A 57671-nucleotide genomic window follows, 5' to 3' on the forward strand; every position below is an offset into this window, starting at 1 on the left:
TAAATGGGGTCAGGATCGAAAACCATACAGGCCAGTGGACAGCATGGCGCACCCAAGGCACTCTTGGGCACGCCATGGATTCCGGTAGCCCGACATGATCAAACGCCTGCTTCTTGTTCTCGCCAGTGCATCGATGTTGCTCATCAACACCGCCCGCGCCGAAAACAGTCCCGACACCGATCTGGTGCTCCTCACCGAAAATTTCCCGCCGTATAACATGGCGAAAAACGGCAAGAACTTCGCCCAAGGCGAGAACATCAATGGCATCGCCACCGACATCGTGCGCGAAGTGTTCCAGCGTGCCGGCATCACTTACAGCCTGACCCTGCGCTTTCCTTGGGAGCGCGTCTACAAACTGGCTCTGGAAAATCCCGGTTATGGCGCCTTCGTGATGGCGCGTCTGCCGGACCGCGAAAAGCTCTTCAAATGGGTCGGCCCGATCGGTCCGGATGACTGGATCATGCTGGCCAAGGCTGACAGCAAGATCACTCTCGAAACCCTCAATGATGCGCGCCAGTACAAGATCGGTGCCTACAAGGGCGATGCGATTGCCGAGACACTGACCAAACAAGGTCTGAAGCCGATAGTAGTGCTGCGCGATCAGGACAACGCGAAGAAACTGGTCAATGGTCAGATCGACCTGTGGGCCACCGGTGATCCTGCCGGGCGTTATCTGGCGCGGCAGGACGGTGTCACCGGTCTCAAGACCGTGCTGCGCTTCAACAGTGCAGAACTGTATCTGGCGCTGAACAAGGACGTGTCCGACGAAGTGGTCGCCAAGCTTCAGGCTGCGCTGGATCAGTTGCGCAAAGAAGGCGTGGTGGACGAAATCATGGGGCGGTATCTATAACGACATCCAGGCCCGATGATGGCTGCTCTTTAGCGTTAGCGCCATCGGTGCCAGATATTGCCGGGGTGTCTGTCGTCAGCGGCGGACACGCGCTGGCGAGCTCAACGGACTCCGGCGGATATTGCGTCAGCAGAACGCTTGAATCATCGGTATAACCAAAGTCGACCGCCACTTGAGTACCGTCTTCCCGTACCAACTCGTAATGGCTTTGCATCTGATAAACCGCGACGGCTGTTTGCTTCGGCGCCATGGCAATCACCACTTGAGGTCGTAGCTCGTTCCAACCGTTGGAAGACGTTTCGGTGCGGGTCAAACTTTTTGGCAGGCAGGCCGAGAATTTTGTCATGCGGATATCGCTGAGAGGCACGGTCGGCCAGGCTTTGACGATTTCCATGGCGGTAAAACTATGGAACATACGCATTGTCACCGCGTTCTGCAGGCGTGGTGCTGTCCATTTAACGGCCCGATGCTTGTCCGATTCATTGCGCTCGTGACCAATGAGCACATATTCGTCAGTTCTCTTCAGTTCGTAGTAAGGCGAATTGCGAAACTGTTCGCCGGGATGAGCATGATCTCGTACTGCGAACCAAGGCAGGCGGGCAATCTGGGTGACGGTGGCGGGTTCGTTCACTACGGGCTTCGTGTATCCGGTGAGGGTCGGAGTTTGCGGCGATGCGCTGACTTGCAGCGGGATTTGCATGCGCAAGCCATACGCCGTCGAAGGTGCTGCAGGCTTGCTGTAGCCCTGGATGCCAACGAAGGTGCCGGGCGCAAAATGGATGTCGCCTGCGGCGGCAGTCGAAGGTTCGATGCCAAAGGCGCTGAAACTGAGCTTGGCACCGCTGCCCTTGTCATTCCAGATCAGATCGCCGACGTTCGCTGCTATGACCAGGTCGAGCCTGACGCAGCGCACCGAGTTCAACGAAGGTTTGCAGTGATCGTTGGAGCACACGAGTCCCAGAGCGACGTAACCGACGGGTGCCAGAGGTCGCCAGATCGACATGCGAGTAACACCGGGCGCTCCGGTTTCTTTCCAGACCAGTTCAAAATCGGCAGGGCGGGCCAGTGCCTTTCCTTTAGTGCTTAAGGACCCTGCCATATCTTTCTCGCAGACTACGGCTGCGACCATTTCGCCATTGATATTGGCGTCGCCGGGAAAGAGCACGTCGCCCAGCGGAAAGTAGCCCGGCAATGCATCCGGAGCAGGGGTGGGGCGCCAGAATGTGGCGGGTTTGGCTTTTGAGCCGTTAGTGCTCCAGACCCGGTGAAACTCCGTGGTGAAGTTGATCAGCAGATTGTCCTGCATGATCGGTTCCATTGGCATGGGATGCTCTGCGGTGTTGTCTTCAATAGTCATGATGATTCCTGATAGTTGAAAGCGACGCGAGGGCGTCGCGACCTGTTGCAGGTCGCACTATCGGGAATGGGGACGGTTTCCGGGTGGTAACTATGTATGTGCTAGCGTCACAGGATATTACCGATAAACCCCGTCTTTACCATGACTGGCCATGGCGCGATTGCTGCGCACGCTGATCATCTGTTTGATATCGATCCAGTCGATTCCCTGGCTCTTCAACTTCGGCAGTTCGCGCTCCAGCACTGCCAGTGTCTGCGGATAGGGATGGCCGATCATCACCGCCGAACCCTGCTTGCGCGCCAGGCTGATCGCGGTCTGCAACTGCGTGTAGATCGCTGCCTCAGTGCGCTCGTCATCGAGAAAAACATCCCGCGAGACACTGGCCAGATCGATCTTCTGCGCCTGCTGCGCCGCCACGGTCTGGGCGCTGGTGCGGCTGTCGACGAAGAACTTGTGCCGGCGCTGCAGTTCGCCCATCAACCAGGCCATCGCCACCGGTTGCGCAGTCATGCGGCTGCCCATGTGGTTATTGATGCCGGCAGTGTAGGGGACCATTTTGAACGCGGCGTTGAGGCGTTTTTCCAGCTCTTCGATGGGCAGTTCAGGGTGCCATGCATAGGGACCGGTGGCTGGGTCCATGGGCATGTGCAGGATAACGATCTTGCCGGCGCGATGGGCTTCGCGGGCAAACTCGGTGGCGTGCGGGGTGTCCGGCATGATCGCCGTGGTCACCGGGCCGGGCAGGGCCAGCACGCGGCGATCCCGGGGCAGGTTCTGCCCCAGGTCGTCGATGATCAGTGTCAGATAGGCTTTGTGTGGCTTTGGGCTGGCGGGCTCTGCATGAGCAGCACCCGCCAGACAGCACAACAGAACGAAGAGGAGACGCAAAGACATCCTCAACGGCCGGACGTGATGCTCAGCCCTTTGAGCAGGCTCAGGGCCTGGGCCAATTGGTAATCGTCATCCTGCGGCATCGCCTTGGCCTTGCCGCCGGAACCTGTCGGCTTGTCTGCGCCGCCGTTGCCGTTGCCCAGGTGACCTTGCAGGTCGGCTTCTTTGAAGTAATCGCCATCGGCCTCGTTGGTGATCTTGGCTTTGCGCACTTCGATGTCCGGCACGATGCCCTGTGCCTGAATCGAGCGGCCATTCGGCGTGAAGTACAGCGCGGTGGTAATTTTCAGCGCGCGGTCATTGTTCAGCGGCAGCACGGTTTGCACCGAGCCCTTGCCAAAACTGGTGGTGCCCATGACCACCGCACGTTTCTGATCCTGCAGGGCGCCGGCGACGATTTCCGAAGCCGAGGCACTGCCACCGTTGATCAACACGACCATCGGCACGGCTTCGCTTTCGTCTTTGCCGGTGGCCGAGAAACGCAGTTCGGAATTGGCGATTCGGCCTTTGGTGTAGACGATCAGGCCTTTGGTGATGAAGTGGTCGACCACTTCCACTGCTGCCTGCAACACGCCGCCCGGGTTGTTACGCAGGTCGAGAATGATGCCGTTGAGCTTCTTGCCGTTGTCCTTGCGCAGCTTGGCCAGGGCCTTGGAAACCTCTTCGCCGGTCTTGACTTGGAACTGGGTGATGCGGATGTACGCATAGCCGGTTTCCAGCAACTGCGCCTTGACGCTCTTCACCTGAATCACCGCACGGGCCAGGGTCACGTCGAACGGCGTGCCGCCGTCGCGTACCAGGGTCAGGGTGATTTTCTGGCCGATCTTGCCGCGCATTTTGTCGACGGCTTCGGTCATGGTCTGGCCGCGCGTCGGCTGGCCGTTGATCTTGACGATGAAGTCGCCGGCCTGAATGCCGGCCTTCGACGCCGGGGTGTCATCGATTGGCGAGACGACTTTGATGAAACCGTCTTCGGCGCCGACTTCGATGCCCAGACCACCGAACTCACCGCTGGTGCTTTCCTGCAGTTCGGTGAAATCTTCAGGGCCGAGGTACGCGGAGTGCGGATCAAGGTTGCTGAGCATGCCCTTGATCGCGTTTTCCAGCAGGGTCTTGTCGTCCACCGGCTCGACGTAAGCGGCTTTGATCCGGTCCATGACCTCGGCAAAGGTGCGCAATTCTTCCAGCGGCAATGGTGCCTTGGAAGTCGCGGCAGTGCCTGCCGGAGCGACGGCCGGGGCCGGTTGAGCGGCGAACGCCAGAGGCGCGCCGATCACCAGGGCGATCGTCAGGGCCAGCGAGGTAAGGCGGGACAAATGCAGCATGTCGAACGAACTCCTGAATTAGGCGGCACGCTTATCCTTGCGCGCGGCACCATTGTGCTGGATCACTCGGGTGACCCTGCTGACGAATTGCGAAATACAGCGCTGATGTGTCCTGGCCGCCACTGTTACCGACAGTGGAGATGGACTCACCGGCTTTAACCACGTCACCGGCCGACTTGAGCAGTGTCTGGTTGTGACCGTAAAGACTCAGAAAACCGTTGCCGTGGTCGAGGATCACCAGCAGCCCGGCGCCGCGCAGCCAGTCGGCGAACACCACGCGACCACCGTGTACGGCATGCACCTGGCTGCCGGCGGAGGCGCTGATCATTACGCCGTCCCACTTGGTGCGGGCGTCGTCGCCACGGGATTCGCCGAAGCGTGCCAACAATCGACCATCAACCGGCCACGGAAGTTTTCCCCGGGTTGCAGCAAAAGGGCCACCGAAGGTTTCGCCGCTGCTGGAGACCAGCGCGCCGGGAGTGGATCTGGCGGGTTTTCGTGGGGCGTCGCTGTTTTCAGCCTGCGCCTCACGCAAACGCTTTTTTTCCGCTTCCTGCTGGGCGATCAGCGCTTTCTGCCGCGCTTCTTCTGCCTCACGGGCCTGGCGGGCCAGGGTTTCTTCAATGGTTTTAAGGACTTTAGACAGGTCTGCCTGATCTTGCTCGCGAGCGGCGAGTTTCTGGTCGCGGGCCTTCACGTCATCGTTAAGCTTGGCGAGCACTTGCTGGCGTTCCTTGCGGACATTTTCCAGTTCGTCGCGCTGGGTATCGAGGCTGCTTTTCTGTACCAGCAATTGCGCCTGTTGGGCGGCAATGTCTTTTTCGACATTGGCCAGTTGGCGCAGTGTTTCGTTGAAGTTCTTCAGCTGTTCCAGGCGGGCCTGGCTCAGGTAATCGTAATAGGTGAGGGTGCGGGCGAATTTCTCGGGATTCTGCTGGTTGAGCAGCAGCTTGAGGTATTCCTGCCGACCGTTCTGATAGGCCGCGCGGGCCTGAATGGCGATCAGTCGCTGCTGTTCAGTGCGCGCGCTCTGGAGTTTTTTTTTCTCTGCATCGAGTCGCTGCAGCTCGGATTCGCTTTTCTGCAGTTCTTTCTGCAGCGCGTCGACCTGCTTCTGCAGCTTGCCCAGCTCGGTTTCAGTGCCCTTGAGCTCTTTCTGCACGCCGGACTTTTCTTCCTGGACTTTGCTCAGCAGCTTTTTCAGCTCGGCAATGTCCTGACGCGTGGCGTCCAACTGTTGTTGGGTTTGCGCGCGCTCGTCAGCGAAGGCCGGTTGGAGCAGGCAGGTCAGAGCGAGGGCGATCAGGACGCGGAGCATAGAGGCGGGCGGCACCAGGGTAATGGACGGCCTAGTATGCCCGCCCGAGGCTGCAAAAAAAACGCCCAATTGGGGCTGTGTGATAACTGGCCTGAAAAACATCGCAAACCAATGTAGGAGTGAGCCTGCTCGCGATGGCTTACTGACATTCAACAGAGTAGTCGACTGTCAGATGGCTATCGCGAGCAGGCTCACTCCTGCAGAGTTTTGCGGTGTTTCGGCGATTCGGGTCAGACCAGAATCGAAGTGCCGGTCATTTCCGCCGGTTTTTCCAGGCCCAGCAGCTTCAGCATGGTTGGTGCCACGTCCGCCAGCACGCCGCCTTCACGGACCTTGAGGTCGCGCTTGCCGACGTAAATGAACGGTACCGGCTCGGTGGTGTGTGCGGTGTGCGCCTGGCCGGTGGATTCATCGGCCATTTGCTCGACGTTGCCGTGGTCAGCGGTGATCAGCGCTTCGCCGCCAACCTTCTCCAGCGCTTCGACAATGCGCCCGACGCAGGTATCAAGGCATTCCACAGCCTTCACCGCCGCGTCGAACACGCCGCTGTGGCCGACCATGTCGCCGTTGGCGTAGTTGACCACGATCACGTCGTAACGCTGGTTTTCGATGGCGTCGACGATGCGGTCTGTGACTTCCGGCGCGCTCATTTCCGGCTGCAAGTCGTAAGTGGCGACTTTCGGCGATGGAATCAGGATGCGCTCTTCGCCCGGGAACGGTTCTTCACGACCGCCGGAGAAGAAGAAGGTCACGTGGGCGTATTTTTCGGTTTCAGCGATGCGCAGCTGGGTTTTGCCGTTTTTCGCCAGATAGTCGCCGAGGACGTTTTCCAGGCTGCCCGGGGCGAACGCCGAGGGTGCAGGGATGCTCGCTGCGTATTGGGTCAACATCACAAAACCGGCCAGTTTCGGCTGGCGCGCGCGTTCGAAATCCTTGAAGTCGTCTTCGACGAACACGCGAGTCAGCTCGCGGGCGCGGTCGGCGCGGAAGTTCATGAACACCACGGCGTCGCCGTCTTCGACTTTCACCGGCTCACCGATGGTCGTGGCTTTGACGAATTCGTCGCTCTCGCCGCGCGCATAAGCGGCGTCCAGACCTTCCTGCGCAGTGGCGGCGTGGAATTCGCTGTTGCCGTCGACGATCAGGTTGTAGGCCTGAGCCACACGGTCCCAGCGGTTGTCACGGTCCATGGCGAAGTAGCGGCCGATGATGCTGGCGATGCGGCCCTTGCCCAGTGCCTGGAAGGTCGCATCGAGTAGTTCGATGGACGACGCAGCGCTTTTCGGTGGGGTGTCGCGACCGTCAAGGAAAGCGTGCAGGTAGATTTTTTCGGCGCCGCGCTTGAAGGCCAGTTCGGCCATGGCGATCAGGTGATCCTGGTGGCTGTGTACGCCGCCATCGGAGAGCAGACCCATGAAGTGCACGGCTTTGCCGGCGGCCACGGCTTTGTCCACAGCGGCGCAGATGGTCGGGTTCTCGAAGAACTCGCCGTCGCGGATCGCTTTGGTCACGCGGGTAAAGTCCTGATACACCACGCGGCCGGCGCCAAGGTTCATGTGGCCGACTTCGGAGTTGCCCATCTGGCCGTCCGGCAGGCCGACGTCCATGCCGCTGCCCGAAATAAAGCCGTTGGGCACGGTGGCCCACAGGCGATCCAGAACAGGCTTCTTCGCCGCAAAAACGGCGTTGGATTCGGGGCTGTCGCTGTGACCGAAGCCGTCGAGAATCATCAGGACCAAAGGTTTAGGCGTGGTAGTCATGGAATCCACTCGTGGCTAATAAAGAAGAGGGCGATGGAAAAGGGAGTTGGAGTTTAAAGCTAAGTTCCGACCGCGTCACCGCCGGACGGGGTTTGGCCGACCATAGTGGCTGTGTATACTGGCCGACATTTTAACGCCCTGGAACCTCCTTCGATGGTTGCTCACCTGATTGAATTTGCCACTAACCACTACATTCTTGTCGGTATCTTCGTCGTACTGCTGGCTCTGCTGCTGGCGCACACGATGCAGGGCGGCGGTAAAAGCCTGAGCACCGGCGAACTGACTGCGCTGGTCAATAAAGACGCAGGCGTGGTGGTGGACATCCGTCCGGCTAAGGATTTTGCTGCTGGCCACATCGTTGGCGCGGTGAACATTCCCCAGGACAAACTGGCTGCGCGTATCGGCGAGCTGGAAAAACACAAGGCCAAGACCATCATTCTGGTCGACGCGTTGGGCCAGACCGCTGGCACCCACGCCCGCGAGCTGATGAAATCCGGCTTCACCGCCGCCAAGCTGTCCGGCGGGATCTCCAGCTGGAAAGGCGACAACCTGCCGTTGGTGAAGTGATATGAGCGAAGTCATCGTCTACTCCAGCGATTACTGCCCTTATTGCTCGCGAGCCAAGTACCTGCTCGAGAACAAAGGCGTGGCCTTCAAAGAGATCAAGGTCGATGGCAAGCCGCAGGTGCGCGCTGAAATGACCCAGAAAGCCGGACGTACGTCCGTGCCGCAGATCTGGATCGGCAGCAAGCACATCGGCGGTTGTGACGATTTGTATGCCCTGGAACGCGCCGGCAAGCTCGACGCGCTGCTCAAGGCCTGAACGGCTGCACCCACGTACAGCACTCCCTAAAAGACCCAAGATCGATAAGGATCTGAGATGACTGACCAACAGAACACTGCAGCCAGCGAAGAAGAAACCGCACCGCAATTCTCCTTGCAGCGCATCTACGTACGCGACCTGTCCTTCGAAGCCCCGAAAAGCCCGGCGATCTTCCGCCAGCAGTGGGATCCGGCGGTCGCTCTGGATCTGAACACTCGTCAGAAAGCACTGGAAGGTGATTTTTACGAAGTCGTGCTGACCCTGTCCGTCACCGTGAAAAACGGTGAAGAAGTCGCCTTCATCGCTGAAGTGCAACAGGCCGGTATCTTCCTGATCAAGAACCTGGACGCGGCTTCGATGAGCCACACCCTGGGTGCGTTCTGCCCGAACATCCTGTTCCCGTACGCGCGCGAAACCCTGGACAGCCTGGTGACCCGTGGTTCGTTCCCGGCCCTGATGCTGGCCCCGGTGAACTTCGACGCCCTGTACGCGCAAGAGCTGCAGCGCATGCAGGAAAGCGGCGAGACGCCAACCGTTCAGTAAGACGGTTCAGCAACACCCCATGTGGGAGCGAGCCTGCTCGCGATAGCGGTCTGTCAGACACATCAATGTTGCCTGACACTCCGTAATCGTGAGCAGGCCCGCTCCCACATTTGTTTTGTGGTGTTACTTGAAGTCGTTCTGGCGCCAGGCTTCGTACACGGCCACCGCTACGGTGTTGGACAGGTTCAGGCTGCGGCAGCCTTCGCGCATCGGCAGGCGCAGGCGCTGTTCCGGCGGCAGCGCGTCGAGCACTTCCGGCGGCAGGCCACGGCTTTCCGGGCCGAAGATGAACGCATCGCCAGGAACGAACGCGGCATCATGAAACGGTCGCGAACCCTTGGTGGTGAACGCAAACAGTCTTGGGTTGCCCAGGCTTTCCAGGCAACTGGCGAGGTCCGCGTGACGTTGCAGCGTGGCATATTCGTGGTAATCGAGACCGGCACGGCGCAGGCGCTTGTCGTCCATCTCGAAGCCCAGCGGTTCGATCAAATGCAGGTGGCAGCCGCTGTTGGCGCATAGCCTGATAACGTTGCCGGTATTCGGCGGAATTTCTGGTTGAAAAAGGATGACGTGAAACATGCACGGCTCCGAAGGTAAAGATGAGCGGCATTCTACGCCGCCTGTGGACAACCGTTCGAAACTATTCCCGCGCGTCATCGGTTCGCTGGCGATTGTCGGCTTGATGATCGGCTTGATGATCGGCCGCCTGACCACGCCGGACCCGAGCATATTGCAGCAGGTTGAAATGACCGATGGCGGTTTGGTGGTGTGGTTCAACAACGAACCCAAACTGCATGGCGAGATCATCGATGGCACCGTGGCGCTGCTGTTCCAAGCTGAGGGCCGGGCGCAGAAGGGCCAGTTCAAACTCAACGGCAGGGATGTGAACTGGCGTACACGCATGAGCGATGGCGGGTTGTTGTTGACCATACTGGCAGCGCGGCCGTTGCAGGGTAATTGGGTCGGCAGTGAGGTCGATGACCGCTGGCGGCTGGAGATCCGTTTGCAAACGAACTGATCGTAATCCCGCCGTCCTTCTCAAGTACTCCTACGCTTCTTGACGTCGTTTCCCACTACGACTGTCTGCCTTTCCACTCTCCTTGAATACTGGCGCACGCTATCGTGCGCTCCTCTTTTAGACCGGCAGGATGCCGAAAGCCTTCGTCCCTGGCACGACAGTCAGGGCGACTTTTTCAAGGATGAAAAACATGCCAGTAAAACCACCTACCGGTGGCAGCACCCACGTCAAAGTAGATGCTTCTACCAGCCCGACTCGACCGGCCGACGTGGACATTCCGCTCCCCGGCTTATTGAGTCGCAGCGGTTTTGATTCAGGCACCTCTCGCGATGATTCGCAGCCGCGAGCCGGGTCGTCCAGGGCCGTTGAGGCAGATGCCACTCGTGCAACGCCGTCGATCATTGTTCACGCGGCCCCTGTTGAAGCTCGTTTGCTTGCGCCTCAACCGACGCTGGACGATTACGTAATCAATGCTCGGTCGTTACTTCCTGAAACCAACGGCGAAGGCTTAAGGGTTTTTAACAATCGTACCTACGCTGAGGTGGCCGATGGCGCTTTCGTTCTTGTCGCCGTAGATCCGGCGACTGGATTGCATCGTGCCCGACGGCCAAGTGAGCTGCTCCCGGGTCCGGTGATGCTGCGTAATGTCGATAGCGGTCTTTGGTACCAGCGTACGCTCGTAAAGCCAACCACCCGAGCGCAGGTCCAAAGATACCTCCCGGAAACGACGGACCTGGACGCTGATGCCTTTATCGCTCGGTTTGGCGACAAGGATGTGGCAGAGGTGGAGCTGAAGCGCATCGAGCGTGGGCTCTCTGAGCTGGAGAGGACGAGCTTTAGTGTCAGTGAGGAAATGGCTAGCAAGCTACGCAGACTTTACATGTGGCAGGGCGAACCCAGTGAGCGCGTCTATCACGAAGGCCGACTAGTGGGTTTCAAGATGGATATCGAGCTTGGGGCTCGGCAATACGGTGTTCCTGTCTCAACAAAATTCAACGCTGTTGTCGCCCTTACTCTGAGAGTGGGTGGAGATCTAAACTCGTATCGTTTATCTGCGCAGTTTCCCAACATTGAAAGTCTGACGGTGGTTGGCTGGCCACCCATTCTCCCTGGCGGTAATCCTTTTCGGACTGCCTCGAGGCACAACATTGAGCGAGGTTTCGTTGAAGAATTGGCAAAGCTTCCCCATTTACGCGAGCTGCACCTGCAAAACTGCAATTTGCCAGCCGAGTTCTCGCTGACAGGCATGACCGACCTGCGAGCTCTGACACTTGGCAGCATTCAGGGGGTGGCGGATCTGAATGCCGTAGTGAATGGCCTGCCAGGGCGGTTGAGCTTGCAGGTCCTCGACCTGCACCAGAATCCGTCCTTGAAAGTGGCACCTGACGTGACGGGGATGACTCAGTTGCGCGTATTGGATCTGACGCAGACCGGTATAGAACAGCTCCCGCTCGGGCTTGATGCTGATAACGGGCCGTTACGATTGGAAGTATTGAAGCTCGGCAACAATCCGCTTTCTGTCATGCCTTCACTAAAAGTCAGGACTGCGCTGCAGGAGCTGCACCTTCCCAATACCGGTTTAGACCGGTTTCCGGAGGGCGTCACGTCCGAAATTCCCGGAAAAATGCTGAATCTTTCGAACAACCGTATTGCATCGATCCCTGAGTCCGTTGAAATCAGAGCGGGCTTTGATCTCTTTGGCAATCCCATAACAGATCTGGCGACTCTCCGGCGGCTGAGGGACGCGCGGATAAAAACAGGCATTGACGTTTGGCTGGGAGAGCGAAGTATTGATCGCTCGCCAAATGCCTGGTTACGACATTCGCCGCTAGAGGAACTCGCTGAAAATTTGAAGCTCTGGGACAGTGTTGACGTTGACGCATATTGGTTCGTGGCGAGGAGAATCGTCTGGGATCTGGCGCGTGCACCCGAGTTTCACATTGAGCGGCCGCTTTTGCAGCAACGAGTCTGGCGGTTTTTCGAGCACTACCGTAAGGCTGAGCCTGGCGTTCAGGTCAGGCTGAGGGGCATTCAGGATGATGTAATCAGTCCCTTGAACAAGCTGGAAAGGCTGGAGGCAGAAGCAGGGCTGTCAAGCGAATCACTGCCGGCGGGCTTGGTGCTGCGCAGTGATACCGGCAGCGACGTTGGGTCCTTGCTCGATGCCGCTGCGCTAACCACCCGAGCGCAGGTCCGAAAATACTTGCCGCAAGTGACCGATCAACAAGCAGATCACTTTCGCCTGCACTTCGGTGACAAGGATGCGGCAGAGGTGGAGCTCAAACGACTCCAGCTTGGACTTGCTCAACTGGACCAGGACCTCAGCTCTGGGGTCTACGGAAGTGAGTTGGGTTCCACGTTGCGCCGTCTGTACACGTGGCAAGGGGAGCCTGACGAGCTGGTCTTTCACGATAAGCGGCCGGTGGGTTTCAAGCTGTCTTCGAGTCTTTCGATTTGGCCAAGCCATCGGCCACTCTCAACACCATTCAACGCCATCGTTTCCCTTGAGCTAAGGGGGGCAAGCGTGCCTTTTCCGGAAGGTTTTTTTTCAGCTTTCCCCAATCTTGAAAGTCTGAGGGTGGTTAATGGACGTGCATTGCTGTCTGATAATCGCGGGCTGCGGCTCACCGAGGGGCCAGCCAGTGTTGATGAATTGGCAAGGCGTGCGCGATTACGAGAGTTGACGCTGCAAAGGACCAACCTGTCGCCTGATTTTTCGGTGGCCGGCATGACCGGGTTGCGTGTATTGGAGCTGGAGCAGAACGGAATACTCCATCTTCCAGGGCTTGATGCCGATAACGGGCCGTTGCAATTGGAAGTATTGAAACTCAGTAATAACCCACTCACGGTTGCGCCTTCTGTCAAAGGGAGGACCGAGCTGCAGGTGCTGGAGCTTTCCTATGCAGGGTTAGACAGATTTCCGGAGGGCATCACCAACGAGATTCCCGGGAAAGTGCTGGATCTGACGAACAATCGAATTACATCGATTCCCGAATCCATTGAAATCAGAGCCGGATTCAAGCTCAGTGGTAATCCAATTACCGATCCGGCTTCCCTCCGGCGGTTGATACATGCGCGTATAAAAACAGGCACCGACATCTGGCTGGGAGAGGAAAGCACTGATCGGTCGGCAAACCTGTGGCTACGAAATGTGCCGCCCTCGGAAATACCTGAAAAACTTAAGCTCTGGGACAGCTTTGGCGGGGCTGGAAGTGACGTTATCAATGGGATTCGCAAACTGAGTCGCACGCCTGAATTTCACGTCGAGCATCCGCTTTTGCAGCGGCGGGTGTGGTGGTTCCTGGATATCTATGCGAAGGCTGACCCAGGCGATCAGGCAAGGATGAAGGGCATTCTGATCAATGAATCCAGCCCCGGAAAAATGCTGGACAGGCTGGAAGCCGTGATTCGGGAATATGACTCAGGGCGGCAAAATCAGCCCCTGCATCATTTACCCAAACGGCCCAGGCTCAATTGACGTCGGACTCGATGTCTCGGCGAACGGTGTAAAAGCGGGAATCCCTGACCTGCCTGTATCAGGGTTCCCAAAACGGGTGGACTGCGCTGTTGGCGTCAGCCCGGTATAAAGAGGGAACCCCCGGCCTGCCTGTACCAAGGATCCCAAAAGGGTGGGCTCGTCGCGTTGCGGTATGAGCCCGGTGTAAAGAGGGGAATCCCCGGCCTGCCTGTACCAAGGTCCCCGAAACGGGTGGTGAATCGAATCACCTGTAAGAGGTGTTGCAGGGGGCGTGCCAGGTTTTCATTTGCTGAAACAAAAAAGCTGATCAGAGACATCAAAGCCCCGAATTTCGGGGCTTTGATGTTTATGAAAACGGGTTTATCAGCGTTTTCAGGGTTGAGTTGTGGCGATGCGGCTGTGCGCGATCGCGGGTCATTGTGCATTGATGCGGTGCACGATGGCCCCTCACCCTAACCCTCTCCCAGAGGGAGAGGGGACTGACCGAGTTGCTGGTTCAAGTTGCGCCGACCTGAAATATTGAGCCGAATTCAGGTTTCGAAAACATCCGGGATCTGCGCCCTCTCCCTCTGGGAGAGGGCTGGGATGGATCCTGAGCACGCAGCAATCCTCAAGCGAACAAACCGTTAACCCTCATCCCCCTCATCATCATCCCCGCCATCGACCTTCATCCCCAATTCCTTGATCTTGCGCGTCAGGGTATTGCGCCCCCAGCCCAGCAACACGGCGGCATCGCGACGACGCCCGGCGGTGTGCTTCAAAGCCGTCTCGATCATGATCCGCTCGAACGCCGGTACCGCGCTGTCGAGCAGGCTCGATTGGCCACGCGCCAACGCCTGATCGGCCCACTGACGCAGTGCTTGCTCCCAATTGGTCACTGGCGCCGAGTCCTGCGGCAGGTTCAGCAGTTCTGGCGGCAGGTCGCTGATGTGCACTTCGCGCCCGGACGCCATCACCGTGATCCAGCGGCAGGTGTTCTCCAACTGACGCACGTTGCCGCCCCACGGCAGGTTCTTCAGGTATTCCTCGGTCTCGCTCTTCAGCAGCTTCGGTTCCACCGCCAGTTCTTGCGCAGCGCGGCTGAGGAAGTGCTTGGCCAGGGTCGGGATGTCTTCACGACGATCTGACAGGCGCGGGATGTGGATACGAATTACGTTGAGGCGGTGGAACAAGTCCTCGCGGAACTTGCCGGCGTGCACCAGGGTTTCCAGATTCTGGTGCGTCGCGGCAATGATTCGCACATCGACTTTGACCGGCACGTGGCCGCCCACACGATAGAATTCGCCATCGGCCAGAACCCGGAGCAAACGGGTTTGGGTGTCGGCCGGCATATCACCGATTTCATCGAGGAATAGTGTGCCGCCGTCGGCCTGTTCGAAACGCCCGCGACGCAAATTTGCTGCGCCGGTGAACGCACCTTTCTCATGGCCGAACAGCTCGGATTCCATCAGATCCTTGGGGATCGCCGCCATGTTCAGCGCGATGAATGGCGAGGCCGCGCGCGGACTGTGGCGGTGCAGGGCGTGGGCGACCAGTTCTTTACCGGTACCGGATTCGCCGTTGATCAACACGGTAATGTTGGAGTGGCTCAAGCGGCCGATGGCGCGAAACACTTCCTGCATCGCCGGCGCTTCGCCGATGATTTCCGGGGTGCGCGTCAGTGCCGGCACCACTTCCAGGCCTTGCTGTTCTTGTGCGTGCTGGTTCGCACGTTTGACCAGCGAGACCGCCTCATCGACGTCGAACGGCTTCGGCAGGTACTCGAACGCGCCGCCCTGATACGAGGCGACAGCGCTGTCCAGATCGGAGTGAGCGGTCATGATGATGACCGGCAACCGTGGGTGCTGCTCGCGAATCCGCGCCAACAAATCCAGACCGCTGGCACCGGGCATGCGAATGTCGGAAATGATCACGTCTGGCTGCTGACGGGCCAGGCGACTCATCACGCCATCGGCGCTGTCGAAACTCTGGGTGGTCATGCCTTCCTGCTGCAAGGCCTTTTCCAGAACCCAACGGATAGAACGGTCGTCATCGACGATCCACACGGTTTCACTACGGCTCATGTCGATGTGGCTCCTTGTTCCAGTGGCAGAAAGATCGAGAAGGTGGTGTGGCCTGGATGGCTGTCACACTCGATCAGGCCCTGGTGCTGGCTGATGATGTTCTGGGTAATGGCCAGGCCGAGTCCGGTACCGTCCGGGCGTCCGCTGACCATGGGAAAGAAAATGGTTTCCTGAAGTTCCGCCGGGATCCCCGGGCCGTTGTCGATGATTTCGATCTTGGTCACCAGACGATGGCGGACGTGGCCGATGGTGAACTGGCGCATGGTCCGGGTGCGCAGGCTGATGCGGCCCAGGCGCAGTTCGTTCTGGCTGCTGATCGCTTGCATCGCGTTGCGTACGATGTTCAACACCGCCTGAATCATTTGTTCGCGGTCGATCAGTACGTCGGGGATGCTTGGGTCGTAATCACGCACCAAGGTGATGCAGCCCTGGCTTTCCGCTTCGACCAGTTGGCAGACGCGCTCCAGCACTTCATGAACGTTGCACATCGCCAGCGACGGCAACTTGTTCGAGCCGAGCATGCGGTCGACCAGATTGCGCAGGCGGTCGGCTTCTTCAATGATCACGTTGGTGTAGTCGCGCAGGCTTTCTTCCGGCAGTTCGCGGGCCAGCAATTGCGCAGCGCCACGGATGCCGCCGAGCGGATTTTTGATCTCGTGGGCGAGACCACGCACCAGCATTTTGCTGGTTTCCTGTTTCGACAGTTGCGCCTCTTCCTTGGTGATCCGCAGCAGGCGGTCACGCGGGTGGACTTCCAGCAGCAACATCGTGGCGCCGTTGCTGAGGATCGGCGTCACCGCGTAATCCACGGTCAGCGTCTGGCCGGTCAGTGCGGTGAGCATCGCTTCGCGCTTGGTGAACGGGTGCGCCTGCTCTACCGCTTGGCGCAACGAATTCAGCGCTTCGGTCGATTCTGTGAACAGCTCGCTGATGAATTGCCCATGGCTACGCTGCCCGCTGATGGCGAGCAGCATCTCCGCCGCCGGGTTCATGTACTCAAGGCGCAATTCGGCGTCGAGCAGGATGGTGGCGGTGGTCAGGTTGTCGAGCAGCAAACGGTGGATTGCGTCGCTAATAGTCATCGGAGCCTCTTTTGGGGGCGGAGCGTGCGCAACAAGCAAGCGTCGGTGAACGGAAAATGCAAAAACCAAACCAAGGCTCCGAAAAGAAGCGTTCGTCGCCTGAAACAGGCGTTTGACGCTCGTTTGAGTGGCAGGGTGCCAGCTCGAACGGGAAGTTTCGAACCAAAATGGGTTGGAATGTGAGTACGGTGCAGTCTGTTGCACCAATATAGTGCGCAAAGCTGGGCGGAGTTAGAAGAAACGCAGGAAGGGGTTTTTCGGCTCGGGCGGTTTGTCTTTCAGCGGGCATTCCGGGCGCACGCCGTAGTCGTCGGCGATGCAGGGTTTGACTTGGCGTTTCTGCGCTAGGGAAATGCGTAGCATGTGGAAGGGCTGGTTGGCGGTGCGTTCGACGGTGCGTCCTTCCATGTCGAGGATTTCAACCGAGAGATTGTGGCTGCCACGATCGATGTTGCTGAGCGGGAAGACCGGGCTCAGCCCCGGTTCGCCGGTGGCCTGGCCATCCAGCAGCAGTCGATAACGATGACCTTTTTGCAGGCCCGGTTCGCTGGTGACGCTGACGATGATTTCGCCGGCGCTGCTGCGAATCGTTGCATCGGGTTCAGGTACCAGAATGCGCAGCATGTCGTAGTGGAAGGGCGGTTGCTCTGGGGGTTTTTTTGCAGTTGTGATTGGCACGGCGACGGTGGGGTTTGCGGACATGCGATTGCTGTTCGCGATCGGTACGCGCTTGGCATTGCCACGCGGCTGGTCGGTGTAGACGCGATTGCCTTGGGCATCGATATAAGTGAACACCTCAGCCGATGCTTGCAGCGTGAGCAGCGCCAGCACCGCGATCAGCCACGCACGAATCATGGCTTGTGCACCCGCTGTACGCTGAGAGGGACTGGCGCGCTCTGCTGGATGACCGTCTGCCCGTCAATCACCTGCACCGCTAGACGATGTTCGCCGCGATCAACGTTCACCAATTGCAGGATCGGCACGTTGCTCGGCTGGCCGTAAGGCTCATCGTCCAATACCAGCCTTAATTGATGAGGCGGTCGAAGGCGCGGCTTGATCAGCACATTGACGGTGAAGGTGCCGTTGTTCGCGCGCAATGCTTCTTCGGTGGGCAGTCCGGCGAGTTCAAGAATGTCGTAGGCGTTGCGCGCAGGTTCACGGTTGTCGGTTTCGGGCGCGGGTGGTGCGCTGGGCGCCTGCGGCTCGACCCGATTGAGCGGCGGCAATTCCACCGGTTGTGCCTGCACGCCGTCCGGCGAGTGATCGCTGTACACCGTGTGGCCGTTGGCATCGGTGTATTTGTAGATCTGCGCGGCGGCGGGCAGGGCGATCATCAGCAATAGAATGTAGAGAAAGGTGCGACCCATGAAATCGACCGGGATTGAAAGCGATGGGGTGCAGCATAGGACAGGTGTGGCGGTTGGCCCAACCCTGCACACATCCAGAGATCATTCATACACCACAATTGATCGTTCCCACGCTCTGCGTGGGTACGCCTCAAGGGACGCTCCGCGTCCAGTGACGCGGAGCGTCACGGGCTGCATTCCCACGCGGAGCGTGGGAACGATCAGCATCACGTCATAAATCGCGGGCAATAAAAAAGGCCTCCCGAAGGAGGCCTCTTTCACTCACGCCGCGTAGCGCAGCGCTACCGGATCAGCAGCTGTAGTACAGCTCATATTCCAGTGGGTGTACGAAAGTGCGAACCTTGATTTCTTCTTCCGATTTCAGCGCGATGTAAGCGTCGATGAAGTCGTCGGAGAACACGCCGCCCTTGGTCAGGAACGCGCGGCCCTTGTCCAGCTCTTCCAGGGCTTCTTTCAGGCTGCCGCAAACTTGCGGGATCTCTTTCGCCTCTTCAGGCGGCAGGTCGTACAGGTTTTTGTCAGCTGCGTCGCCTGGGTGGATCTTGTTCTGGATACCGTCCAGACCGGCCATCAGCAGCGCTGCGAAGGCCAGGTACGGGTTGGCAGCCGGATCCGGGAAGCGTGCTTCGATACGGCGGGCTTTCGGGCTCGACACGTAAGGAATACGGATCGAAGCGGAACGGTTGCGAGCCGAGTAGGCCAGCATTACCGGAGCTTCGAAGCCTGGCACCAGACGCTTGTAGGAGTTGGTCGCCGGGTTGGTGAAGCCGTTCAGGGCCTTACCGTGTTTGATGATGCCGCCGATGAAGTACAGAGCGGTATCGGACAGGCCGGCATAGCCTTCACCGGCGAAGGTGTTCTTGCCGTCTTTCCAGATCGACATGTGTACGTGCATGCCCGAACCGTTGTCGCCGTACAGTGGCTTCGGCATGAAGGTCGCAGTGCGGCCGTAAGCGTCAGCAACGTTGTGGACAACATACTTCAGGGTTTGGGTTTCGTCGGCTTTCTTCACCAGGGTGTTGAACTTGACGCCGATTTCGTTCTGGCCGGCAGTCGCCACTTCGTGGTGGTGAACTTCGACGGTCAGGCCCATTTCTTCCAGTGCGTTGCACATGGAGGTACGGATTTCGTGGTCGTGGTCGAACGGTGGAACCGGGAAGTAGCCGCCTTTGACGCCTGGACGGTGACCTTTGTTGCCACCTTCGATGTCCTGGTCGGACATCCACGAACCTTGCTCGGAGTAGATCTTGAACATCGAGCCGGAGATGTCCGACTTGAATTTCACCGAGTCAAAGATGAAGAACTCAGGCTCCGGACCGGCGAACACGGTGTCACCGATACCGGTGGCTTTCAGGTGTTCTTCGGCGCGCTTGGCGATCGCACGTGGGTCGCGGTCGTAGCCTTGCATGCTCGAAGGTTCGATGATGTCGCACACCAGGATCAGGGTGGCGTCTTCGGTGAACGGGTCGAGAACGGCAGTTTCGTCAACCGGCATCAGGATCATGTCGGAGGCTTCGATGCCTTTCCAGCCAGCAATGGAGGAACCGTCGAACATCTTGCCGACTTCGAAGAAGTCTTCATCCAGCGCATCGCGAGCCGGCATGGTCACGTGGTGCTGAGTGCCTTTGGTGTCCGTGAAGCGCAGATCAATCCACTTGACGTCATGATCTTTGATGAGTTGAACCGTCTTCGACATATGTCCTCCGGGTGGCTTCGGGCTTGGTAGTGGATGCCCTTGAATTTGGGTGATGCCGGCGCGAATACTCTGCCAAGGCAACCTGCCTCACAAGGGAGCAAATTGCATGCCAGTGCCCCAGCATGGGTTTTTTGCCCCAAATTCACGCTTATAAAGGTGCAAAGCACCTGATTGTGGAAAATCTCGCCCTGTAATGTAGCGTCTTGAGTCAGAAATGACCTGTTTTGGTGCGTGCAAAACCTTCTGCACATTAACTGGTTAAACCTTGAGCAATTTCCGCTATAATCCGCGCCCCCCTTTTTCGGCTGGCCGTTCGCGCGCTGTTTTCATGAAACTAATCGTAAAAGTCTTCCCCGAGATCACCATCAAAAGCCGACCTGTCCGGACGAAGTTCATCCGCCAGTTGGCCAAGAACATCCGCACCGTGCTCCGTGACCTGGACCCGGCCGTGGTGGTGAACGGTGTGTGGGACAATCTCGAGCTGGAAACCCGCGTTACCGACCCCAAAGCCTTGAAAGAGATGGGTGAGCGCCTGACCTGCATGCCGGGCATTGCGCACTTTCTGCAGATCGACGAGTACCCGCTGGGCGACTTCGACGACATCACCGAGAAGTGCAAACAGCACTACGGCGATGCACTGGCCGGGAAGATTTTCTCGGTGCGCTGCAAGCGCGCGGGCAAGCACACCTTCAGCTCGATGGACGTCGAAAAATACGTCGGCAGCAAGCTGCGCCGTGAGTGCGGTGCTGCTGGTATCGACCTGAAAGCACCGGAAATCGAAGTCCGCATCGAAGTTCGCGACAAACGGTTGTTTGTCATTCACAGCCAGCACAACGGCATCGGCGGTTACCCGCTCGGTGCGTTGGAGCAGACGCTGGTATTGATGTCCGGCGGCTTTGACTCAACCGTTGCGGCGTACCAGATCATTCGTCGCGGCCTGATGACGCACTTCTGCTTCTTCAATCTGGGCGGTCGTGCCCATGAATTGGGCGTGATGGAAGTCGCGCATTTCATCTGGAAGAAGTACGGCAGCTCGCAACGCGTGCTATTTGTCAGTGTTCCGTTCGAAGAAGTGTTGGGCGAAATTCTCGGCAAAGTCGATAACAGTCATATGGGCGTCGTATTGAAGCGTATGATGTTGCGCGCGGCTTCCAACATCGCCGATCGCCTGCACATCGACGCGCTGGTCACCGGCGAGGCGATCTCCCAGGTGTCGAGCCAGACCCTGCCGAATCTGTCGGTGATCGACTGCGTGACCGACAAACTGGTCCTGCGTCCGCTGATCGTGGCGCACAAGCAGGACATCATCGACACGGCCAACGAGATCGGCACCGCCGATTTCGCCCGGCACATGCCGGAGTACTGCGGGGTCATTTCGGTCAATCCGAAGACGGCCGCCAAACGCGGTCGCGTTGAGCACGAAGAGAAAGAATTCGACATGGCGGTCCTCGAGCGTGCGCTCGAAAACGCCAAACTGGTGCCGATCGATCGGGTGATCGACGAATTGGGCCAGGACGTACAGATTGAAGAAGTCAGCGAAGCACTGGCCGGTCAGATCGTGATCGACATCCGTCACCCGGATGCCGCCGAGGATGAGCCGCTGGAACTCGCTGGCGTAGAAGTACAGACGATGCCGTTCTACGCAGTGAACGCTCGTTTCAAGGAGCTGGATCCGACTCGCCAGTACCTGCTGTATTGCGACAAAGGCGTGATGAGTCGCCTGCATGCTCACCATTTGCTCAGTGAGGGGCATGCCAATGTGCGCGTTTATCGACCGAGCTAAGTGCCCGGGGCTGTTTGCCTGTGGCCTGCGTCACCGGCCCCCCGACACCGCCGTCAAGCTGTAACGGCCATGCCGGACACTACTGCTAATCGCTGCCAAGACTTGTCAGCAAACCGAATCCTCTGATCGAGATACACAAGTGATCGAAAATCTACGCAACATCGCCATCATTGCCCACGTTGACCATGGTAAGACCACCCTGGTAGACAAACTCCTGCGTCAATCCGGCACCCTGGAGCGCAACGAGCTCAACGACGAGCGCGTGATGGACTCCAACGACCAGGAAAAAGAGCGCGGTATTACCATTCTGGCGAAAAACACCGCCATCAACTGGAACGGCTACCACATCAACATCGTGGACACCCCGGGCCACGCCGACTTCGGCGGCGAAGTTGAACGTGTAATGTCGATGGTTGACTCCGTTCTGCTGCTGGTTGACGCTCAAGACGGCCCTATGCCGCAAACCCGTTTCGTGACCAAGAAGGCTTTCGAAGCCGGCCTGCGTCCAATCGTGGTAATCAACAAGGTTGACCGTCCAGGCGCGCGTCCGGACTGGGTTCTGGACCAGATCTTCGACCTGTTCGACAACCTCGGTGCGACCGAAGAACAACTGGACTTCCAGGTTGTTTACGCTTCGGCCCTGAACGGCATTGCCGGTCTGGATCACACCGCCATGGCTGAAGACATGACCCCGCTGTACCAAGCGGTAGTCGACCACGTTCCGCCTCCGGCTGTTGACCGTGATGGCGCGTTCCAGATGCAGATCTCCGCTCTGGACTACAACAGCTTCCTGGGTGTTATCGGCGTTGGCCGTATCGCTCGTGGCCGCGTCAAGCCGAACACCCCGGTTGTGGCGATCGGTGCCGACGGCAAGCGCCGTAACGGCCGTATCCTGAAACTGATGGGTCACCACGGTCTGCACCGCGTTGACGTTGAAGAAGCTGCAGCAGGCGATATCGTTTGCATCAGCGGTATGGACTCGCTGTTCATCTCCGACACCCTGTGCCACCCGGACACTGTCGAGGCGATGAAGCCTCTGACCGTTGACGAGCCAACCGTTTCGATGACCTTCCAGGTAAACGACTCGCCATTCTGCGGTAAAGAAGGCAAGTTCGTGACGTCCCGCAACATCAAGGACCGTCTGGACAAAGAGCTGCTGTACAACGTTGCGCTGCGCGTTGAAGAAGGCGACACCGCTGACAAGTTCAAGGTTTCCGGCCGTGGTGAACTGCACCTCTCGGTACTGATCGAAACCATGCGTCGCGAAGGCTTCGAGCTGGCCCTGGGCCGTCCTGAAGTAATCATTCGTGAAGTGAACGGCGTTAAACAAGAACCGTTCGAAAACGTGACCATCGACATCCCTGAAGAAGCTCAGGGCAAGGTCATGGAAGAGATGGGTCTGCGTAAAGGCGACCTGAGCAACATGGTGCCGGATGGCAAGGGCCGTGTTCGTCTGGAATACAACATCCCTGCTCGCGGTCTGATCGGTTTCCGTAACCAGTTCCTGACCCTGACCAACGGTGCTGGCATCCTGACCTCGATCTTCGATCGCTACGACACCGTCAAGTCGGGCCACATGTCCGGCCGTCAGAACGGCGTTCTGGTTTCGGTTGAAACCGGCAAGGCACTGACCTACTCGCTGGAAACCCTGCAGGCTCGTGGCAAGCTGTTCGTAGAACACGGCCAGGAGATCTACAACGGTCAAATCGTTGGTCAGAACAGCCGCGACAACGACCTGGGTGTAAACCCGACCAAAGGCAAGAAGCTCGACAACATGCGTGCTTCGGGTAAAGACGAAACCATCGCTCTGGTACCACCTGTTCGCTTCACTCTGGAACAGGCTCTGGAATACATCCAGGAAGACGAGCTGTGCGAAGTTACTCCTAAGTCCATCCGTCTTCGCAAGAAGATCCTGGACGAAAGCGAGCGTACCCGCGCTGCCAAGAAAGCCAAGGCGTAATTTAGCCCGCGCTTGAAAAAACGCCCCCGGTCGCGAGACCGGGGGCGTTTTTGTTTGTCTGGGGGAAAGCAGGTTGAGTCTTGAGGATCAAGAGCCCCTCACCCTAGCCCTCCCGAAACGTCGGACCGCCCAGAGGGAGAGGGGACTGACCGAGTTGTTCTTTGGCTTTGCATCGACCTGAGTAATCGAGTCGACCTCAGGTTTGGAAGCGACAGAGATCGGCTCCCTCTCCCTCGGGAGAGGGCTGGGGTGAGGGGCTGGGGTTTAACGGCTACCGAAGAACTCAGCGTCGTTCAGAAGCGCTCTATCGCGCGGAAATTCTGCACGCGCTCAACTTCCTTCGGCTTGTACGCGCAATACCCCGGACGCGGTCCGATCTTCGGGTGATTGCGGCAGGTATCCGGGCGCTTGTCATAAATGGTGCACAAGCGGCTCTTACGATCCAGGTAGTAGCAATCGTTGTTGCTCATGCGCTGCAGGGTAAAGATGCCGGACTTCTGGTTGAAGCGCTCGACCAGGCCTTCCTTTTGCAGACGCTTGGCGATGTTCTTCGGCGGGTCGCCCAGTTCGAACTCGTCGACTACGCCGATGCGCACCAGATCCTTGATCTTTACTTCGACCGGCAGCGTGCAGCAGCTGGACATGCAGGATCCGCACATCGGGGCCGAATATTTCGCCCACGTATCGAGACGATCGATCTCGGCGGCGGCAATCAGGTTGGGCTTCATCATCGGGAGTTACCAGGCGTGTGTGCATCAGGGCGCGCGATCATACCGGGACTGGTGGATTTTTGAACAACCTTTCGCCAGATTTTTTCTCCATGCAGGCACATTGCCGGAAAATTCGGCACGGCCCCTGCATTCATTAGCCCATCCGCCAGGGTAATGCCGGGCCATCGCACCGTCTCAGGAAAAACTGCCGAACCAGCGCCGCGACCGTCGGTCAGACCGTCTAGGCTCAGACAATTCCCGCTCGCTCGAGGTCCTATTGATGACTCAAGAACCACTAGTTCGCGAAGCAGAGGTGGCCGCATTCCGCGACGCCGTCCTGACCAAGCTCACCTACGCGGTGGGCAAAGACCCCGACCACGCCTTCGACCATGACTGGTTCGAAGCCATCGCTTTGGCGGCGCGTGATCATATGGTCGAGCACTGGATGGACCACACCCGGCAGATCTACCGCAAAGGTCAGAAACGGGTGTATTACCTCTCGCTGGAATTCCTCATCGGCCGCTTGCTCTACGACAGCCTGAGCAACCTCGGCCTGCTCGACGTCGCCCGTGAAGCGTTGACCGAACTCGGTGTCGATCTGGAACGCATCCGCTTGCTGGAACCCGATGCGGCGCTCGGTAACGGTGGCCTCGGTCGTCTGGCCGCGTGCTTCATGGAAAGCATGTCGACCCTCGGCATCGCCGGCCACGGTTATGGCATTCGGTATGAACACGGCTTGTTCCGCCAGGCCATCGTCGACGGCTGGCAGCAGGAACAGACCGAGCACTGGCTGGATTTCGGCAACCCGTGGGAGTTCGAGCGGCCAGAGGTCGTCTACTCCATCGGCTTCGGCGGCAGCGTCGAAACCGTCACCGACATCTCCGGCAAGTCCAAACAAGTCTGGTCGCCGGCAGAAACTGTCCGCGCGATCGCTTATGACACGCCGGTCGTTGGCTGGCGCGGGGCGAGCGTCAATACACTGCGCCTCTGGCGTGCGCGCGCCATGGAAGATTTGCACCTGGAGCGTTTTAACGCCGGTGACCACTTGGGCGCTGTCGCCGAAGTGGCCCGGGCCGAAAGTATCTCCCGCGTGCTCTACCCGGCGGACAGCACCGAAGCGGGGCAGGAGCTGCGCCTGCGTCAGGAATACTTCTTTGTCGCCGCTTCGCTTCAGGATCTGCTGCGCCGTCATCGCAACATGCACACCTCGGTGCTGACCCTGGGTGATCACGCGGCGATTCAGCTCAATGACACGCACCCCTCGATTGCTGTCGCCGAATTGATGCGCCAACTGGTCGACGTCTACGACGTGGCTTGGGATGCGGCGTGGCAAGTCACCGTCGACACGCTGTCGTATACCAACCACACGTTGCTGCCGGAAGCGCTGGAAACCTGGCCGGTGGGCTTGATGGAACGCATGCTGCCGCGACATATGCAGATCATTTATCTGATCAATGCTCAGCACATCGACTCGCTGCGCGCCAAAGGCATTCACGATTTCGACGTGCTGCGCGCGGTGTCGCTGATCGAAGAAGACAACGGTCGCCGTGTGCGCATGGGTAACCTCGCGTTCCTCGGTTCGCACAGCGTCAACGGCGTGTCCGGACTGCATACGCAACTGATGCGCAAAACCGTGTTTGCCGAACTGCACAAGCTCTATCCGGAGCGGATCAACAACAAAACCAACGGCATTACCTTCCGCCGTTGGCTGTTCCAGGCCAACTCTGAACTGACCTCGATGCTGGTCGACTCGCTGGGTCCCGAGGTGCTGGATAACCCCGAAGAGCGCCTGCTCGATCTCGAACCGTTCGCCGAGAAAACCGCATTCCGCAAAGCCTTTGCCGAACAACGGCTGCACAGCAAGAAAGCCCTGGCGTATCTGATTCATGAACGGCTAGGCATCGCGGTCAATCCGGCGGCGATGTTCGATGTGCAGGTCAAACGCATCCACGAATACAAACGTCAGTTGCTCAACCTGTTGCACACCGTGGCGCTGTATCAGGCGATTCGCGCCGAGCCGGAAGTCGACTGGGTGCCACGAGTGAAGATCTTCGCCGGTAAAGCGGCGGCGAGTTATCACCAGGCCAAACTGATCATCAAACTGACCAACGACATCGCTCGGGTGGTGAACAACGACCCGACCGTGCGCGGCCTGCTGAAAGTGGTGTTCCTGCCCAACTACAACGTCAGCCTGGCGGAAAGTATTATTCCGGCGGCGGACTTGTCCGAGCAGATTTCCACTGCCGGCTTCGAAGCATCAGGCACCAGTAACATGAAGTTCGGCCTCAACGGCGCGCTGACCATTGGCACACTGGACGGCGCCAACGTGGAAATGTGCGAACGCATCGGGGCCGAGCACATGTTTATCTTCGGTCTCAGCGCGCAGCAGGTGGAAGCGCGTAAACAGAATCATGAGTTCAGCGCAGTGCCAGACATCGCTGCATCCCATCGCTTGAACGATGTGCTGCAAGCGATTCGCGGCGGGGTGTTCTCGCCGGACGACACTTCGCGCTACACCGGGCTGATCGATTCGCTGGTGGATTACGACCGCTTCCTGGTCTGCGCCGACTTCGACTCCTACTGGGAAGCGCAGAAACGCGTTGAGGCGCACTGGCACGACTCCAACAACTGGTGGCGTTCAGCAGTACTCAACACGGCGCGGATGGGCTGGTTCTCGTCTGACCGGACGATTCGCGAGTACGCCACGGATATCTGGAAAGCGTTGGAGTAACTTTCCGCAACAAATCTGCGCAAGGCCCAACGTTTGTTGGGCCGGATCGATATACTGAGCGCCGGTTACCGGTAGCTCCAGTCACCACCAATCCAATGTGGGAGCGAGCCTGCTCGCGAAGCGGTTGTCTTGTTAAACAGAAATGTTGGCTGACAAACCGCTTTCGCGAGCAGGCTCGCTCCCACAGGGTTTGTGCCTAGACTGAAGCAATCGCCGGACTCGCCCCGTCTTGGGGCTGCTTAGGGATATCGACCATGCAATGGATGTTCATGTTGATCGGGCTGGTGCTCGGCTGGCTGCTCGACGAGTCGTTCAGTGATGCGCTATTGGGCGCGTTGCTGGGACTGGCAATCGGGCAGACAATCCGCATCGCTCGGCTTGGCTCGCTGGCGCTGGAGCAGCAACGTCAACTTGAGCAGGCGAAGGTCGCTTTGCAGGGCGTCGAACAGCGCCTGTTTCTGCTCGAAGGTGCCCCGGTTCGTGCCACGCCGCCACCGGGTCCCGAACCTGTTGCTGAACCAGTCACAGTCGTAGAAGCAGCTCCAGCACCTGAACTGGTCTGGGAACTGCCGCCCGAACTCGAGCCGATTTCCGCCGTCGCCAGCGAAACCAGCCAACCGCTGCCCGCCGATGTCTGGCGCCTCGACGCCGTTACGTCCGAACCGCAAGAGCCTGCTGAACCCCGTGGCCCGAACCTCATCGAACGCGGCATCAGCGCCGCGCGTAACTGGCTGTTTGGTGGCAACACCGTACTGCGGGTCGGCGTGGTGTTGCTGTTCTTCGGTCTCGCATTCCTGCTGCGCTACGCCACCGAAGGCATGGTCGTGCCGATCGAGTTGCGTTACGCCGGTGTCGCGGCGGCCGCATTGGGCCTGCTCGCGCTGGGTTGGTGGCTGCGGCGGCGCAACAGCAATTACGCGCTAATGCTGCAAGGCACCGGGATCGCGGTGCTGTATTTGACGGTGTTTGCGGCGATGCGTCTGCACCCGTTGCTCGATCCGTCTGCTGCGTTGGGATTGCTGGTCGCGGTGACGGTGTTCTCGGCGATTCTGGCGATCACTCAAGATGCTTTAGGGCTTGCCGCAGCGGCGGCATTGGGCGGTTTCGCCGCGCCGATCCTGACCTCGACCGGCGCCGGCAACCACGTCGCGCTGTTCAGCTATTTCGCGCTACTCAATGCTGGCATTCTTGCCATCGCCTGGTTCAAGGCCTGGCGTCTACTCAACCTGATCGGCTTCGTCGGCACCTTTGGCATCGGCTTCGCCTGGGGCCTTCGTTCGTATGCGCCAGAACTGTTGTGGAGTACCGAGCCGTTCCTGATCCTGTTCTTCCTGATGTATCTCGCCATCGGCCTGCTATTCGCCCGCCGCAAGTTGCTCGACATGCCCGACGCACCTGCGGATGGCGATCGCGAAGCGTTGCTGCACTGGTCGGCGCGCAAGGGCGATTACGTCGACGGCACGATGCTCTTCGGACCGCCGATCATTGGCTTCGGATTGCAGTTTGCGTTGGTGCAGCATATGGAATTTGCCGCAGCGTTCAGTGCGCTGGCGCTAGGCATGATCTACATGGCACTGGCCAAGGTGTTGATGGGTGGCCGGGCGGTTCTGCTGGGCGAAACCTGTCTGGCGCTCGGAGTGATTTTTGCCAGTCTGGCGATCCCGCTGGGACTCGATGCGCGTTGGACCTCGGCGGCATGGGCAGTGGAAGGCGCGGGGATTTTCTGGCTCGGTCTGCGTCAGCATCGACCGTTCGCGCGGGCCTTTGCCTTGCTCCTGCAACTGGGTTCCGCGTTGGCGTTCCTCAGTCAGTTGCGTGCCGGCGAGAGCAGTCTGCTTGACGGTGCTCCGCTGGGTGCGCTGATGCTCGGCATTGCGTTGCTGTTCAGCTTCTATCAATTGCGCAAGGCCACGCCGGAACAGGCATCACCTTGGGAGCGTCAAGGCTTGCCGGTGTTGGCGTGTCTGGGCCTGACCTTCCTCTATCTGCTGGCGCCGCTGTTCTTCTTCGTTCAGGCCACGGCGATTAGTTGGGCGCTGGCCGGGTTGGCAACCCTGTTTGTCGGTCTGCGCATTCAATCGCGCACGTTCCTGTTCAGCGCGTTTGCCGTGCAGTTGCTCGGCGGTGCGTTATTCCTGTTGCGTCTGCAAGGCGCGGGCGAGGATTCGGCGGCGGTGTTCAGCGCCGGCTGGAGCGGATTGCTCAGCGCGTCGTTGATCGGGCTGGCGCTGATCGCCGGCATGCTGTTGGCGGCTCGCGATGAAATGGTGCGTGGCGATGTGCGTCTGCTGCGGGGTCTGTCGGTGGTGCTGCTGGCCGGTCTGGTGCTGATCAATCTGGCAGTGCTGTTTGTGCTGCCGTGGCAAACGGCGAGTGCGGTGTGGGCCGCGAGTGGTTTGCTGATCATCTGGCTGAGCCTGTACCTCAAGCAGCGCGTAAGTTTTGTCTTTGGTCTGCTGTTGCAGTTGATTGGTGGTGCGGCGTTTTTGCTGGCCGGCCCCGAGTTGCTTGGGCCACTGTCCAGCGAAGGCCTGAAACCGTTGGCCCATGGCGGATTCTGGACACCGCTGGTACTGGGCTTGGCTGCGATGATCGGTGCCTGGCGCCTGCAACTGGGCAATCACGCCTCGGCATTCGATGCGTTGAGTTTGCAGCGCTTGTCAGAAGTGTTGCTGCTGTGGGGTGCCGGTTGGTGGGCGTTGGCGTGGGTCAGCGAGGTGCTGCGTTTTGCTGCGCCGAATCTGCAAGGCCCGTTGTTGCTGCTGGTCGCCGCTTTGAGCGTGGCGCTGTGGACGCTGTTGTCGCTGCGCTTGAAATGGCCGGCGCTGGGTGTGCTTTGCACTTTGTTGATTCCGGCTGCGGCGCTGGTGCTGCTCTGGACCTGGCATTCGCGTTATCACCCGGCGGCCGACTTCGGTTGGCTGGCGTGGGCAGCAGTGTTCGCCGTGCATTTCTTCAGCTTGCGACGTTTGGCGCCGATGTTGCCGGCGCGCGCCTTGAGCGCGGCGCATGTGCTCGGCTGCTGGCTGCTGATTGGTGTTCTGGCGCTGGAGTTGCGCTACGGTCTGCTGCTGTTGTCCGAGCAATACAACGCCTGGCGTTGGCTGGGCTGGGCGATTCTGCCGAGCCTGTATCTGCTGCTGGCGGCGGCACCGCGCAGTTGGCCGTGGCCGGTGGCGGCATTCCCTCGCGAGTACCGTTTGTACGCCGCTGCGCCGTTGGCGGTGTTGATGCTCGCATGGTTCTGGCTGGCGAATGGTGTCAGCGATGGCAACGCCGAGCCGCTGCCATACGTGCCGCTGCTCAATCCATTGGAGCTGGGTTTGTTGTTCGCATTGTTCGGTGTTTACGTCTGGTCGCGCAGCGCGGTTTCGCAGCTGTCGATTCGCCAGGACTACGCCGATTACGCGACGCAACTGGTCGCCGGGGTTTCGCTGTTCGCCTTTTGCACCGCGTTGGTCACCCGCGCGGCGCACCATTGGGCCGGCATCCCGTTCGAGCTGGATACGTTGCTCGCCTCAATGCTGGTGCAGGCCGGGTTGTCGATCGTCTGGACGCTGATGGCGCTGGGGTTGATGATCGGCGGCCATCTGCGCCATCGCCGGGAAGTGTGGCTGATCGGCGCGGCGCTGATTGCGTTGGTGGTGGCCAAACTGATTTTTGTCGAATTGAGCAACCGTGGCGGTCTCGCCCGGATCGTCTCGTTTATCGGTGTCGGCGTGTTGCTGCTGGTGGTCGGCTATTTCGCGCCACTGCCGCCCAAACGCGTCGACGCTGAACCGGCGGCGGACAAACCGGCCCCGGACACCGAAGGAGTTTCATCTTGAGTCGCATGCGAAATCTGGGTTGGTTGGCGTTGGGCGTGGTGATGGCGGCCGGCGCTCAGGAAAAACCGGCGGACTTCGCCACGCAGGTGCCGCTGTCAGTCACTGGCAACGGTCCGTGGTACCGCCTCGAATTGCCGTTGAGCGTGCAATTGCAGGCACGCCAGACTGATCTCAGTGACTTGCGGGTGTTCAACGCCGCTGGCGAAGCGCAGGCCTACGCCTTGGCGCGCGAGTCCGCGCAGACCCGCGACGACGGCCGCTTGCATGAGGTGAAATGGTTCCCGCTGTACAACGCCGCCGACGCCAGCGAACGCGCGCCGAATGTGCGTGTGCAATCGACCACCAACGGCACGCTGGTCGAGGTGCAGCCGTCCAGTCAGTTGGAAGCGGGTGAAGAGGTGCTGCGTGGCTGGCTGCTGGATGCCAGCGCGATCAAGGCGCCGTTGCAACAGTTGATCCTCGACTGGACCAGTGAGCGCGACGGCTTCCAGCGCTTCAGCATTGAAGCCAGCGACGATCTGCAACACTGGCAAGCGTGGGGCGAGGGGCAGGTCGCGCGGCTGACCTTTTCCGATGAGCGCATCGAGCAGCACGAAGTGACGCTGCCGGGGCAGTCGGCGCGTTATGTGCGGTTGTTATGGGAGTCGCCGAACTCGGCGCCGATCCTGACGTCGGCGCAGCTGAAAAGCAGTGATCCGCGCAATGTGCCGCTGCCTTTGGTCTGGTCGCCGGCATTGGCCGGCAGCAGCTCCAAGGCCGGGGAGTACGCCTGGCAGTTGCCGATGGGGTTGAACATTGAGCGCGTGCAGGTTGAATTGAAACAGCCGAACAGCCTGGCGCCGGTGACGCTGGCCGGCCGTCGTGAAAGCAGCTTGCCGTGGCAAACGCTGAGCAGTGGCTTGCTGTACCGCCTGACCCAGAATGGCCAGGATGTGGTGCAGAACGAATTGCCGCTCTACGGGCAGACCGTGCAGCAGTTGAAACTGAGCGTGGATGAGCGCGGCGGTGGTTTGGGCGAGCAGGCGCCGAGTCTGAAATATGCGGTGCGGGCGACGCAGGTGGTTTTCCTCGCGCGGGGCGAGGGGCCGTTTAGTTTGGCGGTGGGCAATGCGACGGTGAAGACGGCGAACTTGCCGCTGGCGACGCTGATTCCGGATTTCAAACCGGAGAAGTTGGCGGGGTTGGGTAAGGCTGTGGTTCAGGGTGAGGTGGTTGTGACGCAGACTTCAACGGCGACTACGGCGGCGGTGGCTGAGACCAATTGGAAGAAGATCGGCTTGTGGGCGGTGTTGTTGTTGAGTGTGGTGTTTTTGGGGGCAATGGCGTTTAGTTTGTTGCGCAAGCCTCCAACCAATTCCTGAGAATGGCTGGCGCTGCGCGCCATTCGCTAGCAGGCTAGCTCCCACAGTGGATCTGCAGTGGACGCCAATTGTGTGTTCACTCAAATCCCCCTGTGGGAGCGAGCCTGCTCGCGAAAGCGGTATCTCAATCAATACATATCCCAAACCGATCGGCCTTCGTCGGATTTCGGACTACGCTAAATCCGCTACCTGAACTCTCCACCGACAATCACGTCTCATACAGGCAAATACACCCCAACGCACGTTACCGGGCGTCTTCGCTCGCTACGTTTTCAGACTCCCTGTAAACTGCGCGGGTTTTTAGCCCCCCATTCCACCGGAGCCGTCCATGTCCCGCGTTACCCTGAGTCGCTATTTGATTGAGCAGACCCGCAGCAATAACACTCCTGCCGATCTGCGTTTCCTGATCGAAGTGGTCGCGCGTGCTTGCAAAGAAATCAGCCACGCCGTGTCCAAAGGCGCCCTGGGTGGTGTTCTGGGCAGCATGGGCACTGAAAACGTCCAAGGCGAAGTGCAGAAGAAACTCGATGTGATCTCCAACGAGATCCTGCTCGAAGCCAACGAATGGGGCGGTCACCTGGCCGGCATGGCGTCCGAAGAAATGGACAACGCCTACCAGATCCCAGGCAAATACCCGAAAGGCGCGTACCTGCTGGTATTCGACCCACTGGACGGCTCGTCGAACATCGACATCAACGCCCCGGTCGGCACCATCTTCTCGGTACTGCGTTGCCCGAACGAATACCTGAGCCAGAACGAGCCGCTGAACGAAAAAGCCTTCCTGCAGCCAGGCACTCAGCAGGTTGCCGCCGGTTACGCGATCTACGGCCCGCAAACCATGCTGGTACTGACCCTGGGCGACGGCGTCAAAGGCTTCACCCTCGACCGCGAAATGGGCAGCTTCGTGCTGACCCACGAAGACATCACCATTCCTGAGTCGACCCAGGAATTTGCGATCAACATGTCCAACCAGCGTCACTGGGAAGCCCCGGTACAACGTTACGTTGGCGAGTTGCTGGCCGGTGAAGAAGGTCCGCTGAAAAAGAACTACAACATGCGTTGGGTCGCGGCGATGGTTGCCGACGTACACCGCATCCTGACCCGTGGCGGTCTGTTCATGTACCCGCGCGACAGCCGCGAGCCATCCAAACCAGGCAAACTGCGTCTGATGTACGAAGCCAACCCGATGTCGTTCCTGGTGGAACAAGCGGGCGGCGCGTCCACTGACGGTCACCAGCGCATCCTCGACATTCAGCCGGACGGTCTGCACCAGCGTGTAGCGGTGTTCCTCGGTTCGAAAGAAGAAGTCGCCCGCGCTACGGCCTACCACAAGGAATAAACCATGACCGCGCCCTGGCAGCCGTTGCTCGATTGGTGGTTCGGACAAGCCGAATCCCCGGACGAGATTGCGGCTGACAAGGGCAAGTTGTGGTTCGGTAAGCGAGACCGCCAAGACCTCGAAGCGCGTGAGCGTTTCGGGGTCTTTGTCGATCAGGCCCTGGCTGGCGAATTGACCGAGTGGACGCAACGTCCCGAAGGTTGGCTGGCGGCGGTGTTACTGCTCGACCAACTGCCGCGAATGATCTTTCGCGACTCTCCCAAAGCTTTCTCCGGCGATCTGCGTGCGCAGAAGCTCGTTGCGCAAGGCATTGCTGCGGATTTCGATCGGCAGTTGAAACCGATTCAGCGCGTATTCATTTATCTGGTGTTTGAGCACTGCGAGAATCTTGCGGTGCAGAACGAAGCGGTTTCCAGATTTATTGAGTTGGTGGCTGAACAGCCGGAAGGGGAGCGGTCGGTGTTTGCCGACAATCTGGATTATGCCGAGCGGCATCAAAAGGTGATTGCACGGTTTGGCCGGTTTCCGCATCGCAATGCGGTGTTGGGGCGGGAGTCTACGGCTGAGGAGTTGGTGTTTCTTTCTGAGCCTGGCTCTAGATTTTAAGAGCTTACCCTCACCCTAGCCCTCTCCCTGAGGGAGAGGGGACTGACCGAGGTGTCTGAGCTTGATACATCGACCTGAGATATCGAGTCGAACTCAAGTTTGAACAACATGAAGATTGGCTCCCTTTCCCCCTCGCCCCCTTGGGGGAGAGGGCTGGGGTGAGGGGGTAAAGCCCTTGATCTTCAGATCCTGAAACTACCCACCAATTGCTTCAACCGCGCCGCCTGCTGCTCAAGATCCGAGCACGCCCGCAACGTCGCCTGCAAGTTCTCCACACCTTCCTGATTCAGCGTGTTGATCTCGTTGATATCGACATTGATCGACTCAACCACCGCCGTCTGCTCTTCAGTCGCGGTAGCCACCGACTGGTTCATCCCGTCGATCTCTCCAATACGCTGAGTCACGCTACCCAATCGCTCACCGGCCTGGTTGGCGATGCCGACACTGCTTTCACTCTCACGCTGGCTCTCGGTCATGATGCTGACCGCCTGACGCGCGCCGACTTGCAGCTCTTCGATCATCTTTTGCACTTGCTGCGCCGAATCCTGGGTACGGTGCGCGAGGTTGCGCACTTCATCCGCCACCACGGCAAAACCACGACCCGCTTCACCGGCACGCGCCGCTTCAATCGCGGCGTTGAGCGCGAGCAGGTTGGTCTGCTGGGAAATGCTGGTGATCACTTCGAGAATCTGACCGATGTTCACCGTGTTGCTGTTCAGGGTTTCGATGTTGCCGCACGAATCGCTGATCTTCGCCGACAGCTGTTGCATGGCCTGGATGGTTTTATCCACAACCTGCTGACCGTCGACCGCGAGGCTGCGGGCATCGCTGGAGTGCTGCGAGGCGAGGGCGGCGTTCTGGGCGATTTCCTGCGCGGCGGCGCCGAGTTGGTTGATCGCGGCGGCGACGCTGTTGGTACGGCTGGACTGCTGATCGGAGTTGTACATCGACGAGTTCGACGCCGCGACTACGCGCAGGGCGACTTCGTTGACCTGGCCGGTGGCCGAAGACACTTCACGGATCGAGGTGTGAATGCGCTCGACGAAACGGTTGAACGAGGTGCCTAGCGCGCCGAACTCGTCGTTGCCGTGGATCACCAGACGTTTAGTCAGGTCGCCTTCACCTTCGGCGATGTCGTGCATCGCTCGGCCCATGGTCAGCAACGGTTGCATCAGCACGCGAATGAGCATGCCGAGCAGGGCGATGATGATCACCACGGCAATAACCATGGCGATCAGCGCCGAGGTGCGGAATTCGCTGAGCATTGCGAACGCGGTGTCTTTATCGAGTACCAGCGCCACGTACCAGTCGGCCGACGGCACGCCGTTGATGTTGGTGAAGGAGATCAGTTGGGTTTTGCCGTCGAGCTCGACTTCTTTCAGACCCGGGCTGACTTTCGGCGCACCATTGGGATAGGCCTCGGCAAGGGTCTTGAGTACCAGTTTGCTGTCCGGGTGGATCAGGATCTTGCCGTCGGCACTGACGATGAATGCGTGACCGTGGCCACCGAAGTTCAGCGAGTTGATGATCGCGCTGACGCTGGTCAGGTCGATGTCGGCACCGGCGACGCCGAGCATCTGGCCCTGGCGCTGAACAGGTGTTGCGACAGTGATCACCAGTTTGCCCGAGGACGCGGCGATGTACGGTTCGGTGACGATGGTTTGTTGTGCGCTGTTTGCCGCTTTGTACCAGCCACGTGCACGCGGATCGTAATCCGGCGCCCGATTGCCGGCCGGCACCGAGAACATCACGCCGTCAGCGCCGCCGAAATAGCTGAGCTGGAAATTGCCGGTGTAGGCGGGCAGGTCGATGATGCGTTTCAGGCTGGCGGGAGCGTTACCGTCGACGGCGACTTGCTGCGACAGCGATTGCAGCAATTGAATGCGGCTTTCCAGCCAGGTCTGGATGTTGCTGGTGGTCAGGCTGCCCAGCTCCTGCATCGAGGCTTCGGTGCTGCTGTTCAAGGCTTCGCGCTGTCGATAGTCGTTGAAGAAAATGAAACAGGCAAACGCAATGGCCACCACGAGGGCGGCAGCCAACAAGATCTTGTGGCTGAATTTCATGTTTCTGGTCATCGAATGAACTACCGCGAAGGGGCTGGTCAAGAAAGGGCGGCAATTTGCCACACTCTGGGGCTTTGCGCTGCTTTTATGTCGACCGCGTTGCGCCAAAGATTAGGCGTCTTTGGCGAAATGCGACGAAATGCTCAATAGCCCTACAAAGTGTCTGATTTATCGGCAAATGCCAGACGGGCGGCCTGATAAATAGCCGTTCGGCCACGGAACCAGATGAGGGTTTTCTCTTCTAAGCTTCTGGTTGGCACCATGCCATCCCCCCTCGTTCCAGGAGTTACACCATGTCGCTGCGATCTATCGCCCTTCTGACGTTTTGCGTGCTGTTGGCCGCATGCAGCAAGGTCAATCAGGAAAACTATTCGAAGCTCTCGGCCGGTATGGCCAAGGCCGAAGTCGAGACTCTGCTCGGCAAGCCCACCGATTGCTCGGGCGCGCTCGGCATGTCCAGTTGCACTTGGGGCGACAAGAACAGCTTTATCAGCGTGCAGTACGCCGGTGACAAAGTGCTGATGTTTTCCGGCCAAGGCCTGAAGTAAACCGGGGCTTCGCGCCCACGGAGAAGAAAAATGAAGCGGTTATTGCTGATCCTTTTTGCCGGCCTGGTACTGGCCGGCTGCGCCACTTCCGGCGTCGACCCGTTGGCGCCGAAAACCGTCAACAGCGTCAATCTCAAGCGTTATCAGGGCACCTGGTATGAACTGGCGCGCTTGCCGATGTATTTCCAGCGCAATTGCGCGCAGTCCGAAGCCCATTACACCCTCAAGCCGGACGGCAATGTCGCGGTGCTCAATCGCTGCCTGACTCCGGACTGGCAGTGGGAAGAGGCCAAGGGCACGGCTTATCCACAGGTGCCGGGCAAGACCGACAAGCTCTGGGTCGAATTCGATACCTGGTTCTCACGTCTGATTCCGGGTGTGGCGAAAGGTGAATACTGGGTGTTGTACGTCAGCGATGACTACAAGACCGCCATCGTCGGCGACCCGAGTCGCAAGTACATGTGGTTGCTGTCGCGCACACCGACCGTCAACGGGGTGGTCCGTGAAGAGCTGCTGAGCAAGGCGCGTCAGCAGGGTTATGACACCACGCGATTGATCTGGCGAGCGTCGGATCGGCAGATGGCCAAGACCTCGAATTAATCACCCATCCTGATCGCTCCCACGCTCCGCGTGGGAGTGTCTCAATGGACGCTCTGCGTCCGCTTGTGGGACGCAGAGCGTCCCGGGCTGCATTCCCACGCAGAGCGTGGGAACGATCAGCTGTCAGCCGAGGAGGTCGCGCAAAACCTGGGTGAAGGCGCGTGCACTGTCTTCTTCGCCAGCATGCCGGCCATCACGCACAACCCATTGGCCATTGACCAGCACATCGCGCACCTGATGATCGCCGCCGGCAAACAACCAGCGATTCAAAATCCCGTCGCCCGTGGCCGTCGCCAGATACGGATCGCTGCCGTCGAGCACAATCCAGTCCGCACGCTTGCCAACCTCCAGCGCGCCAATCGGCTGCCCCAACGCTTGCGCACCGCCATCCAGCGCCGCGTCATACAGCGTGCGCCCGACCATCGGTTGATCCGCGCCATACAAGCGATTGCGCCGCTGATCACGCAGGCGCTGGCCGTATTCCAGCCAACGCAATTCTTCGACCACGCTCAGTGACACATGGCTGTCGGAACCGATGCCCATGCGTCCGCCCTGCGCGAGGAAGTCCACCGCCGGGAAAATCCCATCGCCCAGATTAGCCTCCGTGGTCAGGCATAGCCCGGCGATGGCGCGACTCTTGGCCATCAGGGTGACTTCTTCCGGATTGGCGTGAGTCGCGTGGACCAGGCACCAGCGTTGATCGACTTGGGTATTTTCGTACAGCCATTGCAAAGGGCGACGACCGCTCCAGCTCAGGCAATCTTCGACTTCTTTTTGCTGCTCGGCGATGTGGATGTGCACCGGGCATTGCTTGTCGCTGGCCGCCAAAACTTCACTGATCTGTTGCGGCGTCACTGCGCGCAACGAGTGAAAGCAAAGGCCCAGCGATTGCGCCTTTTGCTGCGCCAGTAACGGCTGCAAACGCGATTGCAGATTCAGGTAATTTTCGGTGCTGTTGATGAAGCGGCGCTGGCCGTCATTCGGCGTCTGGCCGCCAAAACCAGAGTGGCTGTAGAGCACCGGCAACAGCGTCAGACCGATGCCGCTTTCACTCGCAGCCTGGCTGATGCGCAAGGCCAGTTCAGCCGGGTCGGCGTAAGGCTGACCATTGTTGTCGTGGTGCACGTAGTGAAATTCAGCGACGGAGGTATAACCGGCCTTGAGCATTTCGATGTACAACTGACGGGCAATCACGCCGAGTTGATCCGGGCTGATTTTTCCGACGAGCCGGTACATCAGATCGCGCCAGGTCCAGAAACTGTCATTCGGATTGCCGGCCACTTCGGCCAGTCCAGCCATCGCTCGCTGGAAGGCATGGGAGTGCAGATTCGGCATGCCCGGCAGTAACGGGCCGCTCAGCCGTTCGGCGCCATCTGCGGTGGAATCGGCCTGGATTTGGGTCAGCAGGCCATCGTCGCTGACCTCAAGACGTACATTGTTGGCCCATCCGTTAGGCAGCAGCGCGCGTTCGGCAAAGAAGGCGGACATGGTTCAGCACCCCATCGTGTGTTATTTGTATATACATATACAGACGTTTGCCTGCCCGGTAAACTCCGGCAAGCTAGCCACTTTCACCAATGAACAGGGATCAACCGTGCCGACTCCGCCTCCAGTCTCCCCGTTGGCCGCGAACATGGGCGACAGTCCGGCGCCCTTGTACGCCCGCGTCAAACAGATGATCACCCAGCAGATCGACAGCGGAAACTGGCCGCCGCACTACCGCGTGCCGTCCGAGAGCGAACTGGTCAATCAACTCGGTTTCAGCCGCATGACCATCAACCGCGCCCTGCGCGAGATGACTGCCGATGGCCTGTTGGTGCGCATGCAAGGCGTCGGCACCTTTGTCGCCGAACCGAAGAGCCAGTCTGCGCTGTTCGAAGTGCACAACATCGCCGACGAAATCGCCTCCCGTGGCCATCGCCATACCTGCCAGGTCATCACTCTTGAAGAAGAGGCTGCCGGTTCCGAGCGCGCGCTGGCGCTGGACATGCGTGAAGGGCAGAAGGTGTTCCACTCGCTGATCGTGCATTACGAAAATGATATTCCGGTGCAAATCGAAGACCGTTTCGTCAACGCACTGGTCGCGCCGGAATACCTCAAGCAGGATTTCACTCTGCAGACGCCTTACGCGTATCTCAATCAGGTAGCGCCGCTGACTGAGGGCGAGCACGTGGTTGAAGCGATTCTGGCCGAGCCCTCCGAGTGCAAGTTGCTGCAGATTGAAAAAGGCGAGCCGTGTTTGCTGATTCGTCGCCGCACGTGGTCGGGGCGCCAGCCGGTTACCGCGGCTCGACTGATTCATCCAGGTTCCCGTCATCGTCTGGAAGGACGCTTTCATAAATGACTCAAGTGAAGGTTTTACGCGCCGAAGGCTACCCGCGCATGCCGTGGAAAAACGGTGGCGGCAGCACTGAAGAAATCACCCGTGACGCGGGGGCCGGCCTGGACGGTTTTGGCTGGCGCCTGTCGATTGCCGACATCGCTGAGTCGGGTGGTTTTTCGACGTTCGCCGGTTACCAGCGGGTGATCACCGTGTTGCAGGGTGACGGCATGACCTTGTGCGTTGACGGCGACGATACGCGGCCGCTGTTACCGCTCGACCCGTTTGCTTTCAGTGGTGAGAGCCAGGTGTCGTGCACGCTGTTAGGCGGTGCGATTCGCGATTTCAACCTGATCTATGCGCCGCAGCGTTACAGCGCGCGGTTGCAGTGGCTGGACGGTGAGCAACGGCTCTTCAGTTCGGCGGGAACGGTGCTGGTGTTCAGTGTCAGTGAGCTGCTGCAAGTGCAGGTTGGTGACAGTGTTTCGCAGTTGGGGCGACATGACTGTCTGCAACTGGACGGCAACAGCGGGCTGGTCGAAGTTGCCGTTGATGCGGGTTGCTGTGTCATTGAGCTGACTGCCCGCTGATTGAAAAATCTTAAAAGATCGCAGCCTTCGGCAGCTCCTACAATGGGATTGATGTACGCCCTGTAGGAGCTGCCGAAGGCTGCGATCTTTTGCTTTTGGGGTGTTCCCAACCCACGCACCAACTTGTTACCGAACGCCCCAGCGTGGCGCAAAACCACGCTCACGTAACAAAGTCCCGTCGCCCTGAATCATCCCCACGAAAAATTTCATCCACGCCCGAACCCTTGATTCAGGCGCCCTCCAGCCGTGTCCAGGATTTTTCTTGAACACTCCTCCAACAAGTTGGCCGCTTGATTGCATATGCTTGTATGTACAAGTAAAGACGTATGCGTATGAGTTGTTCGAGACTCTCCGCAGCGTCCACTGATTCGCTTGTCGCGCATTGATGCACGCAGGCTGCTTGCCCACTGCCAGGGTTGGTTTGAATTGATCGCTGAGGAGTCTTTTTCGTGACTGACAATAAGCCTACAAAGTTTCGCAACGTTGAGATCCGCGCTGCCCGCGGCAACAAGCTGACCGCCAAGAGCTGGCTGACCGAAGCGCCGCTGCGCATGCTGATGAACAACCTCGACCCGGAAGTCGCCGAGAACCCCAAAGAGCTGGTGGTTTACGGTGGTATCGGTCGCGCTGCGCGTAACTGGGAGTGCTACGACAAGATCGTCGAAAGCCTGACCAATCTGAACGACGACGAGACTCTGCTGGTGCAATCCGGCAAGCCGGTCGGCGTATTCAAGACTCATAGCAATGCCCCGCGCGTCCTGATCGCCAACTCCAACCTGGTGCCACACTGGGCGAGCTGGGAACACTTCAATGAGCTCGACGCCAAAGGCCTGGCCATGTACGGCCAGATGACCGCGGGCAGCTGGATCTACATCGGCAGCCAGGGCATCGTTCAAGGCACCTACGAAACCTTCGTCGAAGCGGGTCGCCAGCACTACAACGACAACCTCACCGGCAAGTGGGTGTTGACCGCTGGCCTCGGTGGCATGGGCGGCGCGCAACCGCTGGCGGCAACCCTGGCCGGCGCTTGCTCGCTGAACATCGAATGCCAACAAGTCAGCATCGATTTCCGCCTGAAAAGCCGTTACGTCGACGAGCAGGCCAAAGACCTCGACGACGCTCTGGCGCGCATCGACAAATACACCAAAGAAGGTAAAGCGATTTCCATCGCCCTGCTGGGTAACGCCGCAGAAATCCTTCCGGAACTGGTCAAGCGCGGCGTACGCCCGGACATGGTCACCGACCAGACCAGCGCCCATGACCCGCTCAACGGTTACCTGCCGGCGGGCTGGACCTGGGACGAATACCGCGCCCGCGCCAAGACCGAACCGGCCGCTGTAATCAAAGCCGCCAAGCAGTCGATGGCGATTCACGTCAAAGCCATGCTGGAATTCCAGAAACAAGGCATCCCGACCTTCGACTACGGCAACAACATTCGCCAGATGGCGCAGGAAGAGGGCGTCGAAAACGCCTTCGACTTTCCGGGTTTCGTACCGGCCTACATCCGTCCGCTGTTCTGCCGTGGCATCGGCCCGTTCCGTTGGGCGGCGCTGTCGGGCGATCCACAAGACATCTACAAAACCGACGCCAAGGTCAAAGAGCTGATCCCCGACGACGCCCATCTGCACAACTGGCTGGACATGGCCCGCGAGCGCATCAGCTTCCAGGGGCTGCCGGCACGTATCTGCTGGGTTGGTTTGGGCCTGCGCGCCAAGCTCGGTCTGGCCTTCAACGAAATGGTCCGCAGCGGTGAGCTGTCGGCGCCGATCGTGATCGGTCGCGACCACCTCGACTCCGGCTCGGTCGCCAGCCCGAACCGTGAAACCGAATCGATGCAGGATGGTTCCGACGCTGTGTCCGACTGGCCACTGCTCAACGCATTGCTCAACACTGCGAGCGGCGCGACCTGGGTTTCCCTGCACCACGGCGGCGGCGTCGGCATGGGCTTCTCGCAGCACTCGGGCATGGTGATTGTTTGCGACGGTACGGACGAAGCGGCCGAGCGTATTGCGCGCGTACTGCACAACGACCCGGCCACCGGTGTCATGCGTCACGCCGATGCCGGTTACCAGATCGCCATCGACTGCGCCAAGGAACAGGGGCTGAACCTGCCGATGATTACTGGCGGCAAGTAACACGTTTTGGCTTTATGTGGGAGCGAGCTTGCTCGCGAAAGCAATCTGTCAGCCAGCACAGATGTTGAATGTGCTGGCCAATTCGCGAGCAAGCTCGCTCCCACAGAAAAGCAGCCCTACCGAAGCTCAGTGAACTATTAAAACAATCCACAGAGGTTGAATCATGGCTGTTAACACCGATCGTGCAAGCAACAAACCGTTGATCGAGAGGCGTTCGATCGACTACATCCCGGAAGCGGAAAGACACGGTCGTCTGTTTAGCCAGTTCACCCTGTGGATGGGTGCGAATCTGCAAATCACCGCGATTGTCACCGGGGCCCTGGCCGTGGTGCTGGGCGGTGATGTGTTCTGGTCGTTGATTGGTTTGTTGATCGGTCAATTGCTCGGCGGCGGGGTGATGGCGCTACACGCTGCGCAAGGGCCGAAGCTGGGTCTGCCACAGATGATTTCCAGCCGCGTGCAGTTTGGCGTTTACGGCGCGGCAATCCCGATTGTGCTGGTGTGCCTGATGTACCTGGGGTTCACCGCGACGGGCACTGTGCTTTCCGGTCAAGCGTTGGGCCAGTTGTTTAACGTCAGTGACAGCGTCGGCATCCTGATTTTTGCCAGCGTCATCGTGCTGGTGACGGTGCTCGGTTATCGGGTGATCCACTGGATCGGCCGTGTTGCCAGCGTGATTGGCGTGATCGCTTTCGTCTTCCTGTTCTGGCGCCTGATGAGCCAGACCGACGTCGGCGCACTTCTGCAAATTCGTCATTTCAGCTGGAGCAGCTTCCTGCTCGCGGTGTCGCTCGCGGCCTCCTGGCAGATCGCTTTCGGCCCCTACGTGGCTGACTATTCCCGTTACTTGCCGAGCAACACCTCGGCGGTAAAAACCTTCTTCGCCGCCGGTGCCGGTTCAGTGGTCGGCGCGCAAGTGGCGATGATCCTCGGCGTGTTCGCTGCGGCTTCGGCCAACGGCCAGTTCGCCGGTCATGAAGTTGCTTACATCGTCGGTCTGGGCGGCACCGGTGCCACCGCCGCGCTGCTGTACTTCAGCATCGCGTTTGGCAAGGTGACCATCTCGACGCTGAACTCCTACGGCAGCTTCATGTGCATCGCGACCATCATCAGTGGTTTCAAAGGCCACCTGACCGTTACGCGCATGCAGCGTCTGGTGTTCGTGCTGGTGATTGTCGGCGCAGCGACCCTGATTGCGCTGCTCGGTCAGCACTCGTTCCTCGGTGCGTTCAAGTCTTTCATCCTGTTCCTGCTCGCGTTCTTCACACCGTGGAGTGCGATCAACCTGGTCGACTACTACTGCATCACCCGCGAGCGTTATGACGTGCCGGCACTGGCCAATCCGAACGGTCGCTACGGTCGCTGGAACCTGCTCGGCATCAGCGTCTACGTGTTCGGCGTGCTGGTGCAGCTGCCGTTCATCTCCACCAAGTTCTACACCGGCCCGCTGGTTGCGGCCCTCGGTGATGTGGACATTTCCTGGATCATCGGTCTGGTGCTGCCGGCTGCCGTCTACTACGTGTGTGCAAAAAAATGGCACAGCGCGGTACCTGATCAACTGATTCTGCCGGTCGAGCAGAACAGCGTTTTACCACCTGAAAAAAGTGGGGCCGGGCGCGCTGCGGCGCAGGCCTGATTGGACGTGGACAGGGCTGGATGCCTCTTGACTGCCGTAAGCCAATTCATGATTAGGAGCGTCGAAACAATGAAATCGAACAAGACCCTGCTCACCACACTGCTGTCCATGGGCCTGCTGGCCAGTGCCGGTGCGACCCAAGCCGCTGGCTGGTGCGAATCGGGCAAACCGGTGAAGTTCGCCGGCCTGAACTGGGAAAGCGGCATGCTGCTGACCGACGTGCTGCAAGTGGTGCTGGAAAAAGGTTACGACTGCAAGACCGACAGCCTGCCGGGCAACTCCATCACCATGGAGAACGCCCTGAGCAGCAACGATATTCAAGTGTTCGCCGAAGAGTGGGTCGGCCGCAGCGAGGTCTGGAACAAGGCCGAGAAGGCCGGCAAGGTCGTCGGTGTCGGTGCGCCGATCGTCGGCGCCGTGGAAGGTTGGTATGTGCCGCGCTACGTGATCGAAGGCGACGCCAAACGCAAGCTGGAAGCCAAAGCCCCAGACCTGAAAAACATCGCCGATCTGGGCAAATACGCCGCCGTGTTCAAGGACGCCGAAGAGCCATCCAAGGGCCGTTTCTATAACTGCCCTGCCGGCTGGACCTGCGAGCTGGACAACAGCGAAATGCTCAAAAGCTACGGCCTCGAAAGCAGCTACACCAACTTCCGTCCGGGCACCGGCCCGGCGCTCGATGCGGCGGTGCTGTCGAGCTACAAGCGTGGCGAGCCGATCCTGTTCTACTACTGGTCGCCAACCCCGCTGATGGGCCAGATCGACGCGGTGAAACTGGAAGAAAAACCCGGCGTCGACAAGACCGTAAGCATCAAGGTCGGTCTGTCGAAAACCTTCCACGACGAGGCCCCGGAACTGGTCGCCGTGCTGGAAAAGGTCAACCTGCCGATCGACCTGCTGAACCAGAACCTGGGCCGCATGGCCAAGGAACGTATCGAGTCGCCAAAACTGGCGAAAATCTTCCTCAAGGAACATCCTGAGGTCTGGCATGCGTGGGTCAGTGCAGACGCAGCCAAGAAAATCGACGCGGCGCTGTAGGTCGATACCTCCCGGTCAACCGTGAGGCTGGCCGGGAGATATGCCGTAATCGCTTGATTGAGATTTCTGATTGAGAGCCGCTTATGTTTCCCGAAAGCTTTACCTTTTCCATCGCCGACTGGGTCAACGGTTGGGTCGATTCGCTGGTCACCAACTACGGAGATGTGTTCCGCCACATCTCCGATACGCTGCTGTGGGCCATCGTCAACCTCGAAGGCCTGCTGCGCGCGGCGCCGTGGTGGTTGATGCTGGCGATCGTCGGTGTCGTCGCCTGGCACGCCACGCGCAAAGTGGTGACCACGGCGGTCATCGTCGGTCTGCTGTTCCTCGTCGGCGCCGTTGGCCTGTGGGACAAGCTGATGCAGACACTGGCGTTGATGATGGTCGCGACGATCATTTCGGTGCTGATCGGCATCCCGCTGGGGATTCTCTCGGCGCGCAGCAATCGCCTGCGTTCGGTGCTGATGCCGCTGCTCGACATCATGCAGACCATGCCCAGCTTCGTGTATCTGATCCCGGTGCTGATGCTGTTCGGTCTGGGCAAGGTCCCGGCGATTTTCGCCACGGTGATCTACGCCGCACCGCCGCTGATTCGCCTGACTGATCTGGGCATTCGCCAGGTTGACGGTGAAGTGATGGAAGCCATTAACGCATTCGGCGCCAACCGCTGGCAGCAACTGTTCGGCGTGCAACTGCCACTGGCCCTGCCGAGCATCATGGCCGGGATCAACCAGACCACCATGATGGCCCTGTCGATGGTGGTGATTGCCTCGATGATCGGTGCCCGTGGCCTCGGTGAAGATGTGTTGGTGGGGATTCAGACCCTCAACGTCGGGCGTGGCCTTGAGGCCGGTCTGGCGATCGTGATTCTCGCAGTGGTCATCGACCGCATTACTCAGGCGTACGGTCGGCCACGGCATGAGGTGAGCAAATGAGCAACGCAACCGTGAGCAAGATCGAAGTCAAAAACGTCTTCAAGATTTTCGGCAACCGCGCCAAGGATGCACTGGCCATGGTCGGCCAGGGCAAGACCAAGGATCAGGTGCTGAGCGAGACCGGTTGCGTGGTCGGCGTTAACGACCTGTCGTTGAGCATCGGTACCGGCGAGATCTTCGTGATCATGGGCCTGTCCGGCTCGGGCAAGTCGACGCTGGTGCGCCACTTCAACCGGCTGATCGACCCGACCAGCGGCGCGATCCTCGTCGACGGCGTGGACATCCTGCAATACGACATGGACGCCCTGCGCGAATTTCGCCGGCACAAGATCAGCATGGTGTTCCAGAGCTTCGGCCTGCTGCCGCACAAGAGCGTGCTCGACAACGTCGCCTACGGCCTGAAAGTGCGTGGCGAGAGCAAGCAAATGTGCTCGGAACGCGCGCTGCACTGGATCAACACCGTGGGCCTCAAAGGCTACGAAAACAAATATCCGCACCAGCTCTCTGGCGGCATGCGCCAGCGTGTCGGCCTGGCTCGAGCCTTGGCGGCGGACACCGACATCATCCTCATGGATGAGGCGTTCAGTGCGCTGGATCCACTGATCCGGGCGGAAATGCAGGACCAGTTGCTGGAACTGCAAAAGACCCTGCACAAGACCATCGTCTTCATCACTCACGACCTCGATGAGGCGGTGCGTATCGGCAACCGCATTGCGATTCTCAAGGATGGGAAGTTGATTCAGGTTGGTACGCCGAGAGAGATCCTGCATTCGCCGGCTGATGAGTACGTTGACCGGTTTGTGCAGCGGCGGGCGGCGGTGGTTTAACAGACTTGCGGTGAGGCTGCCGGCCCCTTCGCGAGCAGGCTCACTCCCACAGGAGACTGCATTCCAATGTGGGAGCGAGCCTGCTCGCGAAAGGGCCGGCAGAGCTGCATCAATATTACGGTTGAGGTTTTAGATGTCCCAGGCTGAAAAAATCGTTATCACAGGCAGCCCCTTGCGTTGGCAGGACGTGGTCGCCGTCGCTCGTCACGGCGCTCAACTTGAGCTGTCCAGCGACACCTGGGCGCGCATCGAAAACGCCCAAGGCATCGTCCAGCGCATCGTCGAAAGCGGCGAACGCGCCTATGGCGTCAACACCGGCCTGGGCGGTTTGTCCAACGTCTCGCTGCAAGACGAACAACTCAGCCAGTTGTCGCGCAATACCTTGCTCAGCCATGCCTGCGGCGTCGGCCCGGTACTCGCCGACGAGCAGACCCGCGCGATCATCTGCGCGGCGATTCACAACTACAGCCACGGCAAATCGGGCCTGCATCGCCGGGTCGTCGAAGCGCTGCTGGCACTGCTCAATCGCGGCATCACCCCGCAGGTGCCGTCGCAAGGTTCAGTGGGCTATCTGACGCACATGGCGCATATCGGCATCGCGCTGCTTGGCGTTGGCAATGTCAGCTATCGCGGTCAGGTTGTTTCCGCACAACAGGCGTTGGCCGAGGAAGGTCTTGAGCCAGTGCAACTCGGCGCGAAGGACGGTTTGTGCCTGGTCAACGGCACGCCGTGCATGACCGGCCTCAGCTGTCTGGCGATTGCCGACGCAACGCGGTTGGTGCAATGGGCCGACGTCATCGGCGCAATGAGTTTTGAAGCCCAGCGCGGCCAGATCGATGCGTTCGACGCTGAGATCATCGCGCTGAAACCGCACCCGGGCATGCAGCAAGTGGGTATCAATCTGCGCGCCTTGCTCGATGGCAGTGAGGTGATCGCGTCGAGCAAGGGCATCCGTACTCAGGATGCGCTGAGCATCCGTTCGATCCCGCAGGTACACGGTGCTGCGCGTGATCAACTCGACCATGCGATCAAACAGGTCGAGGCCGAACTCAACGGCTGCACTGATAACCCGCTCCTGCTGGGCACGCCGGACAATTTCCGGGTGATGTCGCAAGCCAACCCGCACGGTCAGTCGGTGGCAATGGCAGCCGATCTGCTGGCGATTGCCATGGCCGAAATCGGCTCGATTGCCGAGCGTCGCCTCGACCGTTTGGTGAACCCGCACGTCAGCGGTCTGCCGGCGTTTCTGGTGGCCAATCCGGGGGTGAACTCCGGGATGATGATCGTCCAATACGTGGCCGCATCGCTGTGTGCGGAAAACCGCCAATTGGCGCAACCGGCGGTGCTCGACAACTACATCACCTCGGGCCTGCAGGAAGACCACTTGAGCATGGGCACCAACGCCGCGCTCAAGCTGCATCGCGCGCTGGAAAACTGCACGCAGATTCTCGCCATCGAGTACCTGCTGGCGGCGCAGGCGTTTGAATTCCTCAAGGAACAGCGCTTTGGCGTGGGCACTGACCGCGCATGGCGACTGCTGCGCGAAACGGTCCCGGCCTACGACCAGGATCGCTGGCTGGCGCCGGATATCGCTGCCGCTGCGAGCGTTCTGAAAAACCCGAATTCGCTGCACAACGTATTACCGAATCTGCACTGACAATACCCACGCCAGCGTGCCAAGGCGCGACTCCCCAAAAGGCGAGACGCGACGGACAACGGACATCTCCGGAGCGTCTGGCGAGTTAATAACAAACTCTCAAAAGGAGCACAAAATGACTGCGCTGAACCTGATTCCCGGCCAACTGAGCCTGGCCCAACTGCGTGACGTCTACCAGAACCCGGTCAAGCTGACTCTCGACAACAGCGCCTCGGCACAGATCGAAGCCAGCGTCGCCTGCGTTGAGCAGATCCTCGCCGAGAATCGCACCGCCTACGGCATTAACACCGGTTTCGGCCTGCTGGCCTCGACCCGCATTGCCAGCGAAGACCTCGAGAACCTGCAGCGCTCGCTGGTGTTGTCCCACGCTGCGGGTGTCGGTCAGCCGATCAGCGATGAGCTGGTGCGGCTGATCATGGTGCTCAAGGTCAACAGTCTCAGCCGTGGTTTCTCCGGCATTCGCCGAGTGGTGATCGATGCGCTGATCGCGCTGATCAACGCCGAGGTTTATCCGCACATTCCGTTGAAAGGTTCGGTAGGTGCTTCGGGCGATCTGGCGCCGTTGGCGCACATGTCGCTGGTGCTGCTCGGTGAGGGCAAGGCGCGCTATAAGGGCGAGTGGATGGAAGCCACCGAAGCGCTGAAAGTTGCTGGCCTGACCCCGCTGACACTGGCCGCGAAAGAAGGCCTGGCGCTGCTCAACGGCACTCAGGTCTCCACCGCGTTTGCGTTGCGTGGTCTGTTTGAAGGTGAAGATTTGTTCGCTGGTGCACTGGCGCTGGGCGGTCTGACGGTTGAAGCGGTATTGGGTTCGCGTTCGCCGTTCGATGCACGCATTCACGCGGCTCGTGGCCAGAAAGGTCAGATCGACGCTGCTGCCGCTTACCGCGATCTGCTCGGTGAACGCAGTGAAGTCTCCGACTCGCACCAGAACTGCGAAAAGGTTCAGGATCCGTATTCGTTGCGCTGCCAGCCGCAAGTCATGGGCGCGTGTCTGACCCAGTTCCGTCAAGCCGCTGAAGTGCTGGCCGTTGAAGCCAACGCGGTTTCCGATAACCCATTGGTATTTGCTGCTGAAGGCGATGTGATTTCCGGCGGCAACTTCCACGCTGAACCAGTGGCCATGGCTGCTGACAACATGGCATTGGCCATCGCCGAAATCGGCTCGCTGAGCGAACGCCGCATCTCGCTGATGATGGACAAGCACATGTCGCAGCTGCCGCCGTTCCTCGTTGCCAATGGCGGCGTGAATTCCGGTTTCATGATCGCTCAGGTGACAGCAGCGGCGCTGGCCAGCGAGAACAAGGCCTTGTCGCATCCGCATTCGGTGGACAGTCTGCCGACCTCGGCTAACCAGGAAGACCACGTATCGATGGCTCCGGCGGCTGGCAAGCGGCTGTGGGAAATGGCTGAAAACACCCGCGGGATTCTCGCGGTGGAATGGCTGGCGGCGGTGCAGGGTCTGGATCTGCGTAACGGTCTGAAGACTTCGGCGAAGCTGGAGCAGGCGCGGGCGATTTTGCGTAAGGAAGTGCCGTTTTATGAGAAGGATCGGTTCTTTGCGCCGGATATCAATGCGGCGACTGAACTGCTGGCTTCGCGGTGTTTGACTGAGCTGGTTTCGGCGAAGCTTTTGCCTAGCCTTTAACCCTACACACTGATCGTTCCCACGCTCTGCGTGGGAATGCCTCAAGGGACGCTCCGCGTCCAGTGACGCGGAGCGTCACGGGCTGCATTCCCACGCAGAGCGTGGGAACGATCACCAACCCCAACGGAGGCCAACAGTGAAAACCCTCTGGCAACACTGCCACGTCGCAACCATGGCGCAGGGCGTCTACTCGATCATCGAAGATGCGGCCATCGTGACGTCCGGTGCGCACATCGAGTGGATCGGCCCGCGCAATCAATTGCCGTCCGGCGAATACCCGGCGGTCAACGACTTGCAAGGCGCCTGGGTCACCCCCGGTCTGATCGACTGCCACACCCACACGGTGTTCGGTGGCAACCGCAGCGGTGAATTCGAAAAACGTCTGCAAGGTGTCAGCTACGCGGAAATCGCGGCATCCGGCGGCGGCATTGCCAGCACCGTGCGTGCGACTCGCGAAGCCACTGAAGACGAACTGTTTGCCAGCGCCGCCAAACGCCTGAAAAGCCTGATGCGTGACGGCGTGACCACGGTTGAAATGAAGTCTGGTTACGGTCTCGATCTGGCCAGTGAACGCAAGATTCTTCGGGTCATCCGGCGTCTGGCCAAGGAGTTGCCGATCAGCGTGCGCAGCACCTGCCTGGCGGCCCACGCGTTGCCGCCGGAATACAAGGATCGCGCTGACGATTACATCGATCTGATCTGCACGGAGATGCTTCCGGCGCTGGCTGCCGAAGGGCTGGTCGACGCCGTGGACGCTTTCTGCGAATACCTGGCGTTCTCGCCAGAGCAGGTCGAGCGTGTGTTCATCGCCGCACAAGAACTCGGCCTGCCGGTGAAACTGCACGCCGAGCAACTGTCGTCGCTGCACGGCTCCAGCCTCGCCGCGCGCTATAAGGCGCTGTCCGCCGATCACCTGGAATTCATGGACGAAGCCGACGCCATCGCCATGGCCGAAGCCGACACCGTTGCGGTGCTGCTGCCGGGCGCATTCTACTTCCTGCGTGAAACCCAATTGCCGCCGATGGACGCCCTGCGCAAGCACAAGGTGAAGATCGCCATTGCCAGCGATCTCAACCCCGGTACTTCGCCGGCGCTGTCGTTGCGCCTGATGCTGAACATGGCCTGCACTTGTTTGCGCATGACCCCGGAAGAAGCCCTGGCCGGCGCGACCATTCACGCCGCACAAGCGCTGGGCATGGCCGACACCCACGGTTCGCTGGAAGTCGGCAAGGTCGCGGACTTTGTTGCCTGGCAAATCGATCGCCCGGCGGATCTGGCCTATTGGCTCGGTGGTGATCTGGATAAACGCGTCGTGCGTCACGGCGTCGAATCAAATCTGTAGGAGGGCGGTTGTGGATAAGGTTCTGAACTTCAAACAAGGTCGCGTGCCGCTGCTGATCAGCATGCCGCATGCCGGTGTGCGCCTGACCCCGGCGGTGGAGGCCGGACTCATCCCGGACGCGAAAAGCCTGCCGGACACTGACTGGCATATCCCCCAGCTTTACGACTTTGCTGAAGAACTGGGCGCCAGCACCTTGGCCGCCGAGTATTCGCGTTTTGTGATTGACCTGAATCGTCCGTCCGACGACAAACCGCTGTACACCGGTGCCACCACCGGTCTGTACCCTGCGACGCTGTTCGATGGCATCCCGTTGTTCCGTGAAGGCCATGAGCCGTCGAAAGAGGAACGCGCAATCTACCTGGAGCAGATCTGGACGCCTTACCACCGCACGCTTCAGGAAGAACTGGCGCGATTGAAAGCCGAATTCGGCTACGCGCTGCTGTTCGACGCGCACTCGATCCGCTCGATCATCCCGCACCTGTTCGACGGCAAACTACCGGACTTCAACCTCGGCACCTTCAATGGCGCCAGTTGTGATCCGCAATTGGCCGGCCAGTTGGAGGCGATATGCGCCGGTCACGCCAATTACAGCCACGTATTGAACGGGCGCTTCAAGGGTGGCCACATCACCCGTCATTACGGCAACCCGGCCGAGAACATCCACGCCGTGCAACTGGAGTTGTGCCAGAGCACCTACATGGAAGAGTTCGAGCCGTTTCGCTACCGCGCCGATCTGGCCGAGCCGACGCGGGTGGTGCTCAAGGAGTTGCTGCAGGGCTATCTGGCGTGGGCAAAATCTCACTACGCCGCGTAACCCCTGTGGGAGCGAGCCTGCTCGCGAAGGCGTCCGTTCAGCCAACATCTACGTTGAATGACACACCGCATTCGCGAGCAGGCTCGCTCCCACAGGATGGCCGACAGCCTGCGAAGTTTACGGCTGACAAACGGTGACTGCTCTGGAGCATGCTCATTGACGTAAATCGGGTTTATGATGCCCAACGGCAGAATAATAGAAGTCCCCCCAGGGATGACCTCGACCCCCTTACGGAGCGCGCAATGCAGACTTTGTTTCCGCAGATCAAACCTCACGCCCGGCACGATCTGGCTGTCGATGACACCCATACGCTGTACGTCGACGAAAGCGGTTCACCGGAGGGTTTGCCGGTTGTGTTCATCCACGGCGGCCCCGGCGCCGGTTGCGACGCGCAGAGCCGTCGCTATTTCGATCCGAACCTGTATCGCATTGTCACCTTCGATCAGCGCGGTTGCGGACGCTCCACGCCGCACGCCAGCCTGGAAAACAACACCACCTGGGATCTGGTCGCCGACCTTGAGCGCATCCGCAAACACTTGGGCATCGATAAATGGGTGCTGTTTGGCGGTTCGTGGGGTTCGACCCTGGCGCTGGCTTACGCACAAACCCACCCGGAGCGCGTTCACGGTCTGATCCTGCGTGGGATCTTTCTCTGCCGCCCGCAGGAAATCGAATGGTTCTATCAGGCGGGGGCCAGCCGTCTGTTCCCTGATTACTGGCAGGACTACATCGCGCCAATTCCGCTGGACGAGCGCGATGACCTGCTCAGTGCATTCCACAAGCGCCTGACCGGCAACGACCAGATCGCCCAGATGCACGCGGCTAAAGCCTGGTCGACCTGGGAAGGGCGCACCGCAACCCTGCGGCCGAACCCACTGGTGGTCGATCGCTTCTCCGAACCGCAGCGCGCGCTGTCGATTGCGCGGATCGAGTGCCATTACTTCACCAACAATGCCTTCCTTGAGCCGAACCAGCTGATTCGCGACATGGGCAAGATCGCCCATTTGCCGGGTGTGATCATTCACGGCCGTTACGACGTGATTTGCCCGCTCGACAACGCCTGGGAATTGCACCAGGCCTGGCCGAACAGCGAACTGCAGGTGATCCGTGATGCCGGTCACGCGGCCTCTGAACCGGGCATCACCGATGCACTGGTACGCGCCGCGGGCAACATGGCTCGACGCCTGCTCGACCTGCCGCCTGAAGAAGCATGAAGGGGCTGTTACAGCGCGTACGCGGTGCGCGGGTTGAAGTCGCCGGCGAGGTGGTTGGCGCGGTAGATCACGGTTTGCTGGTGCTGGTGGCGGTCGAACCCGACGACACGCGTACCAGTGCCGACAAACTTCTGCATAAACTGCTTAACTATCGGGTATTCAGTGACGCGGAGGGCAAGATGAACTTGTCCCTCGCCGATGTCGGCGGTGGGTTGCTGCTGGTCTCGCAGTTCACCCTCGCGGCCGATACCAAAAGCGGGTTGCGCCCGAGCTTTTCGACGGCCGCGCCTCCAGCCTTAGGCGAGGAATTGTTCGACTATCTATTGAGCAGTGCGAAACAGGTGCATGGCACTGTGGCATCAGGTAGATTCGGCGCCGATATGCAGGTGCATTTGGTCAACGATGGCCCGGTTACCTTTTTGTTACAGACCTGAAAGCGCTTGAAACACCTTTTTAGGAAATTTCGACTGTTTTTAGGGTGTTTTCGCGATAAATACTTTGTTACCCCTGATGCGTTGTCATGCGGGCTACTAGATAATCGCGCGCACTGGGATCAGCGTTCGCTGATTCATTTTTGACTTAGGTAGAGACTTGTCTGGATCCGATTGGGGAATCATTTTGCCCCAGCGGAGTCGGAACAATGCTCGCCAACTTGGCAAGGGTGCTCTGGAAGGTCGGCTTTTCACTGCCGAAAGCCTCACAGGCACTTCATCTGGCCGTTGGTTTTTTGATCTGTTTTCGGCGAGGGTTGCTCGTGATTGTTAGTCCCTGTAATGCAGCAAAAATGTCTGCCAAACGCATGCGAAGTGCCCTGGTAGCGGGTTCGGCGCTCCTGTGCCTGCTCAGCGCCGGTCAGCTTTGGGCGTTCAATCTTGACGATGTATCGGCCAAGGCCAAAGAGCTGGCCGGGCAGAAGTTCGAAGCCCCGCGCAGCAACCTGCCGAACGAATTCCGCGACATGAAGTTCGCGGACTATCAGAAGATCCGCTTCCTCACCGAAAAGGCTGAGTGGGCTGATCAGAAGACCCCGTTCAAACTGTCCTTTTATCACCAGGGTATGCACTTCGATACACCGGTGAAAATCAACGAAATCACAGCGAACACCGTCGAAGAGATCAAATACGATCCGACCCGCTTCGATTTCGGCGACCTCAAATTCGATCCGAAAGCCACCGAACAACTGGGTTATGCCGGTTTCCGTGTGCTGTACCCGATCAACAAGGCCGACAAGCAAGACGAAATCATGACCATGCTCGGCGCGAGTTACTTCCGCGTTGTCGGCAAGGGCCACACCTACGGCCTCTCGGCCCGTGGCCTGGCGATTGATACCGCGCTGCCGTCGGGTGAAGAGTTCCCGCGTTTTCGCGAGTTCTGGATTCAACAGCCGAAGCCGGGCGACAAGCACCTGGTGATCTTCGCCCTGCTGGATTCGCCGCGCGCTACCGGTGCCTACCGTCTGATCCTGCGTCCGGGCAGCGACACCATTGTCGACGTCAAAGCGCAGATGTTCCTGCGTGACAAGGTCGGCAAACTGGGTATCGCACCGCTGACCAGCATGTTCCTGTTCGGTGCCAACCAGCCGTCGAAAGTCCTCAACTACCGTCGTGAACTGCACGACTCCAGCGGTCTGTCGATCCATGCCGGTAACGGCGAGTGGATCTGGCGTCCACTGAACAACCCGAAACACCTGGCCGTAAGCAACTTCAGCGTCGAGAACCTGCGTGGCTTCGGTCTGCTGCAGCGTGGTCGCGACTTCAGTCACTACGAAGACCTCGATGACCGCTACGACAAGCGCCCAAGCGCCTGGATCGAGCCGAAGGGCGAGTGGGGCAAAGGCACCGTTGATCTGGTAGAAATTCCGACCGCCGACGAAACCAACGACAACATCGTTGCGTTCTGGAGCCCGGAAAAAATGCCGGAGCCGGGTCAGCCGCTGGACTTCGCCTACCGCATGCACTGGACCATGGACGAAGCGGCGATTCATGCGCCGGACAGCGCCTGGGTTTCGCAGACCCTGCGTTCGACCGGTGACGTCAAGCAATCGAACCTGATCCGCCAGCCGGACGGCAGCGTTGCCTACCTGGTCGACTTCGAAGGACCGTCGCTGGCCGCGCTGACCCCGGATGCCGATGTGCGCAGTCAGGTCAGTGTTGGTGACAACGCCGAGCTGGTTGAAAACAGCGTGCGCTACAACCCGGAAACCAAAGGCTGGCGCTTGACCCTGCGCATGAAGATCAAGGACGCGAGCAAGTCGACCGAGATGCGTGCCGCTCTGGTGCAGCCAATCGTCACGGCCGATCTGGCCAAGTCTTCGGTGCCGGCGTCCAACTCGTCCGTTGCCAAGGCCGACAAGGTTGCCGCCAAGCAACAAGAGAAAATCGACAAGGAAGCCAAGGCCGCCGAGGCCAAACAGGCCGACGCCAAGCCAGCTGCAGATGCCAAGGACAAGGCCAACAAAGACGCCAAGCAGCCTGTTGCTGCCGACGCGGCCCCAGCCACACCGGAATCGGCACCGACTGAAGAAGTCCTGACCGAGACCTGGAGCTATCAGTTGCCTGCCGATGAGTAACTCTCAAGTACAGCCAGAGACTCTGTCCGAGTATCTGGCGCATCTGCCGATGACCGACGAGCAGCGCGCGGAACTCGCGGGCTGCCAGTCGTTCAGCGAGCTGCATGAACGCCTGTCGTCCGCGACGTTCGACGCCCCTGCCGAAGCCGCCCAGGCTTCGGTGGGCAAGCGCCTGACCCTGAGCACCGCCGAAGAACTTGAAGACGCGGAGATGCTGGTGCTTGACGCCAGCGGTCGCGTCAGCCTGAAGGCAACGCCGCCGATCCGTCGGACCAAAGTCGTGCCGGAGCCATGGCGTACCAATATTCTGGTGCGTGGCTGGCGCCGCATGACCGGTCGCACCAACCCGCCGCAGCCGCCGAAAGACGAAAACGTCCTGCCGGCCGCGCGCTGGCGCACCGTTGGTTCGATTCGTCGCTACATTCTGTTGCTGCTGATGCTCGGCCAGACCATCGTCGCCGGCTGGTACATGAAAGGCATCATGCCGTACCAGGGCTGGTCGTTCGTCGACCTCGAAGAAGTCCTGCACCAGCCGCTGCTGCAAACCGCTACGCAAGTGCTGCCGTATGCGCTGCAAACCAGCATCCTGATTCTGTTCGGGATTCTGTTCTGCTGGGTATCGGCGGGTTTCTGGACGGCGTTGATGGGCTTCCTCGAGTTGCTCACCGGTCACGATAAATACCGTATCTCCGGCAAAAGCGCCGGCAACGAGCCGATTGCCAAAGACGCGCGTACCGCACTGGTGATGCCGATCTGCAACGAAGACGTACCGCGCGTATTCGCCGGTCTGCGCGCAACGTTCGAGTCGGTCGCTGCCACCGGTGATCTGGATCGTTTCGACTTCTTCGTTCTCAGCGACAGTAACGACACCGACATCTGTGTCGCCGAGCAACAGGCCTGGCTGGATGTCTGCCGCGAAGCCAAAGGCTTCGGCAAGATCTTCTATCGCCGTCGTCGCCGTCGTGTGAAACGCAAGAGCGGCAACCTTGACGACTTCTGCCGTCGCTGGGGCGGTGACTATAAGTACATGGTCGTGCTCGACGCTGACTCGGTGATGAGCGGCGAGTGCCTGACCAGTCTGGTGCGCTTGATGGAAGCCACGCCGGACGCCGGGATCATCCAGACCGCGCCGCGTGCGTCGGGCATGGACACCCTGTATGCGCGCATGCAGCAGTTCGCCACCCGCGTTTACGGCCCGCTGTTTACCGCCGGTCTGCACTTCTGGCAGTTGGGTGAATCCCATTACTGGGGTCACAACGCGATCATCCGCATGAAGCCGTTTATCGACCACTGCGCCCTGGCGCCGTTGCCGGGTAAAGGTGCGTTCTCCGGTGCGATCCTGTCTCACGACTTTGTTGAGGCCGCGCTGATGCGCCGTGCCGGTTGGGGCGTGTGGATTGCCTACGACCTGCCGGGCAGCTACGAAGAACTGCCGCCAAACCTGCTCGACGAACTCAAGCGTGACCGTCGCTGGTGCCACGGTAACCTGATGAACTTCCGCCTGTTCTTGGTTAAAGGCATGCACCCGGTGCACCGTGCGGTGTTCCTGACGGGCGTAATGTCGTACCTGTCGGCGCCGTTGTGGTTCTTCTTCCTGGTGCTGTCGACCGCGCTGCTGGCGGTGAACACGCTGATGGAGCCGCAGTACTTCCTCGAACCGCGTCAGCTCTATCCGCTGTGGCCACAATGGCACCCGGACAAGGCGATCGCGCTGTTCTCGACGACCATCGTGCTGCTGTTCCTGCCGAAACTGTTGAGCATCATTCTGATCTGGGCCAAGGGCGCGAAAGAGTTCGGCGGCAAGTTCAAAGTGACCCTGTCGATGCTGCTGGAGATGTTGTTCTCCA

General features: G+C 59.5%; 44 protein-coding genes and 1 pseudogene (1 of these 45 only partly in view). 30 read left to right on the top strand and 15 right to left on the bottom strand.

Annotation, left to right across the window (positions count from 1 at the left end):
* The first annotated feature begins 94 nt into the window (after window positions 1-94).
* Window positions 95-850, top strand: a complete 756-nt coding sequence (locus AC0ZWN_RS06575) for a substrate-binding periplasmic protein (RefSeq protein ID WP_095047162.1) — start codon at window positions 95-97, stop codon at window positions 848-850.
* Here the strand turns inward: AC0ZWN_RS06575 and AC0ZWN_RS06580 are convergent.
* From AC0ZWN_RS06580 to gpmI, 5 genes are all read right to left on the bottom strand, one after another.
* Complete coding sequence (locus AC0ZWN_RS06580; RefSeq protein WP_476334475.1) at window positions 831-2207, bottom strand: Vps62-related protein; 1377 nt, start codon at window positions 2205-2207, stop codon at window positions 831-833. The genes AC0ZWN_RS06575 and AC0ZWN_RS06580 overlap by 20 nt on opposite strands.
* 117 nt (window positions 2208-2324) lie before the next feature.
* Window positions 2325-3101, bottom strand: a complete 777-nt coding sequence (locus tag AC0ZWN_RS06585; protein WP_095047164.1) for a divergent polysaccharide deacetylase family protein — start codon at window positions 3099-3101, stop codon at window positions 2325-2327.
* Window positions 3102-3103: 2 nt separating this feature from the next.
* Complete coding sequence (locus AC0ZWN_RS06590; RefSeq protein WP_095047165.1) at window positions 3104-4423, bottom strand: S41 family peptidase; 1320 nt, start codon at window positions 4421-4423, stop codon at window positions 3104-3106.
* Window positions 4424-4454: 31 nt separating this feature from the next.
* Window positions 4455-5741 (bottom strand): murein hydrolase activator EnvC family protein, encoded by a 1287-nt coding sequence (locus AC0ZWN_RS06595; protein WP_038359965.1) that lies wholly within the window; start codon window positions 5739-5741, stop codon window positions 4455-4457.
* Between the two features lie 230 nt (window positions 5742-5971).
* Window positions 5972-7501: a 2,3-bisphosphoglycerate-independent phosphoglycerate mutase gene (gpmI, locus tag AC0ZWN_RS06600; protein ID WP_476334476.1), complete on the bottom strand. Its 1530-nt coding sequence runs from the start codon at window positions 7499-7501 to the stop codon at window positions 5972-5974.
* Between the two features lie 153 nt (window positions 7502-7654).
* On the opposite strand from gpmI, the gene AC0ZWN_RS06605 reads away from it, so the two are divergent.
* The 3 genes from AC0ZWN_RS06605 to secB are packed head-to-tail and all read left to right on the top strand — an operon-like array spanning window position 7655 to window position 8867.
* Window positions 7655-8068, top strand: coding sequence for a rhodanese-like domain-containing protein (locus AC0ZWN_RS06605; protein WP_083367280.1), 414 nt, complete (start codon window positions 7655-7657; stop codon window positions 8066-8068).
* Window position 8069: 1 nt separating this feature from the next.
* Complete coding sequence (gene grxC, locus AC0ZWN_RS06610) at window positions 8070-8324, top strand: glutaredoxin 3 (protein WP_038359971.1); 255 nt, start codon at window positions 8070-8072, stop codon at window positions 8322-8324.
* A 57-nt stretch (window positions 8325-8381) separates the two neighbouring features.
* Window positions 8382-8867 (top strand): protein-export chaperone SecB, encoded by a 486-nt coding sequence (gene secB / locus AC0ZWN_RS06615; protein WP_007909233.1) that lies wholly within the window; start codon window positions 8382-8384, stop codon window positions 8865-8867.
* A gap of 123 nt (window positions 8868-8990) precedes the next feature.
* On the opposite strand, the gene AC0ZWN_RS06620 is transcribed toward secB, so the two are convergent.
* Window positions 8991-9446, bottom strand: a complete 456-nt coding sequence (locus AC0ZWN_RS06620) for a tRNA (cytidine(34)-2'-O)-methyltransferase (protein WP_007909235.1) — start codon at window positions 9444-9446, stop codon at window positions 8991-8993.
* Between AC0ZWN_RS06620 and AC0ZWN_RS06625 the strand changes: the two genes are divergently transcribed.
* Together AC0ZWN_RS06625 and AC0ZWN_RS06630 are read left to right on the top strand one after the other, a co-directional pair.
* Window positions 9445-9885 (top strand): hypothetical protein, encoded by a 441-nt coding sequence (locus AC0ZWN_RS06625; protein WP_093430037.1) that lies wholly within the window; start codon window positions 9445-9447, stop codon window positions 9883-9885. The two genes, AC0ZWN_RS06620 and AC0ZWN_RS06625, sit on opposite strands and share 2 nt — an antisense overlap.
* Window positions 9886-10075: 190 nt before the next feature.
* Window positions 10076-13363, top strand: a complete 3288-nt coding sequence (locus AC0ZWN_RS06630) for a leucine-rich repeat domain-containing protein (protein ID WP_476334477.1) — start codon at window positions 10076-10078, stop codon at window positions 13361-13363.
* Window positions 13364-13989: 626 nt separating this feature from the next.
* Here AC0ZWN_RS06630 and ntrC read toward each other — a convergent pair.
* From ntrC to glnA, 5 genes are all read right to left on the bottom strand, one after another.
* Window positions 13990-15426, bottom strand: coding sequence for a nitrogen regulation protein NR(I) (gene ntrC / locus AC0ZWN_RS06635; protein WP_007909238.1), 1437 nt, complete (start codon window positions 15424-15426; stop codon window positions 13990-13992).
* On the bottom strand, window positions 15423-16508 hold the full coding sequence (glnL, locus tag AC0ZWN_RS06640; protein ID WP_095047169.1) for a nitrogen regulation protein NR(II): 1086 nt from the start codon (window positions 16506-16508) through the stop codon (window positions 15423-15425). Before glnL ends, ntrC begins: the two co-directional genes overlap by 4 nt.
* A gap of 231 nt (window positions 16509-16739) precedes the next feature.
* On the bottom strand, window positions 16740-17363 hold the full coding sequence (locus AC0ZWN_RS06645; RefSeq protein WP_476334478.1) for a DUF4124 domain-containing protein: 624 nt from the start codon (window positions 17361-17363) through the stop codon (window positions 16740-16742).
* Window positions 17360-17875: a DUF4124 domain-containing protein gene (locus AC0ZWN_RS06650; protein ID WP_460130586.1), complete on the bottom strand. Its 516-nt coding sequence runs from the start codon at window positions 17873-17875 to the stop codon at window positions 17360-17362. The genes AC0ZWN_RS06645 and AC0ZWN_RS06650 overlap by 4 nt, the downstream gene beginning before the upstream one ends.
* Window positions 17876-18164: 289 nt before the next feature.
* Entirely contained in the window at window positions 18165-19571 is a 1407-nt protein-coding gene (glnA, locus tag AC0ZWN_RS06655; protein ID WP_007909254.1) for a type I glutamate--ammonia ligase, read from the bottom strand.
* Window positions 19572-19899: 328 nt separating this feature from the next.
* Here glnA and thiI point away from each other — a divergent pair, with 328 nt between their 5' ends.
* Both thiI and typA read left to right on the top strand, forming a co-directional pair.
* Window positions 19900-21354 carry a tRNA uracil 4-sulfurtransferase ThiI gene (thiI, locus tag AC0ZWN_RS06660; RefSeq protein ID WP_093430041.1) on the top strand — a complete coding sequence of 485 codons (1455 nt, stop codon included), beginning with the start codon at window positions 19900-19902 and terminating at the stop codon, window positions 21352-21354.
* Window positions 21355-21493: 139 nt separating this feature from the next.
* Window positions 21494-23314: a translational GTPase TypA gene (gene typA / locus AC0ZWN_RS06665; RefSeq protein WP_095047173.1), complete on the top strand. Its 1821-nt coding sequence runs from the start codon at window positions 21494-21496 to the stop codon at window positions 23312-23314.
* Between the two features lie 293 nt (window positions 23315-23607).
* Here the strand turns inward: typA and AC0ZWN_RS06670 are convergent, their stop codons facing one another.
* On the bottom strand, window positions 23608-24045 hold the full coding sequence (locus tag AC0ZWN_RS06670; RefSeq protein WP_093430042.1) for a YkgJ family cysteine cluster protein: 438 nt from the start codon (window positions 24043-24045) through the stop codon (window positions 23608-23610).
* 259 nt (window positions 24046-24304) lie between these two features.
* Between AC0ZWN_RS06670 and AC0ZWN_RS06675 the strand changes: the two genes are divergently transcribed.
* From AC0ZWN_RS06675 to AC0ZWN_RS06695, 5 genes are all read left to right on the top strand, one after another.
* Window positions 24305-26755 carry a glycogen/starch/alpha-glucan phosphorylase gene (locus AC0ZWN_RS06675; RefSeq protein WP_476334480.1) on the top strand — a complete coding sequence of 817 codons (2451 nt, stop codon included), beginning with the start codon at window positions 24305-24307 and terminating at the stop codon, window positions 26753-26755.
* A 254-nt stretch (window positions 26756-27009) separates the two neighbouring features.
* Entirely contained in the window at window positions 27010-30582 is a 3573-nt protein-coding gene (locus AC0ZWN_RS06680) for a DUF2339 domain-containing protein (protein WP_476334481.1), read from the top strand.
* Window positions 30579-31943 (top strand): DUF3999 domain-containing protein, encoded by a 1365-nt coding sequence (locus AC0ZWN_RS06685; RefSeq protein WP_476334482.1) that lies wholly within the window; start codon window positions 30579-30581, stop codon window positions 31941-31943. The genes AC0ZWN_RS06680 and AC0ZWN_RS06685 overlap by 4 nt, the downstream gene beginning before the upstream one ends.
* Before the next feature lie 328 nt (window positions 31944-32271).
* A complete protein-coding gene (locus tag AC0ZWN_RS06690) occupies window positions 32272-33282 on the top strand; it encodes a class 1 fructose-bisphosphatase (RefSeq protein WP_093430046.1) in 1011 nt (336 codons plus the stop codon).
* A 3-nt stretch (window positions 33283-33285) separates the two neighbouring features.
* Window positions 33286-33888, top strand: a complete 603-nt coding sequence (locus tag AC0ZWN_RS06695) for a DUF924 family protein (RefSeq protein WP_476334484.1) — start codon at window positions 33286-33288, stop codon at window positions 33886-33888.
* A 182-nt stretch (window positions 33889-34070) separates the two neighbouring features.
* Here AC0ZWN_RS06695 and AC0ZWN_RS06700 read toward each other — a convergent pair whose 3' ends face one another.
* Both AC0ZWN_RS06700 and AC0ZWN_RS06705 read right to left on the bottom strand, forming a co-directional pair.
* A complete protein-coding gene (locus AC0ZWN_RS06700; RefSeq protein ID WP_371748298.1) occupies window positions 34071-34835 on the bottom strand; it encodes a methyl-accepting chemotaxis protein in 765 nt (254 codons plus the stop codon).
* Window positions 34836-34928: 93 nt separating this feature from the next.
* Window positions 34929-35963, bottom strand: a pseudogene (locus AC0ZWN_RS06705) (HAMP domain-containing protein); the annotation flags it as partial.
* Between the two features lie 281 nt (window positions 35964-36244).
* Between AC0ZWN_RS06705 and AC0ZWN_RS06710 the strand changes: the two are divergent.
* Window positions 36245-36499, top strand: a complete 255-nt coding sequence (locus tag AC0ZWN_RS06710) for a hypothetical protein (RefSeq protein ID WP_003220802.1) — start codon at window positions 36245-36247, stop codon at window positions 36497-36499.
* Between the two features lie 30 nt (window positions 36500-36529).
* Window positions 36530-37099: a lipocalin family protein gene (locus tag AC0ZWN_RS06715; RefSeq protein WP_093430049.1), complete on the top strand. Its 570-nt coding sequence runs from the start codon at window positions 36530-36532 to the stop codon at window positions 37097-37099.
* Window positions 37100-37222: 123 nt separating this feature from the next.
* Here AC0ZWN_RS06715 and AC0ZWN_RS06720 read toward each other — a convergent pair whose 3' ends face one another.
* Window positions 37223-38587, bottom strand: coding sequence for a formimidoylglutamate deiminase (locus tag AC0ZWN_RS06720; RefSeq protein ID WP_476334485.1), 1365 nt, complete (start codon window positions 38585-38587; stop codon window positions 37223-37225).
* Between the two features lie 145 nt (window positions 38588-38732).
* Here AC0ZWN_RS06720 and hutC point away from each other — a divergent pair, with 145 nt between their 5' ends.
* The 15 genes from hutC to mdoH form a co-directional block, all read left to right on the top strand.
* The gene (hutC, locus tag AC0ZWN_RS06725; protein WP_163013658.1) at window positions 38733-39443 is read left to right on the top strand and encodes a histidine utilization repressor; all 711 of its coding nucleotides are present in this window, start codon (window positions 38733-38735) and stop codon (window positions 39441-39443) included.
* Window positions 39440-40009, top strand: coding sequence for a HutD/Ves family protein (locus AC0ZWN_RS06730; protein ID WP_099757758.1), 570 nt, complete (start codon window positions 39440-39442; stop codon window positions 40007-40009). Before hutC ends, AC0ZWN_RS06730 begins: the two co-directional genes overlap by 4 nt.
* Before the next feature lie 449 nt (window positions 40010-40458).
* Window positions 40459-42144, top strand: a complete 1686-nt coding sequence (gene hutU / locus AC0ZWN_RS06735; RefSeq protein WP_476334486.1) for a urocanate hydratase — start codon at window positions 40459-40461, stop codon at window positions 42142-42144.
* Between the two features lie 163 nt (window positions 42145-42307).
* Window positions 42308-43780 carry a purine-cytosine permease family protein gene (locus tag AC0ZWN_RS06740; protein ID WP_476334487.1) on the top strand — a complete coding sequence of 491 codons (1473 nt, stop codon included), beginning with the start codon at window positions 42308-42310 and terminating at the stop codon, window positions 43778-43780.
* 69 nt (window positions 43781-43849) lie between these two features.
* Window positions 43850-44818 carry an ABC transporter substrate-binding protein gene (locus AC0ZWN_RS06745; protein ID WP_093430054.1) on the top strand — a complete coding sequence of 323 codons (969 nt, stop codon included), beginning with the start codon at window positions 43850-43852 and terminating at the stop codon, window positions 44816-44818.
* 83 nt (window positions 44819-44901) lie between these two features.
* Window positions 44902-45753, top strand: coding sequence for an ABC transporter permease (locus AC0ZWN_RS06750; RefSeq protein WP_007949591.1), 852 nt, complete (start codon window positions 44902-44904; stop codon window positions 45751-45753).
* Window positions 45750-46580 (top strand): quaternary amine ABC transporter ATP-binding protein, encoded by an 831-nt coding sequence (locus AC0ZWN_RS06755; RefSeq protein WP_093430055.1) that lies wholly within the window; start codon window positions 45750-45752, stop codon window positions 46578-46580. Before AC0ZWN_RS06750 ends, AC0ZWN_RS06755 begins: the two co-directional genes overlap by 4 nt.
* Before the next feature lie 133 nt (window positions 46581-46713).
* Window positions 46714-48237, top strand: coding sequence for a histidine ammonia-lyase (gene hutH / locus AC0ZWN_RS06760; protein ID WP_476334489.1), 1524 nt, complete (start codon window positions 46714-46716; stop codon window positions 48235-48237).
* A gap of 115 nt (window positions 48238-48352) precedes the next feature.
* Window positions 48353-49885: a histidine ammonia-lyase gene (gene hutH, locus AC0ZWN_RS06765; protein WP_134178407.1), complete on the top strand. Its 1533-nt coding sequence runs from the start codon at window positions 48353-48355 to the stop codon at window positions 49883-49885.
* Between the two features lie 136 nt (window positions 49886-50021).
* A complete protein-coding gene (hutI, locus tag AC0ZWN_RS06770; RefSeq protein ID WP_476334490.1) occupies window positions 50022-51227 on the top strand; it encodes an imidazolonepropionase in 1206 nt (401 codons plus the stop codon).
* A gap of 10 nt (window positions 51228-51237) precedes the next feature.
* Window positions 51238-52041, top strand: coding sequence for an N-formylglutamate deformylase (gene hutG / locus AC0ZWN_RS06775; RefSeq protein ID WP_476334491.1), 804 nt, complete (start codon window positions 51238-51240; stop codon window positions 52039-52041).
* A 242-nt stretch (window positions 52042-52283) separates the two neighbouring features.
* On the top strand, window positions 52284-53255 hold the full coding sequence (pip, locus tag AC0ZWN_RS06780; RefSeq protein ID WP_008080611.1) for a prolyl aminopeptidase: 972 nt from the start codon (window positions 52284-52286) through the stop codon (window positions 53253-53255).
* On the top strand, window positions 53252-53689 hold the full coding sequence (dtd, locus tag AC0ZWN_RS06785; protein ID WP_007909321.1) for a D-aminoacyl-tRNA deacylase: 438 nt from the start codon (window positions 53252-53254) through the stop codon (window positions 53687-53689). The genes pip and dtd overlap by 4 nt, the downstream gene beginning before the upstream one ends.
* Window positions 53690-54039: 350 nt before the next feature.
* Window positions 54040-55824 (top strand): glucan biosynthesis protein G, encoded by a 1785-nt coding sequence (locus AC0ZWN_RS06790; RefSeq protein ID WP_425355394.1) that lies wholly within the window; start codon window positions 54040-54042, stop codon window positions 55822-55824.
* On the top strand, window positions 55817-57671 hold the 5' portion of the coding sequence (gene mdoH / locus AC0ZWN_RS06795; protein WP_320413775.1) for a glucans biosynthesis glucosyltransferase MdoH. The gene runs 716 nt beyond the window's last position; the window shows 1855 of its 2571 coding nt (coding positions 1-1855); its start codon is at window positions 55817-55819; the stop codon falls past the right edge of the window. The genes AC0ZWN_RS06790 and mdoH overlap by 8 nt, the downstream gene beginning before the upstream one ends.

The sequence above is a fragment of the Pseudomonas sp. 3B-A001-10F genome (assembly GCF_056313565.1).

Bases quoted from the DNA above. Each gene is read 5' to 3' on its own strand.
- AC0ZWN_RS06575 (WP_095047162.1), top strand. From the start codon at position 95: ATGATCAAACGCCTGCTTCTTGTTCTCGCCAGTGCATCGATGTTGCTC.
- AC0ZWN_RS06580 (WP_476334475.1), bottom strand. From the start codon at position 2,207: ATGACTATTGAAGACAACACCGCAGAGCATCCCATGCCAATGGAACCG.
- AC0ZWN_RS06585 (WP_095047164.1), bottom strand. From the start codon at position 3,101: ATGTCTTTGCGTCTCCTCTTCGTTCTGTTGTGCTGTCTGGCGGGTGCT.
- AC0ZWN_RS06590 (WP_095047165.1), bottom strand. From the start codon at position 4,423: ATGCTGCATTTGTCCCGCCTTACCTCGCTGGCCCTGACGATCGCCCTG.
- AC0ZWN_RS06595 (WP_038359965.1), bottom strand. From the start codon at position 5,741: ATGCTCCGCGTCCTGATCGCCCTCGCTCTGACCTGCCTGCTCCAACCG.
- gpmI (WP_476334476.1), bottom strand. From the start codon at position 7,501: ATGACTACCACGCCTAAACCTTTGGTCCTGATGATTCTCGACGGCTTC.
- AC0ZWN_RS06605 (WP_083367280.1), top strand. From the start codon at position 7,655: ATGGTTGCTCACCTGATTGAATTTGCCACTAACCACTACATTCTTGTC.
- grxC (WP_038359971.1), top strand. From the start codon at position 8,070: ATGAGCGAAGTCATCGTCTACTCCAGCGATTACTGCCCTTATTGCTCG.
- secB (WP_007909233.1), top strand. From the start codon at position 8,382: ATGACTGACCAACAGAACACTGCAGCCAGCGAAGAAGAAACCGCACCG.
- AC0ZWN_RS06625 (WP_093430037.1), top strand. From the start codon at position 9,445: ATGCACGGCTCCGAAGGTAAAGATGAGCGGCATTCTACGCCGCCTGTG.
- AC0ZWN_RS06620 (WP_007909235.1), bottom strand. From the start codon at position 9,446: ATGTTTCACGTCATCCTTTTTCAACCAGAAATTCCGCCGAATACCGGC.
- AC0ZWN_RS06630 (WP_476334477.1), top strand. From the start codon at position 10,076: ATGCCAGTAAAACCACCTACCGGTGGCAGCACCCACGTCAAAGTAGAT.
- ntrC (WP_007909238.1), bottom strand. From the start codon at position 15,426: ATGAGCCGTAGTGAAACCGTGTGGATCGTCGATGACGACCGTTCTATC.
- glnL (WP_095047169.1), bottom strand. From the start codon at position 16,508: ATGACTATTAGCGACGCAATCCACCGTTTGCTGCTCGACAACCTGACC.
- AC0ZWN_RS06645 (WP_476334478.1), bottom strand. From the start codon at position 17,363: ATGATTCGTGCGTGGCTGATCGCGGTGCTGGCGCTGCTCACGCTGCAA.
- AC0ZWN_RS06650 (WP_460130586.1), bottom strand. From the start codon at position 17,875: ATGGGTCGCACCTTTCTCTACATTCTATTGCTGATGATCGCCCTGCCC.
- glnA (WP_007909254.1), bottom strand. From the start codon at position 19,571: ATGTCGAAGACGGTTCAACTCATCAAAGATCATGACGTCAAGTGGATT.
- thiI (WP_093430041.1), top strand. From the start codon at position 19,900: ATGAAACTAATCGTAAAAGTCTTCCCCGAGATCACCATCAAAAGCCGA.
- AC0ZWN_RS06670 (WP_093430042.1), bottom strand. From the start codon at position 24,045: ATGATGAAGCCCAACCTGATTGCCGCCGCCGAGATCGATCGTCTCGAT.
- AC0ZWN_RS06675 (WP_476334480.1), top strand. From the start codon at position 24,305: ATGACTCAAGAACCACTAGTTCGCGAAGCAGAGGTGGCCGCATTCCGC.
- AC0ZWN_RS06680 (WP_476334481.1), top strand. From the start codon at position 27,010: ATGCAATGGATGTTCATGTTGATCGGGCTGGTGCTCGGCTGGCTGCTC.
- AC0ZWN_RS06690 (WP_093430046.1), top strand. From the start codon at position 32,272: ATGTCCCGCGTTACCCTGAGTCGCTATTTGATTGAGCAGACCCGCAGC.
- AC0ZWN_RS06695 (WP_476334484.1), top strand. From the start codon at position 33,286: ATGACCGCGCCCTGGCAGCCGTTGCTCGATTGGTGGTTCGGACAAGCC.
- AC0ZWN_RS06700 (WP_371748298.1), bottom strand. From the start codon at position 34,835: ATGTACAACTCCGATCAGCAGTCCAGCCGTACCAACAGCGTCGCCGCC.
- AC0ZWN_RS06710 (WP_003220802.1), top strand. From the start codon at position 36,245: ATGTCGCTGCGATCTATCGCCCTTCTGACGTTTTGCGTGCTGTTGGCC.
- AC0ZWN_RS06715 (WP_093430049.1), top strand. From the start codon at position 36,530: ATGAAGCGGTTATTGCTGATCCTTTTTGCCGGCCTGGTACTGGCCGGC.
- AC0ZWN_RS06720 (WP_476334485.1), bottom strand. From the start codon at position 38,587: ATGTCCGCCTTCTTTGCCGAACGCGCGCTGCTGCCTAACGGATGGGCC.
- hutC (WP_163013658.1), top strand. From the start codon at position 38,733: ATGGGCGACAGTCCGGCGCCCTTGTACGCCCGCGTCAAACAGATGATC.
- AC0ZWN_RS06730 (WP_099757758.1), top strand. From the start codon at position 39,440: ATGACTCAAGTGAAGGTTTTACGCGCCGAAGGCTACCCGCGCATGCCG.
- AC0ZWN_RS06740 (WP_476334487.1), top strand. From the start codon at position 42,308: ATGGCTGTTAACACCGATCGTGCAAGCAACAAACCGTTGATCGAGAGG.
- AC0ZWN_RS06745 (WP_093430054.1), top strand. From the start codon at position 43,850: ATGAAATCGAACAAGACCCTGCTCACCACACTGCTGTCCATGGGCCTG.
- AC0ZWN_RS06750 (WP_007949591.1), top strand. From the start codon at position 44,902: ATGTTTCCCGAAAGCTTTACCTTTTCCATCGCCGACTGGGTCAACGGT.
- AC0ZWN_RS06755 (WP_093430055.1), top strand. From the start codon at position 45,750: ATGAGCAACGCAACCGTGAGCAAGATCGAAGTCAAAAACGTCTTCAAG.
- hutH (WP_476334489.1), top strand. From the start codon at position 46,714: ATGTCCCAGGCTGAAAAAATCGTTATCACAGGCAGCCCCTTGCGTTGG.
- hutH (WP_134178407.1), top strand. From the start codon at position 48,353: ATGACTGCGCTGAACCTGATTCCCGGCCAACTGAGCCTGGCCCAACTG.
- pip (WP_008080611.1), top strand. From the start codon at position 52,284: ATGCAGACTTTGTTTCCGCAGATCAAACCTCACGCCCGGCACGATCTG.
- dtd (WP_007909321.1), top strand. From the start codon at position 53,252: ATGAAGGGGCTGTTACAGCGCGTACGCGGTGCGCGGGTTGAAGTCGCC.
- AC0ZWN_RS06790 (WP_425355394.1), top strand. From the start codon at position 54,040: ATGTCTGCCAAACGCATGCGAAGTGCCCTGGTAGCGGGTTCGGCGCTC.